The organism is Allosphingosinicella sp., from assembly GCF_036403745.1.
GTDB lineage: Bacteria > Pseudomonadota > Alphaproteobacteria > Sphingomonadales > Sphingomonadaceae > Allosphingosinicella.
In genome coordinates, this window is sequence record NZ_DASWQI010000086.1 from 1 (window position 1) to 57,325 (window position 57,325).

Here is a 57,325-nt window from a genome sequence, read left to right on the forward strand (position 1 = left end):
CGATGCCTGGGGCGTGCCGAACGCGACCAACCAGGGCCGGTTCGGCTACACCGGCCAGACGTGGATCGCCGAGCTCGGCATGTGGTATTACAAGGCGAGGATCTACTCGCCGATGCTGGGGCGGTTCCTGCAGACGGACCCCATTGGGTACAAGGATCAGGTCAATCTGTATGGGTACGTGGGGAATGATCCGATCGACGGGCGGGATCCAAGCGGCCAATATGACCCGAGAGGGTTCTTCGCGGTGGCCGAAGCGGTTATAGAGCCCATTGCACCCGTCGCCGCGAGGAGCCTCATTGCAGTGGGGGGCTCAGTAGTTGGAGGTGTAGTCCTGTTGGTGACCCCCACTGCAGCCGGGGAGAGCGAAGAAACTCTGGCAAAGTTAAGAGCCGCTAATGCTATCTACGCCGCAGAGCATAGAAAGAATGCGAGACCTTCAACTAAGGATGGACATCAGAAAGGTACGACAAGAAAGCTACGAGATGCGGAAAGAAGTACTCCGCCGCGTCGTTCCCTAAGAATCCTTCTACTTATCCATCCAAAGACAGCCCGGAGTATCTTCGGCCCGGTCCTAAGCCAAAGCCGCCACAGCCGAAACCGTAAGGGCCGAGCCCGCCCGGGGGCAGCTAGTATGATCTTCAAGAGGAGGGATCATGGATTACAGTCCAGATGAAATAAACCGTATTCTGGCGGGCCACGACGTCAGCGCACAAAAACTCGTAATCGATTCGATCATTAAAGATGCACAGGCGGGAGATGCCAGAGCGAATTACATGATAGCGAAATGGCACTCTGCAGGGATCTATGGGTTTAAAAAGAGCAAAAAGGAATTTGATAGACATATCCAAGTGGCAATAAAAAGGCTACTTCCAGACGCCATATATGACTATGGCGTGATGCTTGACACCGGCCAAGGGAAACCAGATAGGGCCTTTGGCTATTATATTCTTGCGGCGGTCCTCGGCGATGCAGATGCACTCGACGCTGTGATGAAATATTTCCTCTATGGTCATTTAGTGGAGCGCGATGATTTCATTGTTTCGTCGCTGCAGCTGCGAAAGGACTACCTTGCTTCTCAAGAAGCTGCCTCGTCATGATTGCTTTTTAGGAGAACCGATAGCCCTCTCTTAGAAGGCTCCTCGGAGTGACGGCCGGCAACAAGATCAGCGAGACCAAGCCGCGGGCCGGCCTGGTGAGCTGCTCGTGAGCGGGGCGCGGACGGTGCGGGGGCTGGCGGCCCTTATGGTTCTCGCGGCGGTGCCGGGTGCGGCGCTGGCGCACGAACGACGCTTATGCGGCGAACCGGACGCAGAACGTCAGCCGTGGCTACACGGTCAACGGGCTCAACCAATATAGTGGGGTAGGTCCCAACACCTATAGCTACGACCTCAACGGCAACCTCAGCGCCGACGGGACGACGCTGTATCAGTACGACGCCGAGAACCGGCCTGTGCGCACCAGCGACCCGGCGAGCGGCGCGGTGCTGGCGACGCTCACCTACGATCCCAACGGCCGCTTGTGGCAGGTGACGGGGCCTTCGGGCACCACCCGGCTCGAATATGACGGCGACAAGCTGACCGAGGAGTTTAGCGGCGCCGGCACCCAGCTGCGGGTCTACGCCCACGGCCCCGGCACCGACGAGCCGCTGGTGTGGTGGGAAGTATCGCCGAGCTGGCAGCGCCACTTCCTCCACGCCGACCACCAGGGATCGATCACCGCCATCGCCGACGACACCGGCGCTACGCTCGGCATCAACGCCTACGACGCCTGGGGGGTGCCCAATACGACGAACCAGGGCCGGTTCGGCTACACCGGCCAGACGTGGCTCGCCGAACTCGGCATGTGGTATTACAAGGCCCGCATCTACTCGCCGATGCTGGGGCGGTTCCTGCAGACGGACCCCATTGGGTACAAGGATCAGGTGAACCTCTACGCGTATGTGGGGAACGATCCCGTCGACAACGACGACCCTACGGGAGAATACTCCGATTGTCATGACCGCGGCACCTGCGGTGCCGCAGTGGGGGCCAGCGCTCGAGTCGCCCACGCCGGGGTTCAATCCGAGCGGGTGAGAAACAGCTATAATCACCGTGTTGGGGGTTTGAGCCCGAACGACTCTGCTGGCCGATCCGCGGCGAAAGCGGCAGCTCGCAGCCAGACTCCTAGAGAGGTACGTGCCGTCATCGAAGCGAGGAGACCGGGGCTTGGCCCACGGCCCGGGTCGATTGGCCATGCGAACGTAACAAACGGGAGAATCAACGGAACTGCGCGGTCCTTGGGCAACCTGGGTAAGGGGGCTGGCATAGTCGGGCTTGTCATCGCGGTCGTCGATGTCGCCACCTCCGATAACCGGGGGCGCGCAATCGTAGCAAACGTTGGTGCAGCGATAGGAGGTACCGGAGGAGGCCTACTTGGCGGGGCCGCCGGAACACTTGGAGGTCCAGCAGCGCCAGTGACCGTGCCAGCGGGGGCCGTTGCCGGTTCTGTCGCGGGGGGTCATATCGGATACAGTCTCGGGGAGCGCGTGTACGACTTTTTCGCTGGGAGTCATCCATGACAGAAATTCAGGTGGGCCAATCCGGCGACTCATTCTCTATCAATGAGAGAGGCCGCACCCATAATTTTTTGTTTTCTGACATTGAGCGAATTTACGGAGAAAAGAAAGATCGAATTACCTACGACGAGATTGAGTTAGGTCTTGAGTTTCTTGACGGAAACACATTTTGGATAAAGGAACTCGAAACCGGGTTTCAGGCTTTGGTCTTGGCTATTCAAGAAAGTGTGGGTTCCTTTCCTCCGGATTGGTACGCTATGGTCGAAGTGACAGATCCCGGATCTACCACCACGTTGTGGCAGAGGGGCGATCGATAGCGCCTTTTGCGGCGCACCTTAGGGAAATTCTCGTTGAAATTTATATATGACCGCCAGCGGGGGTAACACAGTTTGAAGATTTCTGCGAGGCGTCGATCTGCACGTATAAGCTTATGGATAAGTGGGGACTTCTGTCCAGCGGGATGATCAAATTCATGGGGCTTCCCGCTTTTTAGCTCGGAGGCTGAGACTGCGAACCGCAATTGCGGACGGGCGACTAAGAAAGTTCCGTTATAATCGACGGGTTCGACCGGTAGGCGCGGTGGATCTTCCCCTGGCCGACGACGCCGAATCTCGCGAACCAGGGGGATTACGACCAATATGGCTATGACGCCGTCGGCAACCGCACCAGCTTCAGGAAGCGCGACGGCGTTACCCTCACCTACGCCTATGACGGCACGAACAAGCTGACGCAGAAGAATGTGCCCGCTTCGACCACCGGCGCCCCGGGGTACAGCGTGTTCTACGGCTATGACGTGAACGGCCTGCAGCTCTACGCCCGGTTCGGCTCGGCATCCGGGCCCGGGATCACGACCGCCTTTGACGGGTTCGGCCGCGTCACCTCGTTGACGAGCAACATGGACGGCTCGGGGCGAACGATGTCGCGTCAATATGATGCGGGCGGCAATACGCTCGTCCCGTCCGGAGACGCCGGCTATCTTGCGTCGTTCAGCTACAGCGCCGCGAACGAGATGACGGCCTATCAGGGCGTGTTCCACATCGGCTACGATCCTCCGGGGCGCCGGGCGGGCGTCTATATGGGCCCGGGGTCCCCGACGACGTCCTGGACCTCTTACGGTTACGATGCGGTGGGGCGGCTCCAGACGCAGACGCAGGGCCTCACCGACACGACCGGCAACCACAACGTGACGCTGGGCTACAATCCGGCCTCGCAGATCATAAGCGAGGCGCGGACCAACGACGCTTACGCCTATACCGGCGCCACGAACCGCGGGCTGGCTTTACGGGGTAAACGGCGACGCTGGGCAGGTCGGCCCGCTATTGCGAATGATTATCAAGAGCGATAGATACCCTCCACCGGCGCAATCCTGCTCCGGCTCGGAAAGGTCTCATGCTCGTCTCGCTCCTCGCCCTCGCTGCTGCGGCCGCCGTCCCGGCGCCGGCGCTCCTCGCGGCAGCCGATGCGGGGGCGGCAGCCGATTCGGGGGTGGAGGCCGAGGTCGATCCGATCGTCGTCACCGGCACGCGCGAGCGGTACCAGCCCCGGTCGACCCGCACCGCCACCCGCACCGACACCGATCTGCAGGACGTGCCGCAGGCGGTGTCGATCGTCACCGAGGCGCAGATCGAGGACCAGGGGTTGCGCTCGGTCGGCGACGTGCTGCGGATGGTGCCGGGGGCGGTGGTGTCGCTCGGCGAGGGCAATCGCGACCAGATCGCGCTGCGCGGCAACGGCAGCACCGCCGACTTCTTCGTCGATGGCCTGCGCGACGACGTCCAATATTATCGCGGCCTCTACAATCTCGAGCGCATTGAGGTTTTGAAGGGGCCGAACGCGATGATCTTCGGCCGCGGCGGCGGCGGCGGCATCGTCAACCGCGTCACCAAGCGCGCCGAGGGCAAGAGCTTCGTCCGCGCGGGCATCGGCGCGGGGACGGACGGGGCGGGAGCCGCGTCGATCGACGTGGACGCGCCGCTCTCCGGGCAGGTGCTGGCGCGGTTCAACGGCGTCTACGAGCGGCTCGACAGCTTCCGCGACGCCTATGGCGGCCGCCGCATCGGGCTGAACCCGACCCTCGCCTTCGTGCCCGGCGACGGGACGCGGATCGACCTCTCCTACGAATATGACAATGACCGCCGCGTCGCCGACCGCGGCATCCCCGCCGCCACCACCGGGACGGCCGCCGCGCCCGCCCGGCCGCTCGCCGGCTATCGCGACACGTTCTTCGGCGTCGGCGGCGTCAACACGGCGCGGTTCGAGGCGCACGTCCTCCACGGCGAGATCAGCCACCGCTTCAGCGACACGCTGAGCTTCACGAGCCGCTGGCTGTGGGGCGATTACGACAAATTCTACCGCAACGCCTTCGCGGCAACGCCGGTGACGGCGACCGGTGGGACGCCGCAGGTGGGGATCGAGGCCTATCAGGACGCGGTGCAGCGGCGGAATTTGCTGAACCAGAACGACGTCGTCTGGCGCATCGCCACCGGGCCCGTCCGCCACACCCTCCTCGCCGGCTTCGAATGGGGCGTGCAGCGGAGCCGCCAGCAGCATCTGAACGGCTTCTTCGACAGCGGCGTCGCGACCGCCAACGGCGGCCGGCGCTTCTTCACGCCGCTCGCCGACAACATCGTGGTGGCGCCGATTACTTTCCGCGCCGGCACCGGCGCGCGCTCGGTGCGGGTCAAGGCCGACGTCGCCGCCGCCTATGTCCAGGACCAGATCGCGTTCGGGGAGCATGTCGAGCTGATCGCCGGCCTCCGCCGCGACCGCTTCCATATCGCCCTCGACGACCTGCTCGCCGGCGCTTCGTTCGGGCGCACCGACACCTTGTGGTCGCCGCGGCTCGGGCTGGTGCTGAAGCCGGTGAAGGGCCTGTCCTTCTATGCCAGCTACAGCCGCTCCTATCTGCCGCAATCGGGCGACCAGTTCGCCTCGCTCGACGCGACGCTGCAGGCGCTCGAGCCCGAGCGGTTCGACAATTACGAAGTGGGCGCCAAGTGGGCGGTCATGCCCGGGCTGCTGTTCACCGCCGCCGCCTACCGCCTCGACCGCACCAACACCCGCACCGCCGATCCCGCCGATCCGGCCCGCGTCATCCTCACCGGCGCGCAGCGCAGCCGCGGCGTCGAGCTTCAGCTCGCCGGCCAGCTCAGCAGCCGCTGGCGGATCAGCGCCGGCTATGCGCTGCAGGACGCCAAGATCGTCAGCACCACCGCCGCCGCGCCCGCCGGCCGCCGCGTCGCCCTCGTCCCGCGCCACCAGGGATCGCTCTGGACCCGCTACGATTTCAGCCGGAGCTTGGGCCTCGGCGCCGGCCTCTACGCCCAGTCGCGCAGCTACGCGACGATCTCGAACGCGGTTTTGCTCCCCGCCTACGTCCGCGCCGATGCGGCGGCGTTCGTCCGGGTCGGGCACGGCATCGAGGCGCAGATCAACCTCGAGAATGTACTCGGCGCCCGCTATTTCGCGAGCGCTTCCTCCGACAACAACATCCTCCCAGGCGCGCCGCGGACGCTGCGCGGCACCCTGCGCTTCCAGTTCTGAGGTCGCGCCGCTAGAGCGCGGGCATGCAGTTCGCCATCCTCCGCACCGGCATCCCGCCGGCCGACCTCTCGCCGCGCTACGGCTTGTATGACGACATGTTCGACCGGCTGCTCGGCCCCGGCTTCGACCGGGTGAGCTACGACGTGGTGGCCGGGGAATATCCGGCCTCGCCCTCGGACCACGCCGCCTATCTCGTTACCGGCTCCCCCGCCGGGGTGTACGAGCCGCTGCCCTGGATCCCGCCGCTGCTCGACTTCCTGCGCGTCGCAAAGGGCCAGGCGAAGCTGGTCGGAATCTGCTTCGGCCATCAGCTGATGGCGGAGGCTTTCGGCGGGCATGTCGAGAAATCGTCGCGCGGCTGGGGCGTCGGCATCCATGTCTACGACGTCAAGGCGCGGCCGTCCTTCATGGCCGACGCGCCGGACCGGATCTCCGTCCCGGTGTCGCACCAGGACCAGATCGTCGTCCAGCCGCCGGCGACCCGCATTCTCGCGGCGACCGACTTCAGCCCGTATGGCATGCTCGGCTACGAGGACCAGCCGGCCATCTCGATGCAGTTCCACCCGGAGTTCGAGGAGGGCTATGGCGAGTGCCTGATCGAGACCCGCCGCGACCGCATCGCCGATCCCGACGCCGCCATCGCGACCTACGAGCAGCCCAACGACCGGCTGATCGTCGGCGAATGGATCCGCCGCTTCCTTACGGCTTAGCGGCGAGGAAGGCCTTGAGCTCCGCCCGGAACACGGCCGGGTTGTCCCACATGATGAAGTGTGCACTGTCCGCCACGTGGGTCAGCACCGCCTGCGGCACGTTCGCGTAGGACATCTTGTAGAAGGTGGTGAGCTGGGCTTCGGTGATGGGGGCGCCGGTGGGGAGAACCCACAGCACCGTCATCGGCACCTTGATCTTCCCCAGCTCGGGCCGGAGGTCGGTCGTGATCAGCTCGGACATCGCCTCTCCCGACACGGCCGGATCGCTGGCGAGGCCGTGCTGGACCGCGAGCGGACGCATGCTCTCGGTCCGGACCATCCCGGCGATGGTCTGCTCGGTCTGCTTGCGCCGCGCCTCGCCGGTGCTGGACGAGATGCCCTTGCGGATCTGCTCGGCGATGGCGGCGAGCTGCTCCTGCTTCGCATTGGGGCCGGCGAACATGGCGCCCATGAACGGCATCATGTCGACCACCATCACCCGCGACGGAAGCTCGGGGTGCCGCGCCGCCACCATCATCGCCAGCGTGCCGCCGAGCGAGTGGCCGACGATGGCGGGCTTCCTGAGGTGCGCGGCGGCGATGTAGCGGGCGATCTCCTCGGCCACCGGGGCGACCACCGCACCATTCGCATTGGCGCCGGAGGCCAGGCCGTCGAAGCCCGCGACGTGGATCAGGTGGTAGCGATAGCCGGGCAGGGCGGCGACGGTGGTGTCCCACACGCGCGGCGAGGAGCTGAGGCCGGGGATGAGCACCACGTCGGGGCCGGAGCCCTTCACATCGACGGCGATGCGGTCGCTCTTGAACGGCGCGGCGGCGGCGGGCGCCGCGGCGGCGAGCGCGAACGGCAGCATCAAAAAGGCGAGCAGGCGCAGCATGACGAGAATCTCCCCCGGCGCCCCATCGCGCCGCGGCCAGACTGTGTCACAGGGCTAAGACAGTCAAGGACTCAGATGGCGCCGCTGAACGTGTCGCACTGCTGCGGGTCGCCCGTTTCCAGCCCGCGGCGGAGCCATTTCACCCGCTGGGCGGAGGTGCCGTGGGTGAAGCTGTCTGGAACGACCCGGCCCTGCGCCTGCTGCTGGAGCGTGTCGTCGCCGATGGCGGCGGCGGCGCGCAGGCCTTCTTCCGCGTCGCCCGCCTCGAGCACCGGCTGGCCCTGCTTGTTGCGCGCGTTGGCGGCCCAGACGCCGGCGAAGCAATCGGCCTGCAGCTCGACCCGGACCTGGACGGCATTGCCCTCGGCGGTCGAGCCGCTCGCCTGCATCCGGTTCGCCTTGGCGAGGGTGCCGAGCAGGTCCTGGATATGGTGGCCGACCTCGTGGGCGATGACGTAGGCGTCGGCAAAATCGCCGGAGGCGTGGAAGCGGTTCGTCAGTTCGCGGAAGAAGCTGGTGTCGAGATAGATCTTGCCGTCGGTCGGGCAGTAAAACGGCCCCATCGCCGACTGCGCGGCGCCGCAGCCGGACTGGTCGGAGCCGGCGTAGAAGACGAGGGTGGTCGGCTGGTAGGCCTGGCCTTCGCCCGAGAGCAATTTCTGCCACGTCCGCTCCGTCGAGCCGAGCACGGCGAGGACGAGGTGCTTGTCGGCCTGGCTGAGGGTCGTAGTGCCGGACGCCGCGGGGGCCGTCTGCATCGCTGACGGGCCGGTCGGGTAGCCGGCGGTGCCGCCGCCGCCGAGCGACGACAGTGCGCAATAGCCGAGGCCGAGGATCAGGACGCCGACGATGCCGAAGCGGCTGAGCACCAGGCCGAAGAGCAGGCCGATCAGTCCGCCGCCGCCACCGAACCCTCCGCCGCCGCGGCCGGTGTCGTCCTGGAAATTGACGCTGTCCTGGTCGTCGTCGAGCCGCATCGGGTCCTCCTCGCTCGCCGGCTCAATGCACCGCGCTCGTGCCGGTTGCAAAATGATGCGTGCGGCGGGAAAGGAGCGGCGCAGGCAAGGAGGCCCGATGCGCATGTTCCTCAAAGGCAAGACCGCTCTCGTCACCGGCTCGACCTCGGGCATCGGCCTCGCCATCGCGCGGGCGCTGGCGGGGAAGGGGGCTAACGTCGTCTTGAACGGCTTCGGCGACCCGGACGAGATCGAGCGGACCCGCGCCGCGCTCGAACAGGCTGGCGGGCAGGCGCTCTACAGCGCTGCCGATCTCACGAAGTCCGAGGCGATCGAGGCGATGATGGCGGAGGCGGCGGAGGAATTCGGCGGCGTCGACATTCTCGTCAACAATGCCGGGACGCAGCATGTCGCGCCGGTCGACGAATTCCCGCCGGAGAAGTGGGACCTGATCATCGCCCTCAATCTCTCCGCGGTGTTCCACACGACGCGGCTCGCCTTGCCGCACATGAAGGCGAAGGGGTGGGGGCGGGTGATCAACACCGCCTCGGCGCACAGCCTCGTCGCCAGCCCCAACAAGGCGCCCTATGTCGCCTCGAAGCACGGCGTCGCGGGCTTCACCAAGGCGGCGGCGCTGGAGACGGCGCAGGCCGGTGTGACGGTCAATTGCATCAGCCCGGGCTATGTCTGGACCTCGCTGGTCGAGAACCAGATACCGGATACGATGAAGGCGCGCGGGCTGACCCGCGAGCAGGTGATGAACGACGTCCTCCTCGCCGCCCAGCCGACCAAGAAGTTCGTGACGGTGGACCAGGTGGCGGCGCTCGCCTTGTTCCTCTGCCGCGACGAGGCCTCGGCGATCACCGGCGCGAACCTCTCGATGGACGGCGGCTGGACGGCGGCGTGACGGGCGTTGTTGCGGGCGCTTCCGCGGCTTAAGAGGCGGCGATGCGCGCGTTCCTCCTCGTCGCCTTGCTGCCGCTCGCCGGCTGCGCCCTGGTCAAGCCGCCGGGGCCGAAATCGGTGCTGCCGCACGGCGAGGACCAGTGGCGGCTCATCGCCACCGACGACGACCGCGAGCGGCTGCGCGACTGGCGGGACAGCTTCGTCGCGGCGCTCGACGAGGCGCGCAAGGGCGGCAATTCCGGCGACGTGGCGCGCGAGGGGTTGCTCCTCGATCCCGACGCCGCCGCGCCCAATGCGCCGCCCCCGGCGGGCGACTATCGCTGCCGCTGGGTGAAGCTCGGCGGCGAGGATGCGCGCCAGCCGCGCTACGTCGCTTATTCGGCGGAGCCGTGCCGCGTCGGCGCGCCCGATTCGGCCAAGGCGATAACCTTTCAGTTCCTGGCAGGGCCGCAGCGGCCGGTGGGGCGGTTCCTGCCCGAAACCTACAACCGGATGGTGTTCCTCGGCACCCTTCAGATCGGCGACGAGCGCGGCACGATCCGCTATGGCGACGACCAGCAGCGCGACATGGCCGGCTTCGTCGAGCGGATCGGCCCGCGCCGCTGGCGGATCATCCTTCCCGAGCCGCATTTCGAATCGCAGCTGGACGCGATCGAACTGGTGCCGGCCGGGTGAGGGAGAGAGCGATGCGCCTCGGGTTGGTAATTGGCCTTGCCTTCGCGCTCGTCGCGGCAGCACCGCCACCGGTGTCGCCCACCGCCCCCGTCACCCCGAACATCGTCCCCGAGTGCAGGCCGGACCAGGGGGACATCGTCGTCTGCGCCCGGCGCGGGGAGCGCTCGCCCTACCGGCTGCCGCCGCAGCATGAGGGCTTCGACCCTGACGGCGCGATGCCGAGCGTCTCGCGCGAGCGGCACCGCCTCTATGAGGTCGGCCAGACGGGGATCGGCTCCTGCTCCAACGTCGGCCCCGGCGGCTGGACCGGCTGCGACTTCCTCCACTGGCGGGACGAACACCACCAGCGCGACGGCAACGGCCCGGTCGTCAGCTTCGGCGTCAAGAACGACCCGCCGCCGCGGCGGTGAGGGCGGCGGTAATGCGTCAGCCGTAGGGCGGGCGGTCGTAGCCGCCGGGGCTCTTCGTGAAGATCTCGCAGCCGTCCTCGGTGATGCCGACCATATGCTCGAACTGGGCGGAGAGGGTGCGGTCGCGGGTGACGGCGGTCCAGCCGTCCTCCAGCACCTTCACGCCGGGCTTGCCGATGTTGATCATCGGCTCGATCGTGAAGAACATGCCGGGCTTGAGCTCGGGGCCGGTGCCGGGGCGGCCGGCGTGGACGACTTCCGGCGCGTCGTGGAAGATACGGCCGACGCCGTGGCCGCAGAAATCGCGCACGACGCCGTAGCGGTGGCGCTCGGCATGGGTCTGGATGGCGTGGCCGATGTCGCCGAGGCGGTTGCCGGGCTTCGCCTGGGCGATGCCGAGCATCATGCATTCGTAGGTGACGTCGACCAGCCGCCGCGCCTTCACGCCGACGTCGCCGACGAGGAACATGCGGCTGGTGTCGCCGTGCCAGCCGTCCATAATGATGGTGACGTCGATGTTGACGATATCGCCGTCCTTCAGCGCCTTTTCGCCGGGTATGCCGTGGCAGACGACATGGTTGATCGAGGTGCAGCACGAGCCGGTGAAGCCGCGATAGCCGAGCGTCGCGGGGATGCCGCCCTTCGCCTTCATCTCGGCATGGACGATATCGTCTATCTCCTGCGTCGTGACGCCGGGGCGGACGTGGGGGACGAGCGCGTCGAGCACGGCAGCGGCGGCCTGGCCGGCGCGGCGCATGCCTTCGAAGCCTTCAGGGCCGTGCAGCTTGATGGCGCCGGAGCGGCCGATGACGTCGGTGGCGGAGACGGCGATATAGTCGGTCATGGCGGCGATATAGGCCGGGGCGGGTGAAAAATCACCTCTTCCCATGCCCTCGGCCGCGCTGGAATGACGCGGAACGCCCCGCTAAGGCGGCGGCATGAGCGATGAGCGCATCTGGACCGCCGCCCTGCTCGTCATCGGCGACGAGATCCTGTCGGGCCGCACCCAGGACAGGAATGTCGCGCAGGTCGCCAAATGGCTGAACCTGCAGGGCATCGGCCTGGTCGAGGTGCGGATCGTGCCGGACGTGACGGAGAAGATCGCCGACGCCGTCAACGCGCTCCGCGCGACCCACGACTATCTCTTCACAACCGGCGGCATCGGCCCCACCCACGACGACATCACCGTCGACGCCATCGCCCATGCGCTCCGGGTCCCCGTCGTCGTCCACCCGAAGGCGAAGGCGAGCCTGGAAAGCTATTACGCCACGCGCGGCGGCATCACCGCGGCGCGGCTGCGGATGGCGCGGGTGCCTGAGGGTGCCGAGCTGATCGAGAACCCGATGTCGGGCGCGCCAGGCATCCGCGTCGGCAACATCCTGATCCTCGCCGGCGTGCCGCACATCGCGACGATCATGCTCGAAGCCCTCTCCGGCACGCTCGAGGGCGGCAAGCCAATCCTCTCCCGCACGATCGGCAGCTACACGCCGGAGAGCGAGGTGGCCGACATATTGCGCGAGGTCGAGGCGGCGCATCCCGGCACCCAGATCGGCTCCTACCCCTTCTTTAAGGGAGGCCGGATCGGCGCCAATTTCGTCGTGCGGGCGACGGACGAGGCGCTGCTGGAGGCATGCGTCGGAGAATTGGTGCGGCGGCTGCGCGAGGCTGGGCGCGAGGTTCTCGCGGAGGTCGTCTAGGCACTTCCCGCGCCGCACGGCTCTGCCTCACCGGCGGGCCATGAGCGGCCGGCGCCGAACTCTCAGACACCCAAGCCAGTGCGCCGAAATACGGCTCTACCGGCTAAAGGCTATAGAAATAATTAACTATTATTTTACGCGGTGATCGTAGCGCGGTCTCGCTCCTGGGGGGGAGTGAGATGACCAGATTCACAGATCGTCGTAATTGCTCGTTTTCGCACACCCATTTCGGTCCTGTTTGCACATTTCCATTCCTGCTCCATCGAGTTGCCGAGGAGACCTCCTTCGCCGGCACTTTGCCGCCCGGCTGCCGCGGCGCCTTCGCCGGGGCATTCGCGCCGCACCTCGGCTCTCGTTGAAACGACCTTGTGACGGATTGAAGGATGGCCCTGGCGCGTATCTTCGGATTGAACAGGCAGGGAGCCTCTTCCGAGCCGGGTTCGCGCGCAGGCGCCGCTCTCGCCGCAGGCGGTGGCGGAGGGGCTGCGGCTGAGGGCGCCGACGCCATGGAGGCGGTCGAGCTCGTCAAGAATTTCGAGGAAGCCGGGCACGGCTGGTTCTGGTCGACCGACGCCGAGGGGCAGATCACCTATATCAGCGAACAGCTTGCGCGCGCCATCGGCCGCACGCGAGGGTCTCTGCTCGGCTCCCGGTTCGCGGAGCTGTTCGAGCAAGCGGACGACGATCTGACCGGACGACGCGCGCTTCCGTTCATCCTCGCGCGGCAATCGTCCTTCGACAAGGTGACCGTGAAGGCTTCGCAGGCCATGGACGAGCGGTTCTGGGCCGTGGCGGGCACGCCCCAGCATGGCAACGACGGCGCGTTCAGCGGCTATCGGGGCGTCGCGGTGGACGTGACGGAGCAGCGCCGCTCGTCGGAACATGCCTCACAGCTGGCGCGCTACGATTCGCTGACCGGTCTTCCCAACCGCCGGGGCATGGCCGAAGTGCTGGACCGCAACCTCGTCGGCATCGCCCATCATCGCAGGGCCTGCGCCGTCATGCTGATCGACCTCGACCGGTTCAAGCAGGTCAACGATACGCTCGGCCACCCGGCAGGCGACGCGCTGCTCAAGCAGGTGGCGGAGCGCCTTTGCCGCATTGCGGGAGACAGCGAGCGCGTGTTCCGGCTCGGCGGCGACGAGTTCCAGGTGATCGTCGCCGGATCCGACGACCGCGGCGACATCGGCGAGCTCGCCTCGCAGATCATCGCAAGCCTCTCCCAGCCTTATTCCATCGAGGGCAGCCGATGCATTATCGGCGCGTCTGTCGGAATCGCGATCGCGCCCGCGGACGGCGAGGCACGCTCCGAGCTGATCCGCAATGCCGACCTCGCGCTCTACGCGTCGAAGGACGGGGGACGCGGCCGGTTCCATTTCTTCTCCAGCGAGCTGCTCGAGGCGGCCGAGGAACGCCGCGCGCTCGAGGAGGATCTGCGCGACGCCATCGCCCGCGGCGAGATGAGCCTTTGGTATCAGCCCATCGTCGATGCACGCTCCAACCACATCACCGGCGTCGAGGCGCTGCTTCGCTGGCAGCACAAGGTCAGGGGGGCGATCTCGCCGGCCATTTTCATCCCGATCGCCGAAGAAGCCGGCCTCATTCCCCAGATTGGCGAATGGGTGCTTCGCCAGGCCTGCCACGACGCCGTCACTTGGCCGGGCAAGCTGCGGGTCGCAGTCAATATCTCGCCGCTCCAGTTCGCGAACGACGCCCTGCCGGCCACGGTCGTCTCGGCGCTCGCGACGTCCGGCCTGACGCCGGACCGGCTCGAACTGGAGATCACCGAGGGCGTGTTCCTCGCCGCCTCGGCGTCGACCGACACCGCCTTCGAGGCGCTGAAGGAGATCGGCGTCCGCCTCGCGCTCGACGATTTTGGGACCGGCTATTCCTCGCTCGGCTATCTGCGGACCGCGCCCTTCGACAAGATCAAGATCGACCAGACGTTCGTCAGGGAAGCAACCCTTCCCGGATCGAAGAACGGCGCGATCATCGCCGCCATTGTCGCGCTCGCCGAGGCGCTGGGCATGGAGACGACCGCCGAGGGCATCGAATATATGGACCAGCTCGCGCTGATCCGGAGGCTCCGGGTCAGCCATGTTCAGGGCTGGGTCTACAGCAAGGCGCTTCCTTCCGCCGAGCTGTGCGGCCGGCTGGAGCGTGGCGAGCTGACGCTCACCCCGGCGGGTCCGGCGAAGCAGCGCAGCGACCGCCAGGCCGTCTACCGCGCGGTCGGGGTGATCCAGGACGGCCGGTACAGCTCGGCGATCCTGCGCAACCTGTCGGACACGGGCGCGCTGATCGAAGGCGGTCCCAGCCTCGCGCCCGGATCCCTGGTCATTCTCGACTTCGGCGACGGCCAGCTCACCTATGCCCACGTCAGCCGCGTCCGCGCGCGGCAGATCGGCGTTTCCTTCGCCCAGCCCCTCGTCCCCGACGGCGGCGGCGGCCTGTGCACGAGCCGGCGCGTCTCGCCTTATCTTCTGGCGAGCCTCGCTTTGCCGTCTCCAGGATCGGGCGATGCCGATCTCGGCGGCGACGAGCCGCTGGGCATGGAGGCCCTCGCCCAAAAGCTCGGCCTGACCCTGACGCCGCGGCCGGCGACGCAGGGGACCTTGATGAACCTTCGCTGGTCCCATGCCGGCCAGGCGGAGGGCGGGGCGACGACCGTGGCGGACGTCGCGGCGCGATACCTCGAGAGCATGTCCGGCGACGTCGAAACCCGCGAGGCGGCGTCGCGCGACCTGCGCGACCACATCCTTCCGCACTTCGGGCAGCTTCGGCTCGACCAGGTCAGTCGCTCGGATGTCATCGCCTGGCTGACCGCCAAAAGCGAGGCCGAGGCCGGGGAGCCGGGGACCGACATGCGCCTTAACGCCCTCATGAATCAGATGTGGAATCTGGCGGCAAAGCTGGAGCTCCCCGGCTCGGAGGCCAATCCGCTCGAGGGAAGCCTCCGCTTCGACCGGCGCGGAGTCGAGGAGGCGGTACTGACGCAGCAAGAGGCGGAGCGCCTCCTGCGGGCCGCCGGCGCCAGTGGCAACCGGCAGCTTAAGTTCATCCTCGCTCTCCTGATGCTGACGGGCGCGCGGCCCCGCGAGCTTCTGACGGCCCGGTGGGAGTCGCTGGACCTGGAGGCGGGGATGTGGCGGATCGCGACCGGCGGCGGCACCGCCCACGATCTGCGGCTGAGCCCGGCGGCCATCACGCTGCTCGGGGCGCTCCCGCGCTGGGAGGATTGTCCCTATCTGATCCCCAATCCCGTCACGCGGCGCCCTTATGGTAGCGTTGCGGGCAGCTGGGAGGCGGTGAAGGCGCAGCTACAAGGGCATGCGCTGGAGCTTGACGACCTGCGGTTCTGCGACCTCGGCGCCGAAGCCTGGGAGACCTCGCTGCTTGCGCGCGTCCTCGACGAGGGTGCCTGCGGAGCACTGGGTCGAGACTCGGGCGCCGAGGCAACGATCGAGGCGCGACGCGCCGAAGCGGTCTGCAGCTGAGGCGCCGGAGGCAAGGCCTCGGTGCCGAGCTGCGATTAAATAGGCCTGATAGCCCGAAACCCGCCCGCTCGCGATCCGGTCGCCCCGCTCGGCTTTGCCTCGCGTGCGCTCCACAGCAGGGCCATCCCCCGGATGGTCCTGGTGTGGAGCGGGTGAAGGGAATCGAACCCTCGTCGTAAGCTTGGGAAGCTTCTGCTCTGCCATTGAGCTACACCCGCGCGCCGCCTCCCAATTAGGAAAAGGCGGCGGCCTTGTCGAGACGGATCAGTGGGGCGCGGGCGCCGAAGCCGGGATGATCGGAGAGGCCGACGGCGCGGCAATCGCCGTCATCGCCATGTCCGACTGGACGTAGCCCATCATCGTCGAGCCGGACGGCAGGACGGCACTCTTGCCGGTCACGAACGCCGAGAAAACGCCCGCGACGACGGCGACTGCAACGGTGCCGGCGGTACCGCTCTTGCCCTTGTCGGCGGCGTGGCCGTCGAGCTTCACCTGGGTGTCGCCGACGGTGACGTAGAGGACGCGCGTATCGAGCTTGCCGGAGCGGCCGAAGGCGCCCTTGTGAACGAGGTGGGTGATCTCGCCGACGCCGCGGCTGCCGCGCGGAATGACCAGGGCGCCGTTGACGCGGACGTCCTCGGCGACGACGAGGTCGAAGCGATCGCCCTGGCGGTTCACCTTGGAGCTCAGCGGCGCGATGGTCTTCATGGGCACTTCGGTGCCGCTCTTGAGGACGAGCCGCTCACCGGTCGAAGCCATGGCCGCCGGTGCCGGCTGGGCGACCGCGGCGCCGGAAACGAGCGCAAGCGCGGCACAGGCGCCGAGCGCCTTCGCAATGATATTCATAGAAAATTCCCCCTGGTTGTGCGCGGACCCCAGTCCGCCGCGACAACCTGCGGGAAAATACCGGTTTGGATATCTCAGATGCCTCCGGATCGGAGGCCGAAACGGACCCGGCGAGAACGGGCGCCGCGGCCGCGCTGGCTGCGGCGCCTCGTCCCGGTCAGGCCGCCGGTGCGGCAGGCGCGGCGGCGGCGGGTGCCGGGGCGCCGGCCGCGGCCATGTCGTCGACGGCTTTCCAGCTGCCGTCCGCCTGCTTCTTATAGGTGGTGATGTAATTGCCGGTCTCGACCGCCGGCTGCTTGGTCTTCGGATCGGTCGACTGCATCCGGTAGGTGCCGCGGCTGTAGGCGAGGTCGCCCGAGGCGGCGACTTCGACCTTCTCGGCGGCGAAGGTCAGCTGGAAATTCGGATCGTTGACCATCGCCTGCAGGCCGGCGCGGATCGCCTTGTCGCCCATCATCCGGGCCATGCCGCCGGGCATCAAGGCGGCGTCGGCGGCGTAATGCCCCGCGGCGCGGTTGACGTCGTGATTGGCATAATCCTTCACCCACGCCGCCTCGTTCGCCTTGATCTTGGCGGCGACGGCAGCGGATTCGGTGGCGTCGGCCGCCTGGGCCTGCTGCTTGCAGCCGGAAAGCCCGGCGATAGCGGCGGTGCCGAGCAGGAGCGCGGGCAGAATTTTCCTGGTCATGGTCTTCATCCCCTTTCGTTGTTTCGCGTCTACTGCTTGACGGCCTTGTAGGTCTGCATCCCCCCGTGGACCGTCTCGTTGGTGACGACCGTCATCGTGCGGCCGTTCGGCGCGACCGTCATGGTGACCACCGAGACGATCCTGCCGGCGCGGGTGTCCGTCTCCTGCAGCGTCGTCTCCGACAGCCGCTTCAGCGCCGCCTTCGTGCCTGGAAGGTCGCCCGTAATGTCTACCTGCGGTCCGCCGATGACGGCGTCGTAGCTCTGCCCTGTCGGGGTCGACATGTGCATCTTCTCGCCTTCGCTCGTGAAGGAGAAGATGAGGCCCATGTCGCTCGCATGCTTTATCCAGTCGAGTTTCCAGGTGCCGGAGACGCGGTGGGCCTCGATCGGGTGGGGCGGCCGGCCGATGCGATGCTCGCTGCCGGTCCCGACCACCGGGCCACTCCTGGATCTCATGTCCCGGAAGGTGAAGGAGAGCGTCTTCTCGTCCCGCGAGACGGTCATCTCCTCGCTGAACACAATTTTGTCGCCGAGGTACTGCGTGATGCGAAGCGTCCCAGCGTTGACGGCCTGGACGGCGATATGATCGTAATAGCGATGGCCCGAGACGGGGTGGGCGGCGCCGTCGGCCCAGACGGAGATGCTCGGCTCGCAGCTGTCGCAGCTGTACCGGCCCCTGCGGAGCGCGAACACGTCCGGCTTCTTGGGCATGGTGAGGGTGGAGAGGTCCGTCTTCCAGGTGCCGTCGAACGGGCTTTTGGCGACGGCTGGCGTCGCGGCGAAGGCGCCGAGAAGCAGGAGTGCGGCGAGGCGATTCATTCAGGTCTCCCGTCGTGCGGTGCAGGCGCGGGGAAGAGACAGGCGGGCCCGGCGACGATCCCCCGAACGGCCGGGCGGGCACGGCGGAGTTGAGGCCCGCGCCGGGCGGGAGTCAAGCCCGTGATGGAGGCGGCCCGTGACGGAGGCGGAAAGTTGGGAACGTGCCGCGCAGATGTGCTTTCTGCAGACGCCACTTTTAGACCTTGATGATAATGAGCGTGCTTACTATGTGCTGAACGGAACAGGGATGGACAGCAACTTCGCCTTCGACGTCAGCGAGACCGCGCAGGCGCTGCGGCGCGCCTTCGACCGGCGCGCTTCGGCCTTGGGTGTGACGCGCGCGCAGTGGCGGGCGCTGGCGCGGCTGTCGCGCCAGGACGGCATGCGCCAGGTCGAGCTTGCCGAAGCCCTAGACATCGAGCCGATCACCCTGTGCCGCATGGTCGACAGGCTGGAGGAAGCGGGGCTGGTCGAGCGGCGCGCCGACGAGAAGGACCGCCGCGCCTGGCGGCTCCACCTCACCACGGCGGCCGGGCCGATCATTGAGCGGCTGAAGGCGCTGGCCGACGCCTTCCTTGCCGACGCGCTGGAAGGCGTCAGCGAGGCGGAGCAAGCGGCCGTCAGGAACATTTTGGCGCGGGTGCGGACGAACGTCGCCGCCGGCGCCGCCGGAAAACGGAGAGCATGATGAAGGAAGGGGCCATCAAGGCGGCCGACGCGCAGCCGGCGGACCACCAGCCGCTGACCGAGACGGAAACCGTCGAGGCGCCGCCGAAGAAGAGCCGGCTGCGGCTGATCCTGCTGCTCGCGGTGCCGCTGATCATCCTCGGCATCGGAGCCTATTTCTACCTGACCGGCGGCCGCTACGTCTCGACCGACAACGCCTATGTCCAGCAGGACAAGATCTCGGTCTCCGCCGAGGTAACCGGGCGCATCGTCGAGGTGAACGTCAAGGAGAACCAGCCGGTCAAGGCCGGCGACCTCCTCTACCGGATCGACCCGGCGCCGTTCCGCATCGCGCTCGAACAGGCGGAGGCGCAGCTCGCCGCGGCCAAGGTCGGGGTGAACAAGCTGCAGGCGCAGGTCGCCGGCGGCGGCGCCGACATCCAGGCGGCGCAGGACAATCTCGTCGTCGCGCAGCGCAATTTCGGCCGCTATGCCGAGCTACTGAAGCGCGGCTTCACCACCCGCGTGCTCTACGACCAGGCGCTGCACGGCGTGCAGGAAGCCAAGCAGCGGCTCGCCGACGCGCGCAACACCGCGCAGGTCAACCAGGCCCAGCTGAGCGGCGGCACCGTCGTGGACCAGCCGGCCGTACAGGCGGCGCTTGCGGCGCGCGACAAGGCCCTTCTCGACTTGAAGCGCACCGAGGTGCGGGCCCCCGCCGACGGCTTCGCCAGCCAGACCGAGCGGCTCCAGATCGGCAACCAGGCCGTGCAGGGCCTCGGCATGGTGACGATCGTCAGGAGCGGCGCGACCTGGGTCGAGGCGAATTACAAGGAGACCGACCTCAAGAACATGGCCCCCGGCCAGCCGGCCGACGTCAAGATCGACGCTTATTCGGGCAAGCTGTGCGGCCACGTCGCCTCGATCGGTCGCGGCACCGGCTCCGAATTCTCGCTGCTGCCGGCCCAGAATGCCAACGGCAATTGGGTGAAGGTGACGCAGCGCGTGCCGGTGCGGATCGCCATCGACTGCCAGCCGACGCGGCCGCTGCTCGCCGGCCTCTCGGTCGACGTGACGGTGGATACGAAGGAGCGGCCGCTCGACGTGCGTCCGGCACCGCGCCCGGCGCCGGCCGCCGCTGCCCCGGCCCAGCCGCAGAAGACCGCCGCGCGCTGATCCGATGGCCACCGCCGCCGCCCAGCCCCATCACGTCCCGACGCTGAAGCTCGACAAGCTCGAGCACGGCATCCTCACCGTCGCGATCATGATGGCGGTGCTGCTGCAGGTGCTCGACACGACCATTGCCAACGTCGCGCTGCCGCACATGCGCGCGTCGATGTCTGCGACGCAGGAGACGATCAACTGGGTGCTGACGAGCTACATCGTCGCCTCGGCCATCGCCATTCCGATCACCGGCTGGCTCGCCGACCGGGTCGGGCGGCGGCAGCTGTTCATCTGGTCGGTGATCGCCTTCACCGTCGCGTCGGTGATGTGCGCGATGGCACAGAATCTGCCGGAGATGGTGATCTTCCGCGCGCTCCAGGGCATTTCCGGCGCCTTCCTCGTGCCGATCGCGCAGGCGGTGATGTTCGACATCAACCCGCCCTCCAAGCACGCGCGGGCGATGGCGATGTTCGGCATGGGCGTGATGATCGGCCCGATCCTCGGGCCGGTGCTCGGCGGCTGGCTGACCGAGAATTACAGCTGGCGCTGGGTGTTCCTGGTCAACTTGCCGGTCGGCGTCCTGTGCACCTTGCTGCTGCTGCGGTTCATGCCCGGCAGCGAGGTCAAGAAGCGCCAGTTCGATCTGTTCGGCTTTGCGCTCCTCGCCGTCGCTCTGGGCGCCTTCCAGATCATGCTCGACCGCGGCGCCGACCAGGACTGGTTCCAGAGCTGGGAAATCTGCATCGAAGCCGGCCTCGCCGCGGCGGGCGCGTGGATGTTCGTCGTCCAGCTCGCCACGGGCCGCAACCCGCTGTTCGACCCGAAAATGTTCGCCGACCGCAATTTCGGCTTCGCGCTCTTCTTCATGGTGGTGACGGGCGTGCTGCTCCTCGCTGGCCTCGCCTTGCTGCCGCCGCTTCTCCAGCAGCTCTACGGCTATTCAGTGCTCGATTCGGGTTTCCTGACGGCGCCGCGCGGCATCGGCACCTTGATCTCGATGATGCTGGCCGGCCGCCTCACCGGCAAGGTCGACGCGCGCTTGCTGATCTTCACCGGCATCGGCTGTCTTGCGCTTTCGCTCTACCAGATGTCCGGCTTCACCCTCGTCATGAGTTCGCGGCCGATCATCATCAGCGGCGTCGTCCAGGGGCTCGGCCTCGGCTTCATCTTCGTGCCGCTACAGGCGCTCGCCTTCGCCTCGCTGCCGGCGAGCTACCGCACCACCGGCGCCTCCCTCCTCAACCTGGCGAGGAACATCGGCGGCTCGGTCGGCATCTCGGTCGTGACCTTCCTCCTCGCCCGCAACGTCCAGGTCAGCCACGCCGACATGGCGCAGCACATCACCCCGGCGGTGATCCCCGGCCTGATGCCGCCCGGCGGCGGCGGCGACACGATCGCGATGGTGGGCGCAGCGGGCCAGGCGGCGCTGGCGATGGCCGACGCCGAGATCAACCGCCAGGCGCTGATGATCGCCTATCTCGACGATTTCCGGCTGATGATGTGGGTGTGCCTCGGCGCGATGCCGCTGGTGTGGCTGCTACGGCCTGCCAAGCCCCAGGCGGGCGGGCCCCCGGTGATTGCGGACTAGGCACCCAGTCCTCCCTGTGCGCGAAGCGGATGGGGAGGGGGACCGCACGAAGTGCGGTGGAGGGGCCCTCCCGGACTCAGCAAGGCCCCTCCACCATGCTTCGCATGGTCCCCCTCCCCATGAGGCTCCGCCTCACGGGGAGGACTAGAAGCAGCCTAGGCCGGCTTGTCCCGGAGCAGGGTGCTTTCAACGGCATTGGCCAACTGCTCGGAGCCGTAGGGCTTTGGCAGGAAGGTGCCGTCCTTGGGCAATTGCTCGGGCGGGATGGCGCGGCGGCCGGAGGTGACGATAACGGACATGTCGGGCCGCATCTCGCGGGCGCGGCGGGCCAGCGCGATGCCGTCCATGCCGGGCATGTTGACGTCGGTGAACAGCAGCCGGATTTCGGGGTGCGCGCCGAGCAGGTCGAGCGCCTCGCCGGCGTCGGCGGCTTCGTACGGGGTGACGCCGATATCGGAGACGATGTCGGCCGCGGCCATCCGGATGAAGGGCTCGTCCTCGACTATCAGCATGGCCGGCAGCATGGCGGGGTTCGTGTCGCGAAACATAGAACATTAACTTCGATCAAGCGAAGTGGTTCCTGATTTTCCGCAGGTGAAACAAGTGCTTAGCATTTCAGGCGCCGGTGAGCGCGGCTTTGTGACGCCTCCGCGGCGAGGAACCGCGCGCCCCTGCGGGTCGTTTCGCGGGCAATCTCAACCCTTGCTGGAGACACATGATGTCGCATATCCCCAATTCCGCCATGCCCCACGCCGCCCCTACCCAGAATGAGGAAGAGCAGGGCTCCGGACAGGGCCTCTCCGGCATGGCGTCCGACATGATGGACAAGGTCCGCAACGCCCCGCGCGGCGCCGTCATCGCCGGTGCCGCAGTCGCGGCGGGTGCGCTCGCCGTGGCGGCGATCCCGTTGGTGAAGGGCGCGCTCGCCGACAGGAAGAGCGGGGGCGGGTCGAAGGCCAAGTCCTCCGGCGCGAACAAGGCCTCCGGCGCGAAGAAGAGCGCCTGATCCGGCCGCGGCGCCGCCTTGGCTGAGAAGGGCCTCGACGCGATGCTCCGCGAGATGGCGGAGCATCGCGGCTGCCGTCTCGTCCGGTCGCGGCGCCGCACCCCCGGCGTCGGCGATTACGGCCGCTACGGCCTCAAGGACGCCGCCACCGACAAGGAGGTGATGGGCTTCGGCCCCGACGGCCTCACCGCCAGTGCGGAGGAAATCGAGGCCTTCCTGCGCAAGGGCGCGGTCGCCGACTGGAAGAGCTCGCTAGTCGCCGCCGCGGCGGCGCCTGACCCGCCGAAGAGGAAGGCTAAGCATGCCGCCGAGGCGGAGCCGAAGCCAGCGTCCTCGCCGCCTCCACCGCCCTCGCCGCCTCCACCGCCCTCGCCGCCTCCACGGCCCTCGCCACCCCCACCGCCTCCTCCGCCACCGAAGCCCGCGCTGACGATCCGCGAAGCGGCGCCGCGCGATGCGGAAAGCCTATCAGCCCTTCTAGAAGAGCTTGGCTTCCCGAACGCCCCGAAGGACATCCGCACCCGCCTCGCCGCTTTGCGCAAGCTCGGCGAGCCGCCGCTCGTCGCCGACGAGGACGGGCCGATCGGCTGTCTCGCCTGGCATGCTACGCCCGTCCTGCACCGCCCGACCTCCGTCGGGCGCGTGACGATGCTGGTGATTGCCAAAGCGGCACGCGGCCGCGGCGTCGGCTCGGCGCTACTCAAGGAGGCCGAGGCGCGGCTGAAGCAGGCCGGCTGCGCCCTCGTCGAAGTGACGAGCAACATCGAGCTCGGCGGCGCCCACGAATTCTACAAGAGCCGCGGCTACAGGCGCACCTCCTACCGCTTCGTCAAGGGTTTGTGAGCGAGCCGATCTGCCTCCCTGCGCGCGGAGCGCGTGGGGAGGGGGACCACCGAAGGTGGTGGAGGGGGTGACTGGCTCCGGGTTTCGCGGTTCGTGTGCTCGAGGGCGAGGCCGGCGCGGGTCACCCCTCCACCAAGCAGAGCCCGTCGGCTGCTACGCAGCCGGTTCCGGCTCTCGGCAGTCCCCTAGACTGCCGACCCGCCTACACCCCCCTCCCCATCTGGCGATGGGGAGGCACGTAATGTCAGGGCAGCGCCCGTGCCGCCGCCAGGACCTCTTCGGCGTGGCCGGGGACCTTCACCTTGCGCCAGACCTTCTTCACCACGCCGTCGCGGTCGACGAGGAAGGTGGCGCGCTCGATGCCCATATATTTGCGGCCGTACATGCTCTTCTCGACCCAGGTGCCGAACGCCTCGCAGGCGGAGCCGTCCGTGTCGGAGGCGAGGGCGATCTTGAGGTCGTACTTGTCTGTGAACTTGGCGTGGCTCTTCGGGCTGTCCTTCGAGACGCCGAGCACCCAGGTGCCGGCATTCTGGAAATCCTCGGCGAGCGCCGTGAAGTGCTGCGCCTCCGCGGTGCAGCCGGACGTGTCGTCCTTCGGATAGAAATAGAGGACGAGCTTCTGCGCGGCGAAGTCGGCGGGGCTGACCGGCTTGCCGTCGGCGCCTTCCATCTTCACGTCGGGGACGGGATCGCCTTCCTTCACCATCATGCGCTTCCTTCCGCCATGGCCGCAACGCGCGCCCAGAGATTGGAGATGCTCTGCCGCGCCTCGACCTGCGCCGCAAGCAGCGAGTCCCAGTCGGCGAGCCCGCAGGCGCGGGCCACGAGCGGCCGGGTGGCCTCCGGCGGCTCCTCGGCGTCCGGGGCAACGAGGCGGAACATGACCAGCATGCGGGTGAGGAGGCGGAGCGCCGGGTCGATTTCCGCCCCGACAAGCCCGGCCGCGGCGAGGTCGGCGATGGCGTGCTCGAGACGCGGATGGAGGCCGATGCCGGTGGTGAGCTGAAGGGAGTGGACGGCGAATTCGAGGTCGATGAGGCCGCCCGGACCCTTCTTGATGTCGAACGGGCCGGAGGGCGGCTTGTGCTGGGCGATCTCGCGTCGCATCCGCACGGCGTCGGCGATGGTCCTGGCGCGGTCGCGCGGCTGGCGCAGCGTCGTGTCGATGGCCGCCTGCAGCGCCGCCCGTCCTTCCGCCGAGCCGAACACCGGCCGGGCCCGCAGCAGCGCCATATGCTCCCACGTCCACGCCCTGTTGCGCTGATAGGCCTCGAGGCCTTCCAGCGAGACGGCGAGCATGCCGTCGCTGCCCGAGGGGCGGAGGCGGGTGTCGATGTCGTAGAGCGGGCCGGCTGGGGTCGACACGCTCAAAGCCGCCGTGACGCGGGGGGCGAGGCGGTTGAAATAATCGGTCGCGCGTAAGGGGCGCGGGCCGTCGGATTCGGCCTCGTGGGTGCCGCTGAACAGGGTGACAAGGTCGAGGTCCGACGCGTGGGTCAGCGCCTCCCCGCCGAGCCGGCCGAGCCCGAGGATGAGGAGCTCGGAGCCGGGGACGCGGCCGTGCGCCTTTTCGAACTCGGCGACGGTGGCTTCGGCGAGGACCTGGATGGCGGCTTCGGCGATGCGGGCATAGCCTTCGGCGGCGGCGATCGGATCGGCGGCGCAGGCGATGAGCTGGACGCCCTGGGCGAAGCGGCGCTCGTTGACGCGGCGGCGCACCCGGTCGAGGACCATCTGATAGTCCTCGCCCGCCCGCTCCGGCTCCCGGAAGCCCTCGGCGAGCGCCTCAACCGCGGGCATCGGCGCCAGCGCCGTCGCGTCGATGAGGCCGTCGAGCAATTCGGGGCGGCGGGCGAGCTGCTCGGCCAGCGTCGGCGCGTGGCTGAGGATGGCGGCGAGGTGGGCGGTGAGGCCGGGGCGCGCCTCGATCAGCCGGTAGAAATTGACCCCGCTGGGGAGGCGGGCGACGATGTCGTCGAAGCGATTCAAGGCGCGCATCGGGTCGGGCGCCCGGCCCAGCGCCTCAATGAGCCCCGGCAGCATCGCCTCGAACGCGTCCTGTGCCGCCGGGCTGCGCAGCGAGCGGGCGCGGCCGGCCCGCCAGCCTTCGACGCGCGCCCGTGCCGAGGGGGCGTCGGGGAAGCCGCTGGACGCGAGCTGCGCTTCGAGCAGGTCCGGCGCCAGTGGCAGCCGCCTTTCCTCCTCGCCGGCCATCGCGTCGTAGAGGCTGCCGACCCGTTCGACGTGCGGCGCGAGGCGGGCGAGGAGCGCGGCGCCGTCCGTCATGCCGTCGAGGCGGGCGACGTTGTCGAGCGCTTCGGCTTCGGCGGGCAGGCTGTGGGTCTGGCGGTCGTCGACCATCTGCAGGCGGTGCTCGACGGTGCGGAACAGGCGGTAGGCGTCGGCCAGCGCGACGGCGTCCGCTTGGGCGATGTGCCCCGCTCTAGCCAGTGCGCCGAGCGCGTCCAGCGTCGCCGGCGCGCGCAGCGACGGGTCGCGGCCGCCGTGGATCAGCTGGTGGATCTGGGCGAAGAATTCGATCTCGCGAATGCCGCCGCGGCCGCGCTTCAGATCGTAGCCGGGGCCGAACGCCTGGCCGCGGCCGTGATGGTCGCGGATCCGCCGCGTGATCGACTGGACCTCGCCGATCGCGCCGAAATCGAGGCTGCGGCGCCACACGAAGGGGTGGATCGCGTCGAGGAAATAACGGCCGAGCGCCGGGTCGCCGGCCGCGAACCGCGCGCGGATGAAGGCGGCGCGTTCCCAAGGCAAAGCGGAGGATTCGTAATAGGAGATGGCGGCGTCGACGGGGAGCGCGATCGGCGTCACCTCGCTCGACGGGCGCAGGCGCAGGTCGACGCGGAAGGCGAAACCCTCGGGCTCGCGCTTCTGGAGAAGCTCGATGATGCGCTGGCCGATCCGCACCGCCGCCTGGCCCGGCTCCTCCCGGGCGCGGCGGGGGAGCGTCAGGGGGTCGAACAGGAAAATGGGGTCGATGTCGGACGAGTAATTGAGCTCGCGGCTGCCATGCTTGCCGAGTGCGATGACGGCGAAGCCGCGCGGTGCTTCGTCCGGGGTGCGCTCGGCGATGGCGGCGGCGATGGCTTCGTCGAGGGTCCGGTCGGCGAGGTCGGAAAGGTCTTCCATCAGCCGTTCGAGCGGGGTCGCGCCGGCCAGATCCCCCACCGCGAGGGCCAGCGAGAGGGCGTTGCGGCGGTTTCGCAACCGCGCCGCCAGACTTGGCGCCTCGGCCCCCGCTTGCCACCCCGACGCGATCGCTCGCTCCATCTCGCCGGCGGCAAGTTGTTGCGAAAGTTCGGGAAACCGCTCGAGCTGGAGCTTCAGGAACGGCGCATGGGCGCGGGCCCGGGCGAGGGCGGCGTTAACACTGCTTTTACTAAGTGTTCCCGTCATACAACAGCAATGACCCGTTCCGTTGGGCCGGCGCAACAGTTGCAACTTGCGGCGCAACCGGGCGTTCTGCCCCCGTGACCGAGATAAATCCGAGACTTGAAGCGATGGTGCATGCGTCCTCCAGGCGGTTCGTGAAGGTGGCCCCGCCCACCGTCCACGCCGGCGTCGGCAACGCCCTGCGCCAAGCTTTCGCCATGGACGGCGAAGTGCGCTCGCTCAAGATGTTCGAGGATCTCCTCGCCCGCCTCGACGAGCAGGATTGAGGCCGCGCGTCACCGCCGCAGCGCCGCGCCCACCGTGTAGAAATCCTCGACGAACAAATAGCCGCGAAAGCCCGCTGGCACCTTGTCATACTGGGCGACGTCGGTGATGCCGACGAGGGCGCCGTCTTTCTCCTCGCCGTACATCAGCACCTTGGCGTCGGCGGCGGCCATGCGGTCGAGGAAGCGGTAGGGCCAGCCCCACAATTTCCAGCGCTCGCCGACGGTCAGCGCGAGGGTGGCGCCGTGGCAGGAGGCGGGGACGAAGGAGGTCCAGCCCGTGCGGACATAGTCCGCGACGCAAGGCCCCGCCGGGTGCTCCGGGAAGGTCCAGGCGCCGGGAAGAAGCTGCGCCGCCCGCGCCGTCACCGCCCCGTCCCCTTCGAAGGCGAACCGCTGCGCGCTCGCCGCGCCGGCGCGCTTCAAGGCTGCGGCCACGGCGTCGGCCGCCCCCGGATCCTGGCCGACGAAGCGGAAGACGATCTGCGACTTGGGCACTTCGCGGAGCACCTCCTCGACCGTCGGCATGCCGCCGATCCCGTGGCCGCGCAGCGGAAAGCTGTGGCCGCCGTCGCCGGTATAGCCGTAGCCGACGTCGAGCCGCTTGAGCTCGGCGAGGCTGCGGTCGGCGAGCGGCCCGGTGCCGTTGGTGCGGCAGCCGAGGTCGGCGTCGCGGAACGCCACCGCCTGGCCGTCGGCCGTCGCCTGGACGTCGATCTCGATCGCGTCGGCGCCGAGCTTCGCCGCCTTGTAGATGGCGGGCAGGGTGTTCTCGATATAATCGTTCTGCGGGTCGGCCTGGATCCGCTTTGCGTCGCAGCCGCTCCCCGGCGCGACCTGCTGGACGATGCCGTGCCGCGCGACGACGACCAGCCGCCCCGGCGGCTGCGCCGCGATCCACGACGCGTTGACCATCGACAGCAGCACCGACACGACGGCCGCCGAGATCAGCCCGATCCGCCAGCCCTTGCCGATCCGCCGCCGCGGCGCCTCTTCCTCTGCCCCCTCATCCATGCGCGCAGGCTAGGCGATGGGAATCCCGCGTGTCCACAAGAGTTTACGCGTTAGCCGAGGCGCCGCCGGGCTTCCGCGCAATCGAGGTCCATCTGGGCCGCCAGTTGCTCGACGCTGTCGAACTTCGCTTCCGGGCGGATAAAGGAGATCAGCTCGACGGCGATCGCCCGGCCGTAGAGATCGCCGGAGAAATCGAAGAAATAGGGCTCGAGCAGCTCCTTCGGCGGCTGGAAGGTCGGGCGGATGCCGAGATTGGCGGCGCCTTCCAGGATCCGGCCGTCCTCCAGCAATCCCCGCGCCGCGTAAATGCCGAAGCGGGGCCGCAAATAGCGGTCGAGCGCCAGATTGGCGGTCGGATAGCCGATGGTGCGGCCGCGCTTGTCACCATGCTCGACGACGCCCTCGATGGTGAACGGCCGCGTCAGGAGGCGCGCGGCCGTCTCGCAATCGCCGGCCCGCAGCGCCTCGCGGATCCGGCTGGAGGAGACGGGGAGGCCGTCCTCGGTCACCGGCGGCACGGCCTCGGCGGTGAAGCCGGTGGCCTGGCCGAGCTCGGCCAGCAGCCGCACGTCGCCGCCGCGGTCGCGGCCGAAGGTGAAGTCCTCGCCCGTCACGACTCCCGCCGCGCCGAGCCGTCCCGCGAGCCAGTGGGTCACGAAGGCCTCCGGCGCGGCGGCGGCGAACTCCGCGTCGAAGCGGAAGACGTACATGGCATCGACCCCGGCGGCGGCGAACAGCCGCGCGCGCTGGTCCATCGTCGTCAGCCGGAACCAGGGCGAGTCCGGCCGGAAGAAGCGCATCGGGTGCGGGTCGAAGGTGGCGACCAAGGCCGGCCGCCCCTCGGCGCGGGCGCGCGCGACGGCGCGGCCGACCACCGCCTGATGCCCTTTGTGAAATCCGTCGAAATTGCCGAGCGCGACGATGCCGCCCCTGAAAGGCGCCGGAACCGCCGAGCCGCCGTCCAGCCGCTCCATGCGCGCGCTATAAGGGCGGGTGAGCGACGACTCCAGTCCTCCCTGTGAGGCGGTCCCCCTCAACATCCGCTGCGCGGACAGGGAGGATGGGTGGTCAGGGCCGCGCCAGCGTGACGAAGCTGTAGGCGGGGCGGCCGTCCTCGGATCCGTGCGTCTCGCGCGCCGTCTCCTTCCAGCTATTCCTGTCGAGGGGCGGGAGGATCGTGTCGCCTTCGAAGGCGGCATGGATTTCGGTAAGCTCGATACGATCCGCCACCGGCATGAAGAGGTGGAAAATCTCGGCGCCGCCGATCACGGAGACGCGTCCACCGGCGAGCGCGATCGCCTCGGCGACGCTCCCCGCCCGCTCCGCGCCCGGGGCGCTCCAGTCCTCGTCTCGGGTCAGCACGATGTGGCGCCGGCCGGGCAGCAGCCTGGGAAGGCTGTCGAAGGTGCGGCGGCCCATCACCATGGCCGTGCCCATGGTCAGCGCCTTGAAGTGCTTGAGGTCGGCCGGGAGGCGCCACGGCAGGCCGCCGTCGCGGCCGATGACGCCGTTCTCCGCCCGCGCGACGATCAGGGTGATGATGCTCATGCGCCGCTCCTCCGCGCCGCGTAGAGCCGCCGCGCTTCGGCGATCGCGCCGGGCAGCACCGGCGCGAGCAGGCTTGCGCGGTAGGCGATGCCGTCGCTGTGCCGCCAGCCGACGAGCACGTCCGGCACGATGCCGCGCACCTCGTTCGATCCGTCGGCCCGGAAGCGGACGCAGTCGGGGACTTCGAGAATGGCCCCGCTGTTCCTGAGCCGGGTGGGCGTGCCGCCATTGGTATGGCCGCAGCCGGCGCCGCCGCTGCGGGCGCCGACCACGATGGCGGCGCGATTGTCCTGCAGGATCGCCGCGAATTCCTCGGCGGCGGACCAGGTCTCCTGGTCGACGAGGACCATGACCGGCCCGTCCCACCCGCCGTCGCGATAGGGATATTGGGCGGGACTGAAGACATAGGGCGCCCAGGCCTTGCCCGCAAAGGCACCGGCGGGGGCGCGGCCGACGAGGCCGGCGGTGAAGCCTGCAGGCACGATCCTTGGACAGGGCGCTGCGGCGGTGCAGGTGCGCGCCGCCTCGGCCCGCGCGGCATCGGCTTGCGCCGCCCAGCCGAGGAGCTTCGCCCGATCCTCCGTAGGGGAGCCCGCGGCGAAGTCCCGCAGGCGCTCCCCGAGCGTTGCCCATTGCCGCGTCCAATGCTCGCCGCGGATGAAGCCGGTACGCTCGGAGGCGAGCGGGCGGCGGCTGAACATGCGCGCCGCGGCCTCGGCCCATTCGGAGCCGCCGCCATTGCCGGTGAGATCGACGAGCACGCTTGCCGCACCGAGCGCGCGGAGGCGCACAAGCCGGTCGTCCAGCGCGGCGGTGAGGCGGCGATAGGCGAAGGTCAGGACCTTGTCCTCGCACACATCGTCGCACGGGGCGCCGACGGGGATACTCAGCGCCGCGACCGCTTCGGTGCAGAGCGAGGGGCTCCCGTGAGGGTCGAAGACCCCGATCCGTACGACGCCGACCGTCTCGCCGCCGATCCGGACGGTGCCGCTCGGCAGCACCTCTTGGGGACCGGCGGGTGCGTACCCCGGCAGCGCCTTGGCGGCACCGGGCGCGCTCTTGCCGGCATCATAGCCGAGCCGGCTGCAGAAGCTCGCAGGGCTGGCCGGGGCCGCGGCCGGCGCTGCGGCGGCAGGTCGCGCCGCCGCGGGCCAGTCTAGGGTGACGTGGCCGTCGGCGATCCGGTCGATCAGGCGGTTGAAGACGGCGATCGCTTCCGCATCGCTTCCCGCGGCGGCGAGTCGGCTGCGGGCGCGGGACAGGAGGGCGTCGAGCTTTACCTCCCGCTCGCCCTCGAGCCATTCGAGGTTCGCATATTTCGAACGCAGCGCCTCCCCGACCTGATCGAGGTCTTCGAGCCAAGGGCGGGGCGACCACGACGGCGGCTCGGCGCTGGACGGGACTGCAGGGCAAAGCAGGGCGGCGAGGCACGCGGCGACGGCGCGCACTGGCCGGGCCCGCATCGTCACACCGCCACCGGCGCTTTGATGTGCGGGTGGGGCTCGTAGCCGCCGATCTCGAAATCCTCATATTCATACTGGTCGATCGCGTCCGGGGTGCGGCGGATCGTCAGCGTCGGCAGCGGCCGCGGGTCGCGGGTGAGCTGGAGGCGGGCCTGGCCGAGATGGTTCGAATAAAGGTGGCAGTCGCCGCCGGTCCACACGAACACGCCCGGCTCCAGCCCCGCCTGCTGCGCCAGCATGTGGGCGAGGAGGGCATAGCTGGCGATATTGAACGGGACACCGAGGAAGACGTCGGCGCTACGCTGGTAGAGCTGGAGGTTCAGGCGGCCGTTCGCGACCTGGGTCTGGAACAGGCAATGGCAGGGCGCCAGCGCCATCTTAGGAAGGTCCGCCGGATTCCAGGCGGAGACGATCTGGCGGCGCGAGGCGGGGTCACGGCGGATGAGGTCGAGCAGCTCCTTGATCTGGTCGATATGCCGGCCGTCGGGCGCCTCCCAGTCGCGCCACTGCTTGCCGTAGACGGGGCCTAGGTCGCCGGCCTCGTCGGCCCATTCGTCCCAGATGCTGACCTTGTTCTCCTGGAGCCAGCGCGTGTTGGTGTCGCCCCTCAGGAACCACAGCAATTCGATGACGATCGAGCGTAGGTGCAGCTTCTTGGTGGTAACCAGCGGGAAGCCCTCGGCGAGGTCAAAGCGCATCTGGTGGCCGAACACGGAGAGGGTGCCGGTGCCGGTGCGGTCCGGCTGGGCCACCCCCTCGTCGAGGATGCGGCGGAGGAGCTGCTGGTAGGCCTGCATCGCGCTTGTATGCCGGGTGGCGCGCAGCCCCGCAACGCCGGCGTACGCGCGTGCACCGGGTGCTACCGCCGCGCCAGCGCCTGGCGCAGCATCGCGGCGAGGCGGGCCTGTTGCTCGGGCCCCGGGGGCGCGAGGATGCCCTTGGCGTGGGCGGGGAGGTGGGCGGCGGGGTCTCCGTTCGCCTCGAACACATAATGGTCGAGCACCATCCGCCACACGGCGCGCTGCTCGGGAGGGAGCGCCTTGAAGGCGTAGAGGGCGTGGAGGAGGGCGTCGTAGCCGCTCGTCGCCGCACCCGGGTCGATGGTCTTCGCGGCGGCCGCGGCGTCGTTCCACCAGTAATTGACAAAGAGGTTCACCGGCGCGAGCGAATCGACGGCGTGCCACCAGTGGAAGGGGATGTAGAGCGCGTCGCCCGGTTCGAGCGTCGCCGTCTCGGCGTGGGCGGCGGCCTCGGCGTAGCGCGGGAAACGGGCGAGGTCCGGGGCGGCGAGGTCGACGAGGCTGACGGGCGTTCCAGCGGGAGTGAGCTCGAACGGGCCCGGATAAAGGTTGGGCAGCTGTTCGGGCGGGAACAGGGTGAAGCGGCGGCGGCCGGCGACGACGACGCCGACATTCTCCATCAGATCGTAATGGGCGGCGACGCGGATGGCGTTGCCGATCCAGGCGCGCGGCGGGATCGCCGGATCGAGCAGAGGGAGGGAATTGGCGCGCTCGAACCCGGGGAGCAGCTCGGGGATGGTTTCGGACTGGACCGCCATGGCGATCGGGGCGGGGTGGCCGCGGTCGCGGAGCAGGCGGTCGAGGAACGGGAAGAGCGGCGAGAGGCCGCGGGTGAAATTGAGGGCGGTGAGGTCTTCGGTGTAGAAGAAACGCCCCTCGATCTCCGGCTGGCCGACGATGGCGCCGACCGGGCGGTCGTCGGGTCGGAAGGCCTTGAGGTAGGCGACAAACGCCTCGTCCGAGCTGCGGGCGGCGGCGACGGCGGGCCAGTCGGCCGCCTGGCCGCGCAGGACGATCGGCCGACCGGCCGGGCGGATCTCGGCGTCGAAGACGGCGCGGTCGACGGGGCCGCGCTCGGGGATGGGACGGGGGGCGGGGAGCGGCATCAGGCGGGACGGCGGAGGCTCTGGCCCGAGAAGCCGCCGCTGTCGTGGAGGAACTGCTCCTGGGTCGGCATCAGCTCCGCCGTGCCGGCCACCACCTCGCGGATGTGGGCGAGGCGGGTCAAAGTCTCGGCGTCGGGAAGGATATCGGCGGCGGGGTGGTAGCCGCCCGCTTCGATGCCTTGGCCGACCATGACGGAGAGCCAGCTCGTCTCGGTGAACAGCTCATTATGCTCGCGGATGACGCGGCCGTTGCGGCGGAACATCTCGAGCTTTCCGGCCAGACCCTCGGGCGGCGGCAAGGTGCGGCAATAATTCCAGAAGGGCGTGTCGTCGCGCTCCGTCGCCTTGTAGTGGAGGACGAGGAAATCGCGGATGTCGACATATTCCTGCTCGGTCAGGGCGTTGTAGCGGTCGATCTCCGCCTGGTCGAACTTGCGGCTCGGGAACAGGGTGAGGAGGCGAGCGAGGCCGGACTGGACCAGGTGGATCGACGTCGATTCGAGCGGCTCGAGGAACCCGCCGGCGAGGCCCAAAGCGACGACGTTCTTGACCCAGGCCTTGCGGCGATGCCCGGCCCGGAAGCGCAGCGGCTTGGGGTCGGCGAGGGCGGGGGCGTCCAGGTTGGCGAGGAGGGTCGCGGCGGCTTCGTCGTCGCTGATATGCTCCGAGGAATAGACATAGCCGTTGCCGGTGCGGTGCTGGAGCGGGATGCGCCATTGCCAGCCGGCGGGCCGCGCGGTCGAGCGGGTGAGGGGCTGGCGGTCGCCCGAACTCTCGCACGGTACCGCGAAGGCGCGGTCGCAGGGCAGCCATTTGCCCCAATCCTCGAAGCCGGCGCCTAGGGTCTGCTCGATGAGCAGGCCGCGGAAGCCCGAGCAGTCGATGAACAGATCGCCCTCGACGCGGGCGCCGCTCTGCAGGGTGACCGCCTCGACATGGCCGGTCTCTCCATTCTGGATGACGTCGACGATCCGGCCTTCGGTGCGGACCACCCCTTGCGCTTCGGAGAGGCCGCGCAGGTAGCGGGCGTAGAGGCTGGCATCGAACTGGAAGGCGTAGCCGATGCGCGCGAGGGGGGAGTTGGGCTGGTCGGGCCGCGGGTGATCAAATTTGGAGGCGAGCGCGGCCACGGCGCCGAGCGAGTAAGCGTCGAGCGAGGCGGTGTCGCCCAGCGACAGGCCCTTCAGCCAATGGTGGTGGAATTCCACGCCCAGCATGTCGATTCCGTAGAAGCCGAACGGGTGGATGTAGCGGTGGCCGATGCGGGTCCAGTCGCGAAATTCGATGCCGAGCTTGTATGTCGCGTTGGTGGCGCGGACGAAATCGGCCTCGTCGATACCGAGCAATTTGTTGAACAGGACGATCTGCGGGATCGTCGCCTCACCGACGCCGACCGTGCCGATCTCGTCCGATTCGACGAGCTCGATGGTGAGGCCGGGCAGCGGCCCGATGACGGTGGCGAGCGCGGCGGCCGACATCCAGCCGGCGGTGCCGCCGCCGACCACGACGATCTTGCGGATATTGTCGGTCCTCAGAACACGAACTCCGGCAGCGGCGGCTTGGGCGCGGCGCCCTGGGCGGCGCAGGTCATCGAGATGAACTCGCCGTGGGTCGGGAGCCGCTCGGCGGTGGCGAGGATCGCCTGACGCATCTGCTCGAGCGCGTCGCCGACCCTGTCCTCGTCGAGGGCGTCGACGGCGGGCTCATATTCCTCCGGCACGATGCCCTGGCCGAGCATCACCGCGACCCAGCTGGTCGTCGAGAACAGTTCGAAGCCCTCGCGGAACAGGCGGCCCTTGGCCTTCCACAGGTCCGTCCGCCGCTTCAGGCTCTCGGGCACCTCCATCGTGCGGCAATAGTCCCAGAAGGGCGAATCCGTCCGGCGCGTCGCATTGTAGTGAAGGACGATGAAGTCCCTCACGTCCTCGAACATGTCCTGCATCTGGCGGTTATATTCGTCGCGCTCGACCGGGTTGAAGCGGCGGTCGGGGAACAGGGCGATAAGCCGGGCGATACCCGACTGGACAAAGTGGATGCTCGTCGATTCGAGCGGCTCGATGAAGCCGGAGGCGAGGCCCATCGAGACGACGTTGGCGTTCCAGGCGCGCTTGCGCCGTCCGGTGGTGAAGGCGAGGCGGCGGGGGTCGGCGAGCGGCTCGCCCTCCAGATTCGCCTGCAGCGTCGCCAGCGCCTCGTCGTCGTCCATGAACTTGCTCGAATAGACGATGCCGTTGCCCATCCGGCTCTGCAACGGGATCCGCCATTGCCAGCCCTTGGCGTGGGCGGTGGCGCGGGTGAAGGGATCGGGCTCGCCCTGATAGGTGGTGGGAAGGGCAATGGCGCGGTCGGCGGGAAGCCAGTGCGACCAATCCTCGTAGCCGGTCTTCAGCGCCTGCTCGATGAGGAGCCCGCGAAAGCCCGAGCAGTCGATGAACAATTCGCCCTCCACCTGCTGCCCGTCGGCCAGGGTGACGGAGGTGACGAAGCCGTCCTCGGGCCGCTGCGCCACGTCGACGACCTTGCCCTCGACCCGCCGGACGCCGCCGCGCTCGGCATAGCCGCGCAGATATTTGCCGTAGAGCGAGGCGTCGAAATGGAAGGCGTAGTTGAGCTGGTTGAGCGGGAATTGCGCCTCGGGTCCGGGACGGCCGTAGCGGCCGAGCTGCGCGGCGACGGCGCTCATCGACCAGGCGGAGATGTCCTGCATCACCCGCCGCTGTCGCTCGCGCAGATAGAGCTGGTGGAAGTGGACGCCTTCGAGATCGTGGCCATGGCTGCCGAACGGATGGAAATAGCGCTCGCCGACCTCGGTCCAATTGACGAATTCGATGCCGAGCTTGAACGAGCCCTGGGTCGCCGCGACGAACTCGTTCTCGTTGATGCCGAGCATGCGGTTGAAGGTGATGAGCGGCGGGATCGTCGCCTCGCCGACGCCGACGATGCCGATCTCGTCCGATTCTATGAGCGTGATCGTCGTCGCGCCGTTGTTCAGGAAGCGCGAGAAGGCCGCGGCGGCCATCCAGCCGGCGGTGCCGCCGCCGACGATGACGACGCTCCGGATCGTATGTTCGTTCATCGCGAGGGCTGCCTCATCAAATTGGCCAGGGTGGCGGCGTGGGTCGGCACGCCGGGCACCAGGGCCTCGATCGCGCTCCGCATCCGCGCCATCGCCGCCGCCGACTCGCCCGGCGGGACGGTGTCGATCAGCGGGTCGGTGGCGCGCGGCAATAGGCCCTGGCCGAGCAGGACGGCAAGCCAGCTGTCGCGCGCGAACGTCTCTTCCTCGTGGAACGGCAAGCGGCCGCGCTCGCGGAACAAGGTCAGGGTGTGGGCGAGGGAAGGCGGCGGCTCGGCCGCGGCGGCGTCGCGCCAGAAGGGCTCCGGCCGGTTCGAGGCGATATAATGGACGGCGAGGAAATCGCGCACCCGGTCGGCCTCGGCGGCGGACTGGCGGTTATAATCCCACAGTTCCACCGGGTTGAAGCTGCGGTCCGGCATCATCGCGACAACACGATCGATGGCGCTGTGGGCGAGGTGGAGGTTGGTCCATTCCAACGGCTCGACCCGCACGGCCGCGTCGCCGATCGCGACGCAATTCTTGAGCCACGGCTGCGAAATGCGGCCCTGCTCCAGCGCGAAGCCCGGTTCGTCCGAATGCGCGGCGCTGAAGACATGGCCTTCGCTTCCTGTCAGGGGCGAGGCCGAACGCCAGCGCCAACCGGAGGTGGCGGCGGTGACGGTATCGAGCACCGGCGGCTCCACGGGAGCGGGCGTTTCGACAAGGCTGACGCGGTCGCAGGGAAGCCAGCGCCGCCATTCCTCCAGCCTCACGCCGATCGCCGAGCGGAGCAGCGCGCGGGGGCCGGTGGCGTCGACGAACAGGTCGGCTTCGAGCGCCCGTCCGCCCTCCATCTCCAGCGCCTCGATGAACCCGCTGTCGCCGCCGACCCGGACGCGGGCGAGGGCGCCAGGCCGCTCCACGGCGCCGAGGTGCAGGGCGTAGGCGCGGATGAGGTGGTGGTAGCGCGCCGGCGTCAGGGTGAGGCCGTAGGCGAAGCCGGCGAGCGGCGCCCCCGGCTCTCCCGCCGGCGGCACGAAGCGGCCGGCGCGGGCGAGGACGGCGGCCGGGGCGTGGGCGTCGAACGGCGCCGCATCCCCGGCGAGGGCGGCGCGGGCCCAATGCTGGTGGAAGGAGGCGGTGCCGAACGGCCGGCCATATTCGCCATAAGCGTGGACGTAGGAGGGGAGGCTCGCGTTCCATCCTTCGAACAATGTTCCGAGCCGAAAGCCGCTGCCGGCGCGGACGACCGTGTCGGCCTCGGTGAGGCCGAGATCGTCGTGCCAGTTGACGATCGAGGGGAGACTGCTCTGCAGCCGGTCAGCGAGCGCGTCCTCTGGCGGCGGCAGCGGCACGATCGTCACCGCCAGCGACGGGATGCGCTTGCGCAGCATCGCCGCGGCCGACCAGCCGACAATGCCGCCGCCGGCGATCAGCACGCTGCGGACCGGTCCCGCGGCCATGTTCACGCTACCATCCTCACGCTGCCATCGGACAGTAGCGCGAAATGTGGCCGAGATGATCGGGCATGGTCTCGGCGACGCCGCGAACCTCGGCGCGGAACGTCTCCATCGCCCGCAGCAAAGTTTCGGCGGCCGGCCCGTCGGCGCGCATGTCATGGCCTTCGGGGATGATGCGCTGGCCGAGATAAACGGCGATCCAGCTCGCATCCAGGAACACGCCCTCGCGATATTTGACGACCCGGCCGCGGCGCCGGAACAGTTCGATCTTCTCCCGGAGCGTGTCGGGGACGTCCATCGTCCGGACGTAATTCCAGAACTCCGAATCGGTGCGCTCCGTGGCGTGGTAGTGGAGGATCAGGAAGTCGCGGATGCGGTCATATTCGAGGTCGATCAGCCGGTTGAATTCGTCGCGCAGCACCGGCGAGCCGCTGCCGTCCGGGAACAGCTCGATGAGCGCGGTGATCGCCGCCTGGATGAGGTAGATGCTGGTCGATTCGAGCGGCTCGAGAAAGCCCGAGGCGAGGCCGACGCCGACGACGTTGTTGACCCAGCTGCGCTCCCGCCGTCCCGCCGTGAAGCGCAGCACGCGGGGGTCGGCGATCGGCTCGCCCTCGACTGCGGCGATGAGCGCTTCGGCGGCCTTGTCGTCGGAGAGAAAGGCGCTCGGATAGACGTAGCCGTTGCCGGTGCGGTTCTGGAGCGGGATGCGCCAGCGCCAGCCGGAGTCCATCGCGATGACGCCCGTATAGGGGGTGAGCGCCGTCTCGGTGCGGCAGGGCATGGCGGTGGCGCGGTCGTTGGGGAGCCATTTCGACCAGTCCTGGAACGGCTCGCCCAGCGTCTTGCCGAGCAGCAGCGACACGAAGCCCGAGCAGTCGACGAACAGGTCGCCGCCAATCTCCTCGCCGCTCTCGAGCGTGAGGCCGGTGACATCGCCGCTCTCGCCGTCGCGGTCGACGCCGACGATGCGGCCTTCCGTGCGGCGAACGCCGAGGCCTTCGGCCAGGCGGCGCAAATAGGGCGCGAACAGGGTCGCGTCGAACTGGTAGGCGTAGCCGAAGGTCGAGGTCAGCTCGGACGGGTCGCGCGACGGCAGGTCGAAGCGGCCGAGCCGGGCCATCATGCAGGCCAGCGAATAATCTTCGAGGTCTGGAACGTCGTGCCCCGCCTGGCGCAGGCGCAGCCAATAATGGTGGAAATCGGGCTCGCCGGTGCCACGGCCGAAGGTGCCGAACGGGTGAATGTAGCTGTCGCCGATCCGCGCCCAGTTCACGAACTCGATGCCGAGCTTGAAGGTGGCGCGGGTGGTGGCCATGAACTCGGCTTCGTCGATTCCCAGCCGCTCGTTGAACGCGCGGATGTGGGGCAGGGTCGCCTCGCCAACGCCCACGATGCCGATCGCTTCCGACTCGATCAGGTGCACGTTGCAGCGGGTCGGCAGCAGCTTGGCGAGCGCGGCCGCACTCATCCAGCCGGCGGTGCCGCCGCCGATGATGGTAACGTTCACTTTTTGCGCAGCATCTCTCACGGCGCGTCCCCCGGGAACGGCTGTTTAGGACCCGGCGGCGCGGCCGGTCAACGCGGCCCCGGGCTGCGAGAACGCGGCCTCCGCGCGCGCGGTTATGTATGCATGGCCGCCGCCTTGCTGTTGCAAACCCGTCACATATCCGACCAATTTCGGTACGATAAGCGCAGCGGGCATGCGCCCGCCCCTTGCTCCCGGATGAACGTCGGGGTATCCAGCGCCGCAACGAGAACGGTCGCGCGGCTATTTGTTAGCGCTACCATAAGTGGTTTTAGGAGGGGATTTCCATGGCTCTGTCAGCCCGCATGCCTGTTTGCGAGAGCGAGTTTACCAAGCGCGCGTCGTTGCTGCGCTCGGGCGCGTCGCTGCTGGCCGTGTGCGCCTTCGCGGCTTCCGCGCCGGCGTTCGCGCAGACGCCGACCTCTCCCGCGACTGCGGGCAACCCGCAGAGTACCAGCGGCACAGCCGGCCAGGTCCAGCAGTCGAACCAGAATTCGGCGCCGGACAACCGCACCAGCCAGACCACCGACCAGCCGGCGACGCCCGAGGATGACAGTGCCATCGTCGTCACCGGCATCCGGCAGAGCCTCGCCAATTCGCAGAATTTGAAGCGCAACGCCGACACCGTCGTCGACGCGATCACCGCCCAGGACATCGGCGCCCTCCCCGACCGGTCCGTCACCGAGGCGCTGCAGCGCGTGCCGGGCGTGTCGATCAACCGCTTCGCCGGTTCGAACGACCCCGACCACTTCTCGGTGGAGGGTTCGGGCGTCGTCATCCGCGGCCTCAATTTCGTCCGTTCCGAGTTCAACGGGCGCGACACCTTCTCCGCCGGCGTCGGCGGCCAGTCGATCAACTTCGCCGACGTCCCGTCCGAGCTGCTCGGCTCGGTCGAGGTCTACAAGAACACGACCGCCGACATGATCGAGGGCGGCCTTGCCGGCACGGTCAACCTCAACACGCGCCTGCCGTTCGACCATAAGGGCCTGCACTTCGGCTTCGACGCAGAGGCCAATTATACGGACATGCGCAAGAAGTGGACGCCGACCGGCTCCTTCCTCATCAGCGACACGTTCGACACCAGCTTCGGCCGCGTCGGCCTGCTCGCCGACGTCTCCTATTCGCGCCTGATGAACCGCTCGGACGGCATCCAGGTCACCAACTTCCAGACCCGCAACGGGACGACCGTCGCCGGCGCCAATAACGGCCCGTCGGTCTGCCGCAACCTGCTGCCGTCGAACACCGACGTGCAACAATTCCCGGCAGGCTGCAGCGCCACCGGCGCCGCTGGCGGCAACGGGTTCGCCGATTTGCTGCCGACCGCCTACGCGCCGCTCGGCGGCCAGTTCCGCACCCAGGATTACGACCATAAGCGCAAGGGCATTGCGCTCGCCGGCCAGTGGGAGAGCCTCGACCGCCGCGCCTCGCTGACCGCCCAATTCCTGCGCACCGATTCGACCAATGCGTGGGGCGAGCACACCTTCGAGAGCGCGCCGGACCTTTCCGAATACAATACCTACCCCAAGGGCTGCGCCCAGAACGGCAACGGCCCCGGCGGCACCACCCGGGCGGAATGCCGCACCGGCAGCTTCACCAACTATATCTACGACGCCAACAACATCTTCGAATCGGGCTACATCACCCTGCCGGGCACCGGCTGGCGCAACGCCTCGAGCGGCAGCGCGACCTCGAACGTCCCGACCGGCGGCATCCAGCAGCAGCTCTCGCGGCGGCAGGTCCTCGACCACAATCTGGTCAACGACTATGCCCTCAATTTCAAGTTCCGCCCGACCGAGCGCCTCTCGCTCAACTTGGATGCCGACTACACCCAGGCACGCCACGACAATATCGACATGAGCGTGTTCGGCGCGACCTTCGCGGACGAGGAGCTCGACCTGCGCGGCGCGCTGCCCGTGCTGATCCCGCACAAGCCGCTGACCCTCGCCGCCACCTGGGCGACGCCGAACCCGCGCATCGCGGGCGAGACCGACGCGCAATATTTCCAGGATCCGAACGTCCAGTTCTGGCGCGCCGCGATGGACCATGTCGAGCATTCGACCGGCCATGAATATGCATTCCGCGCCGACATCGCCTACGACATCAACCAGGACATTCCGTTCCTGAAGCGCGCCAAGTTCGGCGCCCGCTTCGCCGACCGCGACGAGACGGTCCGCTACACCACCTACAATTGGGGCGCGATCAGCGAGATCTGGTCCGGCACGCCGGTGACGGTGCAGCAGGGCGGCCTCAGCAACGTCAATTTCTTCACCTTCCCGAACTTCTTCCGCGGCGCGACTCCGGGGCCGGTCGGCGGTTATTATTATAACGGCGACCTCATCGCCAACCGCGCGGGTTCGGCGGACTATTTCAAGTCGCTGAACGACATCTGGCACAGCCTGAACGGCGCCACCGCCACCAACCGCTGGGTGCCGACCTATGAGCGGGCCGGTGTCGTCCCGGGCACGGATTTCTTGCCCAACGAGATCCAGCCGACCGACCAGCGCGACACCGAAGCCTATGCGATGCTGAACTTCGGCAAGGACGACCCGATCTTCGGCAGCGTCCGTCTCGATGGCAATATCGGCCTGCGCTACGTCAGCAGCGACGTCACCTCGGTCGGCTCGTTCACGATCCCGGACCAGACGCAGCTCGGCATCCAGGATCCGTTCCACCGCCTCGCCACCGATCCTGTCACCGGCGCGCCGATCATCGATCCGGTCACCGGCCAGCAGGCGACCAACGGCCGCTGCGACCCCACCACCCCGCCGCCGCCTGCCCCGCAGGTCCCGGTCGCGCGCGGCGGCATCTGCACCATCGGCGCCACCGCCTATGCGCAGCTGCAGCAATTCGCGACCGGCGGCTCCGTCACCAACATCGCGAAGAACAGCTATCATTACTTCCTGCCGAGCCTGAACATGAAGTTCGGCGTGACGCGCGACATCCTCGTCCGCATCGCGGCGTCGCGGGTGCTGGCGCGGCCGGACCTGCAGAACATCCGCAACTTCATCAATATCGGCACCGACGTCAGCAACGGCTTCCAGGTCGTCGCGACCGCGGGCAACCCGTATCTGAAGCCGGCTCTGGCCAGCACGTTCGACGCCGGCGTCGAATGGTATTTCGCCCGGGTCGGCTCGCTGACGGTCAACGCCTTCTACAAGGACGTGAAGAACTTCTTCTATTCGAGCATCGTCAGCCGCGACATCACCAACAACGGCGTCACCGAGACGACCTTCATCCGCGGTCCGGCCAACTTCCCCGGCCACGGCAAGGTGAAGGGCGTCGAAGTCTCCTACCAGCAGACGTTCGACTTCCTGCCGAGCTTCCTGTCGGGCTTCGGCGTCAACGCCAACTACACCTATATCAAGAGCAAGGGTCTGCCGAACTCCTACCTGTCGGGCGGCCTTCCGGCCAACACCTCGCCGAACGGCGTGCCCGGCAACCTGCCGCTCGAGCAATTGTCGAAGCACAATTTCAACATCACCGCCTTCTACGAGAAGGGGCCGATCTCGCTACGTGCCGCCTACAATTGGCGCTCGCGCTTCCTGTTGACTTCGGCCGACGTGATCTTCCCGTACGCGCCGATCTTCAACGAGGCGACCGGCACGCTCGACGCCTCGGCGTTCGTGACGCTGCGCAAGGGCGTCAAGATCGGCGTCCAGGGCGTGAACCTGCTGAACGAGGTCACCAAGACCTCGCAGCAATTCACCCTCTCCGGCCTGGTCGGTCCGCGCTCCTACTTCGTCAACGACCGGCGCTTCTCCTTCATCCTTCGCGGCGACTTCTAAGGGCCGCCGCGCCACCAGCCGTCCTCGGCCCCCTCCGCGCAAGCGGCGGGGGCCTTTTTTTGTCCCGGGCGCGCGGCTAGCCTGCGCCGCACCGGCCTTCGAAGGAGCGACGTGACCGAAGCCATCGCCCCCTTGGAAGAAGTCGCCGGCATCGACGCCGCGCGGTTTCAGGCCGAGATCGTCACGGCGGCCCGGCCGGTCGTGCTGCGCGGGTGGGTGGAGGCATGGCCGGCGGTCGCGGCGGGGCGTGAGGGGACGGCGGCAGCGGCGGCCTATCTCGACCGCTTCGATTGCGGCGCCCCGGCGGAGGCGTTCGTCGGGCCGCCGGCGATCCGCGGCCGCTTCTTCTGGGACGACGACATTTCGGGCTTCAACTTCGAGCGCCGGCCGGGCGCGTTCGGGAGCATCGTCGCGGCGATCGCCGGCATCGGCGACCGCCAGGACGCGCCCGCCGTCTATGTCGGCTCGGCCCCGGTGGCGCAGGTGCTGCCCGGCTTCGACCGTGAGAACCGCCTCGGCCTCTTGCCGCCGCCGCTCGAGGACGGACGCATCTGGATCGGCAACGAAAGCGCCGTCTCCGCCCATTTCGACGAATCCGACAATGTCGCCTGCGTCGTCGCCGGCCGCCGCCGCTTCACTCTGTTTCCGCCCGAGCAGGTCGCGAACCTCTATGTCGGCCCGCTCGACTTCACCATGGCCGGGCAGCCGGCGAGCATGGTCGATCTGCGCGAGCCGGACCTCTCCGCCCATCCCCGCTTCCGCGACGCCCTCGCCGCCGCCGCCACGGCGGAGCTCGGCCCCGGCGACGCCATCTACATCCCGGCCTTGTGGTGGCACGGCGTCGAGGCGCTCGACCGCTTCAACATCCTCGTCAATTACTGGTGGCGCGACGCGGCCCCCGATGCGGGCGCCGGGATGGAGGTGCTCGCCCACGGCATCCTCGGTCTCGCCGCTCTGCCGCCGGCCCACCGCCGCGCCTGGCGGGCGATGTTCGACCACTACGTCTTCCGGGAAGGCGGCGATCCGGCCGCGCACCTGCCCCCCGAGCGACGCGGGATATTGGGCGCGCCGAGCCCGGACCTCCGGCGCAAGATCCGCCGCTTCCTCCAACAGATGCTGGGAACCCGCTTGTGACTGTTAATCGCCGCGACCTGCTGGTCTCCGTCGCCGCGCTCGCCGCCACCGCCGCGGCGCCGGCGCCGGCCTCGCCTTTCGTGCGCCGCGTGGGGACCGGCTTCCGGCGCAGCGGGCGGCGCTACCCGATCGTCGGCGCGAACATGTGGTACGCCGCCTGGCTCGGCGCCCCCGCGCCGCTCGGCGACCGGGCGCGGCTGGCACGGGAGCTTGACCGGCTGGCCGCGCTCGGCGTCAACAATGTCCGCATCCTCGCCAGCGCCGAACTGTCGCCGCTCAAGAACTCGGTAACCCCCGCCTTCCGCTCCGCTGCGCCGCCCTACAATGCAGCCTTGCTCCACGGCCTCGACGTCGCCCTCGCCGAGATCGGCCGGCGCGGCATGACGGCGGTCCTCTACCTCACCAATTTCTGGGAATGGTCGGGGGGGATGGTGACCTACCTCTCCTACGTCAACGGCGGCCGCTACGTGAACATGAACGATCCGGCCCACCCCTGGCCGGAATTCCCCGATTTCGCGAGCGCCTTCTATTCGAACCCCAAGGCCGTCGGGCTCTACTGGGACTATGTCCGCGCCGTCGTCGGCCGCACCAACCGCATCACCGGCCGCGCTTATGCCAGCGAGCCCGCGATCATGGCGTGGCAGCTCGCCAACGAGCCGCGGCCCGGCGGCAGCGAGGCCGTGGGGCGGCGCGCGATGCCCGCCTTCCAGGCGTGGGTGAAAGGCACGGCGCGTCTCATCAAGTCGCTCGACCGCAACCATTTGGTTTCGACGGGCGCGGAGGGGCTGAACTCCTGCCTGCAGGACGCAGCGTGTGTGATCGAGGAGCATGCCAATCCGGAGATCGACTATCTCACCGCCCATGTCTGGCCGCTCAACTGGAACTGGGTGGACGCGAAGGATCTCCCTGGCACATGGGCCGCCGGCGCCGAGAAATCGCGCACCTATGTTGCGCAGCATGAAGCCTTCGCCCGCCGCCTCGGCAAGCCTCTGGTGATCGAGGAATTCGGCTTCCCCCGCGACGGCGGCTCCTACGATCCTTCCGCAACGACAATGTGGAAGGATCGTTTCTACGGCCTCATCTACCAAGCGGTGGAGAAGAGCGCCGCGACCGGCGGGCCGATCGCCGGTGCCAATTTCTGGGCGTGGGGCGGCGAGGGGAGGGCGCTCCACCCCGACCATGGCTTCCGCCGCGGCGAGCGCGCCTGGCTCGGCGATCCGCCGCACGAGCCGCAAGGCTGGTACAGCGTCTTCGATACGGACGAGAGCACCAAGGCGATCATCCGCGACTTCGCGGAGACGATGCAGGTCGTGCGGTGATCGAAAGTTGGCGGCCGACCGGGCTGCCGCGTTTCGGGCGAGCCTTCAGTCCCCGTCGCTGCGCCCCGTGACCTGCGGTCCGAGGGGCGGTTTCGCGAAGGCGAGGGGCGCGATGGCGGCGCCCTTCGACCCCGCCGTGACCGGGCCGTAGAGGGCGTTGCCGACGGGGCTGTAGGTGACTGCCTCGGTGAGGACGAGCACCGCGAGCATCGTGCCGATCCCCCACCGCCAGGCGGGGTGGACATGGCCGCTGCGCCGCAGGTCGGCGATCACCCCTGCCGCCGGGAAAAGCAGGGTCGCCGCGAACGTCACCTCCCAAGCCCACGGCTGGAGCAGGGGCAGGGGCAGCAGCCGCCCGAAGGCGGGGCCGAGCAGGAGCGACATGCCGCAGAAGTGGAGGCGCCGGTGCCAGGCGGTCTCACGCCGCAGCGTCACGGCCGCTACGGTGAGGCCGATGAAGGCGAACAGCGTCGTCGGATCGAAGACGAGGAACTGGAGCGGCCGGAAGAAGAAGGGCACCTGCCCGCGCCGCACCATCGCGACCGTCACCCAGCAGCCGAGCACCAGCATCGGCACCAGCCACACCGCGCCGATCCAGCCCAGCCGGCGGTGCAGCGCCATCCGGTCGGTGGCGACGAAGACGTTCTGGAGCAGGTAGAGCGTCACCCAGCCCATGAAAGTGATGGCGTGGGCGTGGACGAGCAGCGGCGAATGGAAGCTCGAGCGCCCGGCGGCCAGCTGCAGCGAGAAGCCCGCCGCGACGGTCAGCGCCATCGCAATCGCGGCGCGCAGGAAGAAGCGGTCGTCCCCCGTGGCTTGAACGGGCGCGTCGGCAGCGAGCGTGGCCATGTGTCATCCCCCCCGGGTTGCGGGCGGATGGTATCGGAGGCGCGGGCGGGGATCAATGGCTCCCCGGGGACAGTCTATCTGACTGTCCCCGTTTCGACGCGGGAAGGGGACAGCCAGATAGGCTGTCCCCAGCGCCCCCTCACATCTTGTACGTCACCCGGGCGTACCAATAGGTGCCCGGCACGTCGTAGGTTGTCGGGTCCATGTTGTTGAGGCCGCAGGCGAAGCAGGCCGGCGGGGAGACGTTGAAGAGGTTGTTCGCGCCGATCGCGAAGCCGAAGCCGCCGAGCCCCTTGCCGTCCCACCGCAGCTGGACGTCGGTGTAGAGGCGGTGGCGCAGCCGGTTGCCATTCCCCTCTGTGACGCCGCCGATATAGCGGCCGGTGAGCGACGCGGCGAACTCGCGCAGCGACCAGTCGAGCACCGCCGTCGACTTGTATTTCGGGAACGCCTGGTCGGGGCTGCCCTGCTCGGTTCCCGCCCGCTCGATGCGGGTGGTGCCGACCGTCGCCGGCACGGTGACGGAATAGTGGAACAGGAAGGTGTTGGTCCAGAACAGGCCGAACTTGCCGGCGCTCGTCTCGCCCGTCCGGAAGTTGAGCGTGGCGTCCACCCCGTCCGTCTCGATGGACGCGATGTTCTGCAGGAGGCCGCGGATCTGCGCGATGGCGCCGGAGGCCGTCCGGGTGATCGCCGCGCAGCTGAAGGCGTCGGCGCTGGCGGTGCAGCGGCCGAGCAGGGTGCCGGCGTCGATCGCCTGGATCGCGCCCTTCACCTTGTAGTGGAAATAATTGCCCTCCAGCGACAGGCGCGGGATCCAGCTCGGGCTGTAGACGCCGCCGAAGCCGTAGCTCTCCGACGTCTCGGCCTTCAGATTGCGGTTGCCGCCGGTGATGACCGGGAGCTGCGGGTTGGCCTGCACGTAGCTGCCGTTGGCCGGCACGCCCGCGGCGATGCAATTGGCGCGGACGGCGGAGGGGATCGCTCCGCCGATCGCCGAGCAGGGATCGACGATCTCCTGGTCGAAGCGTGAGGGCGTGCCGAACAATTCGCCGATCGACGGCGCCCGGAAACCCTGCGCCCAGCTGCCGCGGAAGAGGAGGTCGCGGACCGGTTTCCAGTCGGCCCCGGCCTTGAACGTCGTCTTCGAGCCCGAGGTCGAATAATCGGAATAGCGGGCCGCGAACGACAGTTCGAGCTTCTCGAACCCGGGCGTCTTGGCGAGCAAGGGCGCGCGCAGCTCGCCATAGACTTCGTTGACGTTGAAGCTGCCCCGCGTCGGCAGCGCCGGAATGTCGGAGCCGAGCCCCGCCGCGACCGTCGGATCGGGGTCGAACCGCCCGCTCTGGTCGCGATGCTCGGCGCCGATCGCCATTCCCAATGCCCCGCCGGGCAGGTCGAACAGGCTGCCGGTGATGTTGGCGCTGACGTCCCACACGCGCTGCTTACTGCTGTCGCGCTGGGTGAAGGCGATATAGTCGATCATCGGCTGGGTGATCGATCCCGCCCCGCCGAAGATGTTGAACGGGACACACGGCGCCGTGCAGGCAGCGACCGGGCCGAGCGCGCGGGCGACGTTGGCGGCGTTGACGTTGCCGAGCACAGTCTGCTTGGCCGTGTTGCGCCCCCACAGGCCATTTATGTCCCAGTTCCAGCTGCGCCCGCCGACGTCGAACTGGCCGTCGAGCGTCGCCGTCCCGTAATAGGTATCGACCTGCTGGCTGTAGCGGCGCGGCCCGTTCTCGACGAAGCGGCGGCCGATGAAGGAATAGTTCGACGCGTCGAGCGTGACGCCGAACGGGTTGAACGGGTTGGTCGCCGAAATGGAGATGGTGTCGAGGAGATTGCCGTTGCCGGCGTCCGGACCGACGAACAAAGGCAGCGGCGCCGCCTGGTTCTTCGAGTTGCGCCGGTTGTAGAGCGCCTTCACCGACAGCCTGACGCCGCTGCCGATCTCCTGCGTGAGGTTCGCGAAGGCGCCGTAGCGTTCGAGGGGCGTCTGGATGAAATTGTACGGCGCGAAGTTGAAGCGGTCGGCGGTGGTGAACGCCTTGAAATCGCTGTTCGGGCCGGTCGGATCGGCCGGGGTGTAGCGCGGGCGGCCGGTCAGCACCGGGCCCTTCAAGGTCAGGCTCTGGCCGAGCACGATGAAGCGGCCGAGCGGCGTTCCCGAGCTGCACGAGGAGTCGCAGGCGGTGGTGCCCGGCGTCGGGAAGAGCGAGATCGACCGGTCGCCTGAGCTGATCGCATCCTGGCGCACGTAATTGCCGCCGACGACGATGTCGGTGCCGCCGAAATGCGTGCCCCAGCTGCCCTGGAAATTGTAGCCGGCGCCGTCGCCCTGGCCGAAGACGCCGGCCTGGGCGGAGAGCCTGAGGCCCTGCTGCTTCTTCCGGGTGATGATGTTGACGACGCCGGCGATGGCGTCGGAGCCGTAGACCGCGGAGGCGCCGTCCTGCAGCACTTCGATCCGGTCGATCATGCTCTCGGGAATCGAGTTCAGGTCGGTCGAGCCCGGCACGCCGCTGGCCGAGGCGCCGTTCACGTAGCGCAGCCCGTCGACGAGGACGAGGACCCGCTTCGAGCCGAGGTAGCGCAGGTCCACCTCGGCCGCGCCGGCGCCGACGCCGCCGCCGTCGGGCGGGTTGCCGAAATTGCCGCTGTTGTTGAACCGGCTGTTCAGCGCGCCGCCCGAACTCGGCAGGCGCTGGAGGAGGTCGGCGACGGAGCTGAGGCCGGTGCGGGCGATGTCCTCGGAATCGACGAAGGTGACCGGCTGGTCCTGACTCAGCGGATCGCGGCGGATGCGCGAGCCGGTGACGACGATGCTGTTCTCGGGCGTCGCCTCGGCCTGCGCGGCGGCGGCGGTGCCTCCTGGCGCGGGCTGGGCCAGAGCGGGCGTCGCGGCGACGAGCGCCAGCGTCGCGGCCCCGAAGCGGATCGCGTGCGAGATCATGGTCATGGTCGGTCCCCTGTGCGAAGCGGCCCCGCCCCCGGGGCCGTTCCAGGCCATCATGGACCAAAACGGGCGCGAAATGAACCCGCAGCGGTTTGCGACGCGAAACCCGGTTCAAACCGGGCGCGGCGGCGGCTAGAGATTGGGCTCCCTGCGGAGGCGCGCGTGCTGGAAAACATCGAGACGGGTTATGAGGGCAAATACGACTTCCCGCCGTACGCGCGCGCGCCGGAGGTCGCCTACCTCCTCGCCTCCGTCCCCCGCGCCGGCAGCACCTATTTCAGCCACGTTTTGTGGCGGACCGGCTGCCTCGGCGCGCCGCTCGAATATCTGAACTTCGATCCCGCCGGCCCCTATTTCTTCGCCGCGAAATCGCCCGACGCCCAGCTGAACCTCTGGCGCTCGGTGCTGAAGCGCCGCACCTCGCCCAACGGCGCCTTCGGTTTGAAGGCCTTCCCGCCGCAGCTCCAGGCGCTCCATTCGACCAACCCGCAATTGCTCGCCGAAGTGCTGGCGGCGGTGCTGCCGCAGGGCGCGCCGCGCCACGTCGTCTACCTGCGCCGCCGCGACCGCGTCGCGCAGACCGTCTCCTACGCCCGTGCCGCCATGTCCGGCATCTGGCGCAAGGAGCAGGAGCAGGGCGGCGCGGCGGCGCTCGATTATTCGCAGGAGGCGCTGGAGGCGGCGGAGCGCGGCATCGCCTTTCAGGAGCAACTCTGGGAGCAAATGCTCCGCGACCTCGGAGTCGAACCCTTGCGCATGTGGCACGAAGACGTCCTCGCCGCGCCGGCCGCCGCCGTCCGCCAGGCCGCCGACTATCTCGGCGTTGCCCTCGATCCGGCGGCCGAGGTCGATATCCCTTCGATCCTCGAACAGTCCCGCGGCGACGCGGCGACGTGGAGCGAGCGGTATCGGCAGGTCAGGGAGCCGTCCGCAGAGGGCTGACGGGCCCGCCGAGCAGCCCTGGCTGGTCGCGTCCACGCCGCACGCCTATCCACGGCGGAATGATCGTGATCGCGCTGTTGCTCCTGGCGGGCGCCGCCTCGCCTCCGACGGCTGCCGACGTGGAGGCGGTGGAGGAGGCGCGGGTGATCGCGCCCTTCGTGAACGAGACCCGGACCGGCCGCCGATATGCCGAGTTCGCGCCTGAGGTGGAAACGCGGAATGCGCGCTGCACCGAGGCGCCGCGCGGCGTCTACGCATGCACCTGGGACATGCGCGTCAAAGGCTATTTCGATGCCGCGTTCGGCGATTGGACGCACCGCGCCGAGCGGCTCGAATTTCGCGGCCGATGCTGGCGCACGGTCCCACTTCGACGCTGAAGCCGCGCGTGGTTCTTCAATGACCGGGCACGTGCGTGAAGGTCTGCGCCTCGTACCAGGCCAGGTCGTGGGCCGGCGGGGCGGTGCCGGGCGGCAGCGGGCGCTTCGAGACGCTCTGGAAATAGGCGATCGAGGCGTCGCGCCACCATCTCGCCTCGCGGTGCTGGATACGCAGGAACGCCGTCACTTCGGCGTGGCGCTCCGGCTCGACCCTGCCCTGCAGCGCCGCCCAGTCCTGCTCGTAGAGCGCGACCCTTGCGACGCCCCGGTCGTAGTGGCTGAGGAGCGTCTCCCAGACCGTCGCCACACCGTGCAGGCGGTAGTCCCAGGGCACATGGTGGAACCACAGCAGATAGTCGTCCGGAACCGTGTCGAGGCTTGCGAAGCGCGCCGCCACCTCCGGCGCATATTGCGCGACCGCATTGCTCCCCGTGGCGGTGCGGTCGAAGCCGATGCCGTTCGCGTCGGCGCGGTGATAGTAAGTCGGGTTCCAGTCGGGCCGCTCGAGGTTTCCGACCCAGGGGGCGGGGCCGTAATGGTGGCCGGTGCCCATCAGATGGTGGAGGCCGAGCGGGGTCATGTAGTCGACCACCGCCTGGCGCGAGCTCGCCATCATCGCGCCGATCCGCTGCACGAGCCGGGGGTCGTTGCCCCACGTCATCCGCGTCCATTCCTCGGCGATGGCGTCGGCCGAGCCGAGCGGGCCCCAGGCGAGGCGGCCGAAGGCGTACCAGTTCGCCTGGTCGAACTGCGATCCGGTCCAGTTGCGGTCGCTGCCGACATTGGCGACGCCGGCCATCGCCGTCACCGTTTTCGCCACCGGCGTGCCGGCGCGCGGGCGATAGGTGTCGCTCTTCAGCACCTCCTCCCACATCGTGCCGAGGTAAGCGAGGTGGGTCGCGAAGCCGAGATATTCCTTGGTGACCTGCACTTCGATCGCGAGCGGCGTCTTCGGCATCGCCCCGAACAAGGGATGGAAGGGCTCGCGCGGCTGGAAGTCGATCGGGCCGTTCTTGACCTGCAGCACGACGTTGGGCGCGAACTTGCCGTCGAGCGGGGTGAATTCCTCATAGGCCTGCTTGGCGCGGTCCTTGTCCGCCGCCGCGGCATAGACGAAGGCCCGCCAGAACACCGTCCCGCCATGCGGCGCCAGCGCCTCGGCGAGCATGTTGGCGCCGTCGGCATGGCTGCGGTGATAATCCTGCGGCCCCGGCTGGCCCTCGCTGTTCGCCTTGACGAGGAAGCCGCCGAAATCGGGCACCAGCCGGTAGATCTCGTCCGCCTTCGCCTTCCACCAGGCGCGCACCTGCGGGTCGAGCGGGTCGGCGGTCTTGAGGCCGCCAAGCTCCATCGGCGCCGTGAAACGCGCGGAGAGGTAGACGCGGATGCCCCACGGCCGGAACGTGTCGGCGAGCGCCTTGACCTTGGCGAGCCACGGCGCGGTGAGGATGTCGGCCTGCGCGTTCACATTGTTGAGGACGGCGCCGTTGATGCCGATGGAGGCGTTGGCGCGGGCATAATCTGTGTAGCGCGGCTCGACCCAGCCCGGGAGCTTCTGCCAGTCCCACAGCGATTGTCCCGCATAGCCGCGCTCGACGCTGCGGTCGGGATTGTCCCAATGGTCGAGCAGCCGGAGCCCGAGCTTCGGCGCGTCGGCGATGGCGAGATGCGCCACCGGCCGCCGCGTCTGCAGGAGTCTCAGATAGGCGAAGGCGCCGTAGAGCAGGCCGCGGTCGCCGTTTGCGGCGATGAGGGTGGCGGCATGGCCGTTCACACGCGTCGAGCGGATGACATAGCCTTCCTCGCCGGTGGGCACGGCGCGCCTGGCGAGGAGGATGGCGCCGTCGCGATCGACGCGCTGCGCGACGGGCTGGGGCCGCCCGAGCAGGCCTGAGAGCCCCCGCACCAGCTCGCTCCGCGCCGCGGCAATGGTGGTGCTGTCGCCCTCCACCACCAGCTCCGATGCTGCGCGGGAATAGAGTGCGCGCTGCGGCGACTCGATAGGATCGTAGCGCAGCCACAAACGGTAGCCGTCGTCCGCCCGCGCCGCCGCCGGCAGCAGCGCCAAAAGCAACAACAGGAGCGAGGGCAGCATCTTGGCCATTGTCCGCCGCATAGTAGACTGTTAGCGCTACCAGAAGAAGGGAAATGACGATGGATGTGACGCGCCGTGACAGCCTCTTGCTCGGAGCCGGAGCGCTCGCCGCCGCCGCGGCCGCCCCGCTTCATGCTGCACCCGCCGCGACGCCGAAGCCCTCGCTCAACGCCGTCGCGAAGCGCCGCGGCCGCCGCTTCGGCTCGGCCGTCGGCATGGGCCGCCCGCACCATGTCGAGGGCGCCTTCGCGGACCCGCGCTACCGTGCCGTGGTTGCGGGAGAATGCGGCCTCATCGTGCCGGAGAACGAGCTGAAATGGAGCTGGGTGCAGCCCGCGCCGGGCGTGTTCGATTTCAGCGGCGGCGACCGCCTGCTCGCCTGGGCCACCGCCCACGGCCTGGCGCTGCGCGGCCACAACCTCGTCTGGCATCACCCGAAATGGTGGCCGGCCTGGGTCACCAACCACGATTTCGGCGCCCGCCCATCCTCAGAGGCCGAGCGCCTGCTCACCACCCATATCGACACCGTCTGCCGCCGCTACGGCAGCCGCATCGGCAGCTGGGACGTCATCAACGAAGCGGTCGACGCGCAGACCGGCGAGATGCGCGAGACGGTCTTCTCTCGCGCCATGGGCGGCCGCCCGGACGACGTGCTCGACCTCTGCTTCCGCACCGCTCGCGCCGCCGTCCCGCACTGCCAGCTCGTCTACAACGATTACATGTCCTGGGAACCGGGCAACGAGAAGCACCGCAACGGCGTGCTGCGCCTGCTCGAGCGGCTGAAGAAGCGCGGCACCCCAGTCGATGCATTGGGCGTCCAGTCGCACATCGGCAGCGGCAACAATGAAGGCGATCCCTCGATCTTCGGACCGCACGACGAGCGCACCTGGCGCCGCTTCCTCGATGACGTCACCGGCATGGGCTATCAGCTCCTCATCACCGAGTTCGACGTCAACGACCGCGGCATCAAGGGCGACATCGCCCAACGCGACCGCGCCGTCGCCGATTACGCCAGGGCCTATCTCGACCTCATGCTCTCCTATCCGCAATTGGGCGACGTGCTCGCCTGGGGCATGACCGACGACCGCTCCTGGCTGCAGGAGCGCCCGCCGCGCGCCGACGCCCTCCCCAAGCGGCCCTGCCCCTATGGCGCCGATTACCGTCCCAAGCCGCTCCGCACGGCCATCGCCGCCGCCTTCGCCGGCGCGCGCAGTCACCACCGCTGAGGGGGGCATCATGAAGCCGGCGGCATTCCTTCTCGCGGCGGCCGCTTCGGCGAGCGTCGCGGCGGCGCAGGATCTGAAGGTCAACGACAAGGGCTATTTCGCCCGGCCCGGCCTCAACGTCATGGTCTTTTCCGATTATTATCCGGAAGGTCACCAGACCGGCGTCACCATCGTCCAGCACGGCACCCGCGTCGCCGCCAACGGCGACCTGCGGCTCGATCCCTCGCCGGGCCAATGGTCGCCGATGCCGGTGACGGTCACGCACACCGTCGACGCCAAGACCCGGACGATCAGCCAGACCCTCGCTTACCCCAATCCCAAAACCAACGGCCACGGCTTCAACCCCGTTTTCTACCCGAAGCTGGACTTGAACTACCGCGTCAGCGTCACCGCGCTGGAGGGCAACAGCTTCCGCATCATCGTCGATCTCGACAAGCCGCTGCCGCCGCAATTCGTCGGCCGCGTCGGCTTCAACCTCGAGCTGTTCCCCGGCCTCCTGTTCGGCAAATCCTGGCTGATGGACGGCAAGAGCGGCATCTTTCCGCGCCAGCCGGTGGGTCCCATGGTCCGCGCCGCCGGTGCGCCCATCGAGACGCCGCGCAACGCCCAGCCGAACGGCCCCGTCCCGTCCCCGAATGGCGAACCGCTGACCGCCCCGCTCGGCACCGGTCGCAGCCTCGTCGTCGCGCCGGAGGACGAAAGGCTGCGCATGCGGATCGAAAGCCGCAGCGGCGGGCTCGAACTGCTCGACGGCCGCTCCAACCACAATAATGGCTGGTTCATCGTCCGCGGCGTGGTCCCCGCGGGGGCGAGCGCGCACGCCATCGAATGGATCGTCACGCCCAACGTCGTCGAAGGCTGGAAGGCCGCGCCGGTGATCCAGGTGTCCCAGCTCGGCTACGCGCCAGGCCAGCCCAAGAAAGCGGTGATCGAGCTCGATCCCGCCGACCGCGACGTCAAGCGCGTACGACTCCTCCGCATGACCGCTGAGGGCCCGCGCGAAGTGCTGGCCGGCGCGCCGGAGCGCTGGGGCAATTTCCTCCGCTCCAACTATTACACGTTCGATTTCTCGCGCGTCGCCGAGCCCGGAATGTACGAACTCACCTACGGCGACCGCGTGTCGGAGCCGTTCCGCATCGGCGCCGACGTCTATGCCCGCGGCGCCTGGCAGCAGACGCTCGAATATTTCCTGCCGATCCAGATGTGCCACATGCGGGTCAACGAGAAATACCGCGTCTGGCACGGCCTCGATCATGTCGACGACGCCCGCATGGCGCCGACCGGCCTCAACCATTTCGACGGCTACGAGCAGGGCCCCTCGACCCTCACCCGGTTCAAGGGCGGCGACCATGTCCCGGGTCTCGACGCGGGCGGCTGGCACGATGCCGGCGATTACGACCTGCGCGTCGAATCGCAGATCGGCACCGTCTGGCTGCTCTCGAAGATGGTCGAGGAATTCGGCCTCGACTACGACGCCACGACGATCGACCAGGTCCACAAGGTCGTCGAGATCCACCAGCCCGACGGCAAGAACGACGCCCTGCAGCAGATCGAGCACGGCCTGCTCTCGATCCTCGGCGGCTACCGCGCCATGGGGCGGGTCTATCGCGGCATCCAGGACGTGTCGCTCCGCCAATATGTCATGCTCGGCGAAGCGGCGAACGCCACCGACAACGTGCCGATGAAGCGTGTCGAAGGCTTGGGCGTCGACGCCAACGGCCACCCGATCACCGCCGACGACCGCTGGGTGTTCACCGAGGAGAACCCGAAGCGCGAGCTCTACGTCGCCGGCGGCCTCGCCGCGGCGGCGCGCGCCTTGAAGGCAAGCAACCCGGCCATGGCCGCCGAGGCGCTGGCGGCGGCGCGGCACCTCTATGCCGGCGCCATCGACAAGACCGACGATGTCGGCATGCGCGTCTTCGCGACGGCCGAGCTCATTCATTCCACCAACGATCCGGCGCTGGTCCGGCGGCTGGTGGCGATGCGGCCCGCCATCCTCTCCCACATCGCCGAAACCGGCTGGGCGATCGCGCCGATCCTCGACCGCATTCCGGACGAGCTCTTCAAGGCGACGCTGGATGTGGGCGTCGCCACCTACCAGGCGAAGATCCGCGCCGACGCCCGCGCCGATTCCCCCTACGGCGTCCCCTATAAGCCGGACATCTGGGGCGCCGGCTGGGACATTCAGGAGCGCGGCGTCCGCCAATATTTCTTCCACAAGGGCTGGCCGGAACTCACGCCGACCGACAGCTACATCAACGCGCTGAACTTCGTCCTCGGCGTCCACCCCGGCGAGAATAACGAGAGCTTCGCTTCGGGCGTCGGCTCCCATTCCGCGACCATCGGCTACGGCTTCAACCGCGCCGACTGGTCCTACGTCCCCGGCGGCGTCATCTCCGGCACCGCCCTCATCCGCCCGGACCTGCCCGAATTGAAGGAATGGCCCTTCTTCTGGCAGCAGCGCGAATATGTGATGGGCGGCGGCGAGACCAACTACATGTTCCTCGCCCTCGCCGCCGACCGGCTCTACCGGGGCGGCAAGTGAAGGCGCTGGCGCTGCTCGCCTTGCTCGCGGCGGCGCCGGCGGCGGCTTCGACCGTCACCGTCAGCCGCTACGGCACCATGCCGGATGGCCGCGCCGTCGAGCAGGCGACGCTTGCCAACGACCGCGGCATGGTCGTGAAGGTGATCGGCTACGGTGCCACCGTCACCGAAATTCGCGTGCCGGACCGGCGGGGGCGCAAGGCGAACGTGGTGCTCGGCTATTCCAGCCTCGCAGACTATGTCGCCAAGAACGAGAAGAACCGGTTCGGCGCCGTTGTCGGCCGCTATGCGGGGCGGATCGCCGGCGCGCGGTTCAGCCTCGACGGGCGCGAATACAAACTGGTGCCGAACGATGGGCCGAATGCCCTCCACGGCGGCGGCACGCCGGGGCTGGACTTCAAGCTGTGGCGGATCCGTCCGCTGCGCGAGGGTAAGACGGTCGGCGCAATGCTCAGCTACACCAGCCCGGACGGCGACCAGGGTTTCCCTGGCGCCCTCTCCCTCACCGTCACTTACCGCCTCACGCCCGACAACGTTCTGCGCGTCGACTTTGAGGCGCGCACCGACGCGCCGACGGTGCTCAACCTCACCAACCACAGCTATTTCAACCTCGCCGGCGCGGGCAGCGGCAGCGTCGCCGCCCAGCGCCTGACGCTGCTGGCCGAGCGCTATGTCGACACCGACGCCGGCGGCATCCCCACCGGCCGCTTCCTCCCCGTCGCCGGAACACCGCTCGATTTCCGCCGGCCCACGGCGATCGGCGCCCGCTGGGATGCGAAGGGGCCGCCGATGAGCGCCAAGGGCGGCTACAATCACGCCTGGATCCTCGACGAGGCCCCCGGCGCCCGCGCCGCCATGCTGGAGGATCCGGTCTCCGGGCGGCGGCTCGAAATCGTCACCACCGAGCCCGTTCTGCAGGTCTACACGGGCGACTATATCGACGGGAAGGATGTCGGCGCCTCCGGCCGCGTCATCCGCCCGCGCGACGGCATTGCGC

The 57,325-nt window shown here is 68.6% G+C and carries 48 protein-coding genes and 1 tRNA gene (1 of these 49 cut by a window edge); 26 read left to right on the forward strand and 23 right to left on the reverse strand.

The features are described from left to right. From VGC56_RS16535 to VGC56_RS16565, 7 genes are all read left to right on the forward strand, one after another. On the forward strand, positions 1-673 hold a 673-nt coding region (locus VGC56_RS16535; protein ID WP_464126636.1), incomplete at its 5' end, for an RHS repeat-associated core domain-containing protein. Then, the gene (locus VGC56_RS16540; protein ID WP_464126638.1) at positions 654-1,097 is read left to right on the forward strand and encodes an SEL1-like repeat protein; all 444 of its coding nucleotides are present in this window, start codon (positions 654-656) and stop codon (positions 1,095-1,097) included. The genes VGC56_RS16535 and VGC56_RS16540, both read left to right, overlap by 20 nt. 167 nt (positions 1,098-1,264) lie before the next feature. Then, complete coding sequence (locus VGC56_RS16545; RefSeq protein WP_464126639.1) at positions 1,265-2,557, forward strand: RHS repeat-associated core domain-containing protein; 1,293 nt, start codon at positions 1,265-1,267, stop codon at positions 2,555-2,557. Beyond that, positions 2,554-2,871 (forward strand): hypothetical protein, encoded by a 318-nt coding sequence (locus VGC56_RS16550; RefSeq protein WP_464126641.1) that lies wholly within the window; start codon positions 2,554-2,556, stop codon positions 2,869-2,871. The genes VGC56_RS16545 and VGC56_RS16550 overlap by 4 nt, the downstream gene beginning before the upstream one ends. A 422-nt stretch (positions 2,872-3,293) precedes the next feature. Then, entirely contained in the window at positions 3,294-3,899 is a 606-nt protein-coding gene (locus tag VGC56_RS16555; protein ID WP_464126643.1) for a hypothetical protein, read from the forward strand. A gap of 44 nt (positions 3,900-3,943) precedes the next feature. Continuing rightward, positions 3,944-6,097, forward strand: coding sequence for a TonB-dependent receptor (locus VGC56_RS16560; protein ID WP_464126644.1), 2,154 nt, complete (start codon positions 3,944-3,946; stop codon positions 6,095-6,097). 23 nt (positions 6,098-6,120) lie between these two features. Continuing rightward, positions 6,121-6,807, forward strand: coding sequence for a glutamine amidotransferase-related protein (locus VGC56_RS16565; protein ID WP_464126645.1), 687 nt, complete (start codon positions 6,121-6,123; stop codon positions 6,805-6,807). Here the strand turns inward: VGC56_RS16565 and VGC56_RS16570 are convergent. Continuing rightward, on the reverse strand, positions 6,797-7,681 hold the full coding sequence (locus VGC56_RS16570; RefSeq protein WP_464126647.1) for an alpha/beta fold hydrolase: 885 nt from the start codon (positions 7,679-7,681) through the stop codon (positions 6,797-6,799). The genes VGC56_RS16565 and VGC56_RS16570 overlap by 11 nt on opposite strands. Positions 7,682-7,752: 71 nt before the next feature. Next, the gene (gene ypfJ / locus VGC56_RS16575) at positions 7,753-8,658 is read right to left on the reverse strand and encodes a KPN_02809 family neutral zinc metallopeptidase (protein WP_464126649.1); all 906 of its coding nucleotides are present in this window, start codon (positions 8,656-8,658) and stop codon (positions 7,753-7,755) included. A 97-nt stretch (positions 8,659-8,755) separates the two neighbouring features. Here ypfJ and VGC56_RS16580 point away from each other — a divergent pair, with 97 nt between their 5' ends. The 3 genes from VGC56_RS16580 to VGC56_RS16590 are packed head-to-tail and all read left to right on the forward strand — an operon-like array spanning position 8,756 to position 10,628. Beyond that, positions 8,756-9,544, forward strand: coding sequence for a 3-hydroxybutyrate dehydrogenase (locus tag VGC56_RS16580; protein WP_464126650.1), 789 nt, complete (start codon positions 8,756-8,758; stop codon positions 9,542-9,544). 41 nt (positions 9,545-9,585) lie between these two features. Then, complete coding sequence (locus VGC56_RS16585; protein ID WP_464126652.1) at positions 9,586-10,218, forward strand: DUF4893 domain-containing protein; 633 nt, start codon at positions 9,586-9,588, stop codon at positions 10,216-10,218. An 11-nt stretch (positions 10,219-10,229) separates the two neighbouring features. Then, positions 10,230-10,628, forward strand: coding sequence for a hypothetical protein (locus VGC56_RS16590; protein WP_464126654.1), 399 nt, complete (start codon positions 10,230-10,232; stop codon positions 10,626-10,628). Positions 10,629-10,644: 16 nt separating this feature from the next. On the opposite strand, the gene map is transcribed toward VGC56_RS16590, so the two are convergent. Next, positions 10,645-11,472 (reverse strand): type I methionyl aminopeptidase, encoded by an 828-nt coding sequence (map, locus tag VGC56_RS16595; protein ID WP_464126656.1) that lies wholly within the window; start codon positions 11,470-11,472, stop codon positions 10,645-10,647. A 94-nt stretch (positions 11,473-11,566) separates the two neighbouring features. Here map and VGC56_RS16600 point away from each other — a divergent pair, with 94 nt between their 5' ends. Together VGC56_RS16600 and VGC56_RS16605 are read left to right on the forward strand one after the other, a co-directional pair. Further along, positions 11,567-12,325 carry a competence/damage-inducible protein A gene (locus VGC56_RS16600; protein WP_464126658.1) on the forward strand — a complete coding sequence of 253 codons (759 nt, stop codon included), beginning with the start codon at positions 11,567-11,569 and terminating at the stop codon, positions 12,323-12,325. Between the two features lie 506 nt (positions 12,326-12,831). Continuing rightward, positions 12,832-15,822, forward strand: a complete 2,991-nt coding sequence (locus VGC56_RS16605; RefSeq protein WP_464126660.1) for an EAL domain-containing protein — start codon at positions 12,832-12,834, stop codon at positions 15,820-15,822. A 144-nt stretch (positions 15,823-15,966) separates the two neighbouring features. On the opposite strand, the gene VGC56_RS16610 is transcribed toward VGC56_RS16605, so the two are convergent. The 4 genes from VGC56_RS16610 to VGC56_RS16625 all read right to left on the reverse strand — a co-directional run bounded on the left by VGC56_RS16610 (position 15,967) and on the right by VGC56_RS16625 (position 18,177). Further along, positions 15,967-16,040: transfer RNA gene (locus tag VGC56_RS16610), tRNA-Gly, on the reverse strand. A gap of 46 nt (positions 16,041-16,086) precedes the next feature. Further along, positions 16,087-16,668: a hypothetical protein gene (locus VGC56_RS16615; RefSeq protein ID WP_464126662.1), complete on the reverse strand. Its 582-nt coding sequence runs from the start codon at positions 16,666-16,668 to the stop codon at positions 16,087-16,089. A 157-nt stretch (positions 16,669-16,825) separates the two neighbouring features. Further along, on the reverse strand, positions 16,826-17,356 hold the full coding sequence (locus VGC56_RS16620) for a YybH family protein (RefSeq protein ID WP_464126664.1): 531 nt from the start codon (positions 17,354-17,356) through the stop codon (positions 16,826-16,828). A 29-nt stretch (positions 17,357-17,385) separates the two neighbouring features. Then, positions 17,386-18,177, reverse strand: a complete 792-nt coding sequence (locus VGC56_RS16625; RefSeq protein ID WP_464126666.1) for a hypothetical protein — start codon at positions 18,175-18,177, stop codon at positions 17,386-17,388. A gap of 247 nt (positions 18,178-18,424) precedes the next feature. On the opposite strand from VGC56_RS16625, the gene VGC56_RS16630 reads away from it, so the two are divergent. From VGC56_RS16630 to VGC56_RS16640, 3 genes are read left to right on the forward strand one after another with little or no spacing between them, the layout of a single operon-like run. Further along, entirely contained in the window at positions 18,425-18,865 is a 441-nt protein-coding gene (locus VGC56_RS16630) for a MarR family winged helix-turn-helix transcriptional regulator (protein ID WP_464126667.1), read from the forward strand. After that, positions 18,862-20,019 (forward strand): HlyD family secretion protein, encoded by a 1,158-nt coding sequence (locus VGC56_RS16635; protein WP_464126669.1) that lies wholly within the window; start codon positions 18,862-18,864, stop codon positions 20,017-20,019. The genes VGC56_RS16630 and VGC56_RS16635 overlap by 4 nt, the downstream gene beginning before the upstream one ends. A gap of 4 nt (positions 20,020-20,023) precedes the next feature. Continuing rightward, positions 20,024-21,595 (forward strand): DHA2 family efflux MFS transporter permease subunit, encoded by a 1,572-nt coding sequence (locus VGC56_RS16640; protein ID WP_464126670.1) that lies wholly within the window; start codon positions 20,024-20,026, stop codon positions 21,593-21,595. A 155-nt stretch (positions 21,596-21,750) separates the two neighbouring features. Here VGC56_RS16640 and VGC56_RS16645 read toward each other — a convergent pair whose 3' ends face one another. Continuing rightward, positions 21,751-22,107, reverse strand: a complete 357-nt coding sequence (locus tag VGC56_RS16645) for a response regulator (RefSeq protein ID WP_464126672.1) — start codon at positions 22,105-22,107, stop codon at positions 21,751-21,753. A gap of 203 nt (positions 22,108-22,310) precedes the next feature. Between VGC56_RS16645 and VGC56_RS16650 the strand changes: the two genes are divergently transcribed. Both VGC56_RS16650 and VGC56_RS16655 read left to right on the forward strand, forming a co-directional pair. Next, positions 22,311-22,601 (forward strand): hypothetical protein, encoded by a 291-nt coding sequence (locus tag VGC56_RS16650; RefSeq protein WP_464126673.1) that lies wholly within the window; start codon positions 22,311-22,313, stop codon positions 22,599-22,601. An 18-nt stretch (positions 22,602-22,619) separates the two neighbouring features. Next, entirely contained in the window at positions 22,620-23,444 is an 825-nt protein-coding gene (locus tag VGC56_RS16655) for a GNAT family N-acetyltransferase (RefSeq protein WP_464126674.1), read from the forward strand. Positions 23,445-23,688: 244 nt separating this feature from the next. On the opposite strand, the gene VGC56_RS16660 is transcribed toward VGC56_RS16655, so the two are convergent. Next, positions 23,689-24,153, reverse strand: a complete 465-nt coding sequence (locus VGC56_RS16660) for a peroxiredoxin (RefSeq protein WP_464126744.1) — start codon at positions 24,151-24,153, stop codon at positions 23,689-23,691. Then, positions 24,153-26,861, reverse strand: coding sequence for a bifunctional [glutamate--ammonia ligase]-adenylyl-L-tyrosine phosphorylase/[glutamate--ammonia-ligase] adenylyltransferase (gene glnE, locus VGC56_RS16665; RefSeq protein WP_464126675.1), 2,709 nt, complete (start codon positions 26,859-26,861; stop codon positions 24,153-24,155). The genes VGC56_RS16660 and glnE overlap by 1 nt, the downstream gene beginning before the upstream one ends. A 137-nt stretch (positions 26,862-26,998) precedes the next feature. On the opposite strand from glnE, the gene VGC56_RS16670 reads away from it, so the two are divergent. Further along, complete coding sequence (locus VGC56_RS16670) at positions 26,999-27,124, forward strand: hypothetical protein (RefSeq protein ID WP_464126676.1); 126 nt, start codon at positions 26,999-27,001, stop codon at positions 27,122-27,124. Between the two features lie 9 nt (positions 27,125-27,133). On the opposite strand, the gene VGC56_RS16675 is transcribed toward VGC56_RS16670, so the two are convergent. The 10 genes from VGC56_RS16675 to VGC56_RS16720 all read right to left on the reverse strand — a co-directional run bounded on the left by VGC56_RS16675 (position 27,134) and on the right by VGC56_RS16720 (position 39,041). After that, positions 27,134-28,135: a glycerophosphodiester phosphodiesterase family protein gene (locus VGC56_RS16675; RefSeq protein ID WP_464126678.1), complete on the reverse strand. Its 1,002-nt coding sequence runs from the start codon at positions 28,133-28,135 to the stop codon at positions 27,134-27,136. A gap of 50 nt (positions 28,136-28,185) precedes the next feature. After that, positions 28,186-29,109 (reverse strand): bifunctional riboflavin kinase/FAD synthetase, encoded by a 924-nt coding sequence (locus tag VGC56_RS16680; protein ID WP_464126680.1) that lies wholly within the window; start codon positions 29,107-29,109, stop codon positions 28,186-28,188. Positions 29,110-29,203: 94 nt separating this feature from the next. After that, positions 29,204-29,683: a dihydrofolate reductase gene (locus VGC56_RS16685; protein ID WP_464126682.1), complete on the reverse strand. Its 480-nt coding sequence runs from the start codon at positions 29,681-29,683 to the stop codon at positions 29,204-29,206. Then, the gene (locus tag VGC56_RS16690) at positions 29,680-31,146 is read right to left on the reverse strand and encodes a S41 family peptidase (protein ID WP_464126684.1); all 1,467 of its coding nucleotides are present in this window, start codon (positions 31,144-31,146) and stop codon (positions 29,680-29,682) included. The genes VGC56_RS16685 and VGC56_RS16690 overlap by 4 nt, the downstream gene beginning before the upstream one ends. 2 nt (positions 31,147-31,148) lie before the next feature. Beyond that, positions 31,149-31,943, reverse strand: a complete 795-nt coding sequence (locus VGC56_RS16695; protein WP_464126686.1) for a thymidylate synthase — start codon at positions 31,941-31,943, stop codon at positions 31,149-31,151. 62 nt (positions 31,944-32,005) lie between these two features. After that, complete coding sequence (locus VGC56_RS16700) at positions 32,006-33,052, reverse strand: cupin-like domain-containing protein (RefSeq protein ID WP_464126688.1); 1,047 nt, start codon at positions 33,050-33,052, stop codon at positions 32,006-32,008. After that, complete coding sequence (locus tag VGC56_RS16705) at positions 33,052-34,530, reverse strand: tryptophan halogenase family protein (RefSeq protein WP_464126746.1); 1,479 nt, start codon at positions 34,528-34,530, stop codon at positions 33,052-33,054. The genes VGC56_RS16700 and VGC56_RS16705 overlap by 1 nt, the downstream gene beginning before the upstream one ends. A 53-nt stretch (positions 34,531-34,583) precedes the next feature. Further along, complete coding sequence (locus VGC56_RS16710) at positions 34,584-36,128, reverse strand: tryptophan halogenase family protein (protein ID WP_464126690.1); 1,545 nt, start codon at positions 36,126-36,128, stop codon at positions 34,584-34,586. Next, positions 36,125-37,573: a tryptophan halogenase family protein gene (locus tag VGC56_RS16715; protein WP_464126692.1), complete on the reverse strand. Its 1,449-nt coding sequence runs from the start codon at positions 37,571-37,573 to the stop codon at positions 36,125-36,127. The genes VGC56_RS16710 and VGC56_RS16715 overlap by 4 nt, the downstream gene beginning before the upstream one ends. Before the next feature lie 16 nt (positions 37,574-37,589). Then, a complete protein-coding gene (locus VGC56_RS16720; RefSeq protein WP_464126747.1) occupies positions 37,590-39,041 on the reverse strand; it encodes a tryptophan halogenase family protein in 1,452 nt (483 codons plus the stop codon). Between the two features lie 344 nt (positions 39,042-39,385). On the opposite strand from VGC56_RS16720, the gene VGC56_RS16725 reads away from it, so the two are divergent. The 3 genes from VGC56_RS16725 to VGC56_RS16735 all read left to right on the forward strand — a co-directional run bounded on the left by VGC56_RS16725 (position 39,386) and on the right by VGC56_RS16735 (position 45,336). Further along, entirely contained in the window at positions 39,386-42,883 is a 3,498-nt protein-coding gene (locus VGC56_RS16725; protein ID WP_464126694.1) for a TonB-dependent receptor, read from the forward strand. A gap of 111 nt (positions 42,884-42,994) precedes the next feature. Next, positions 42,995-44,017: a cupin-like domain-containing protein gene (locus VGC56_RS16730; RefSeq protein ID WP_464126696.1), complete on the forward strand. Its 1,023-nt coding sequence runs from the start codon at positions 42,995-42,997 to the stop codon at positions 44,015-44,017. Continuing rightward, a complete protein-coding gene (locus VGC56_RS16735; protein ID WP_464126698.1) occupies positions 44,014-45,336 on the forward strand; it encodes a glycoside hydrolase 5 family protein in 1,323 nt (440 codons plus the stop codon). The genes VGC56_RS16730 and VGC56_RS16735 overlap by 4 nt, the downstream gene beginning before the upstream one ends. Positions 45,337-45,381: 45 nt before the next feature. Here VGC56_RS16735 and VGC56_RS16740 read toward each other — a convergent pair whose 3' ends face one another. Beyond that, positions 45,382-46,185, reverse strand: coding sequence for a hypothetical protein (locus VGC56_RS16740; protein ID WP_464126700.1), 804 nt, complete (start codon positions 46,183-46,185; stop codon positions 45,382-45,384). A 139-nt stretch (positions 46,186-46,324) separates the two neighbouring features. Beyond that, a complete protein-coding gene (locus VGC56_RS16745) occupies positions 46,325-49,147 on the reverse strand; it encodes a TonB-dependent receptor domain-containing protein (RefSeq protein ID WP_464126702.1) in 2,823 nt (940 codons plus the stop codon). Positions 49,148-49,306: 159 nt separating this feature from the next. Here VGC56_RS16745 and VGC56_RS16750 point away from each other — a divergent pair, with 159 nt between their 5' ends. Beyond that, positions 49,307-50,086 carry a Stf0 family sulfotransferase gene (locus VGC56_RS16750; RefSeq protein WP_464126704.1) on the forward strand — a complete coding sequence of 260 codons (780 nt, stop codon included), beginning with the start codon at positions 49,307-49,309 and terminating at the stop codon, positions 50,084-50,086. Between the two features lie 59 nt (positions 50,087-50,145). Further along, on the forward strand, positions 50,146-50,463 hold the full coding sequence (locus VGC56_RS16755) for a hypothetical protein (RefSeq protein ID WP_464126705.1): 318 nt from the start codon (positions 50,146-50,148) through the stop codon (positions 50,461-50,463). A gap of 16 nt (positions 50,464-50,479) precedes the next feature. On the opposite strand, the gene VGC56_RS16760 is transcribed toward VGC56_RS16755, so the two are convergent. Continuing rightward, positions 50,480-52,567 (reverse strand): alpha-glucuronidase family glycosyl hydrolase, encoded by a 2,088-nt coding sequence (locus VGC56_RS16760; protein ID WP_464126706.1) that lies wholly within the window; start codon positions 52,565-52,567, stop codon positions 50,480-50,482. 50 nt (positions 52,568-52,617) lie between these two features. On the opposite strand from VGC56_RS16760, the gene VGC56_RS16765 reads away from it, so the two are divergent. The 3 genes in view from VGC56_RS16765 to VGC56_RS16775 are tightly spaced (at most 10 nt apart) and all read left to right on the forward strand, a layout consistent with a single transcriptional unit that may run on beyond the window. Continuing rightward, entirely contained in the window at positions 52,618-53,784 is a 1,167-nt protein-coding gene (locus VGC56_RS16765) for an endo-1,4-beta-xylanase (RefSeq protein ID WP_464126708.1), read from the forward strand. A 10-nt stretch (positions 53,785-53,794) separates the two neighbouring features. Further along, positions 53,795-56,329 (forward strand): glycoside hydrolase family 9 protein, encoded by a 2,535-nt coding sequence (locus tag VGC56_RS16770; RefSeq protein WP_464126710.1) that lies wholly within the window; start codon positions 53,795-53,797, stop codon positions 56,327-56,329. Further along, positions 56,326-57,325, forward strand: partial view of an aldose epimerase family protein gene (locus VGC56_RS16775; RefSeq protein ID WP_464126711.1) — the 5' portion only. Its footprint extends 122 nt past the window's final position; the window shows 1,000 of its 1,122 coding nt (coding positions 1-1,000); the start codon lies at positions 56,326-56,328; its stop codon lies beyond the right edge, outside the window. The genes VGC56_RS16770 and VGC56_RS16775 overlap by 4 nt, the downstream gene beginning before the upstream one ends.

Bases quoted from the DNA above. Each gene is read 5' to 3' on its own strand.
- VGC56_RS16540 (WP_464126638.1), top strand. From the start codon at position 654: ATGGATTACAGTCCAGATGAAATAAACCGTATTCTGGCGGGCCACGAC.
- VGC56_RS16550 (WP_464126641.1), top strand. From the start codon at position 2,554: ATGACAGAAATTCAGGTGGGCCAATCCGGCGACTCATTCTCTATCAAT.
- VGC56_RS16560 (WP_464126644.1), top strand. From the start codon at position 3,944: ATGCTCGTCTCGCTCCTCGCCCTCGCTGCTGCGGCCGCCGTCCCGGCG.
- VGC56_RS16565 (WP_464126645.1), top strand. From the start codon at position 6,121: ATGCAGTTCGCCATCCTCCGCACCGGCATCCCGCCGGCCGACCTCTCG.
- VGC56_RS16570 (WP_464126647.1), bottom strand. From the start codon at position 7,681: ATGCTGCGCCTGCTCGCCTTTTTGATGCTGCCGTTCGCGCTCGCCGCC.
- ypfJ (WP_464126649.1), bottom strand. From the start codon at position 8,658: ATGCGGCTCGACGACGACCAGGACAGCGTCAATTTCCAGGACGACACC.
- VGC56_RS16580 (WP_464126650.1), top strand. From the start codon at position 8,756: ATGCGCATGTTCCTCAAAGGCAAGACCGCTCTCGTCACCGGCTCGACC.
- VGC56_RS16585 (WP_464126652.1), top strand. From the start codon at position 9,586: ATGCGCGCGTTCCTCCTCGTCGCCTTGCTGCCGCTCGCCGGCTGCGCC.
- VGC56_RS16590 (WP_464126654.1), top strand. From the start codon at position 10,230: ATGCGCCTCGGGTTGGTAATTGGCCTTGCCTTCGCGCTCGTCGCGGCA.
- map (WP_464126656.1), bottom strand. From the start codon at position 11,472: ATGACCGACTATATCGCCGTCTCCGCCACCGACGTCATCGGCCGCTCC.
- VGC56_RS16600 (WP_464126658.1), top strand. From the start codon at position 11,567: ATGAGCGATGAGCGCATCTGGACCGCCGCCCTGCTCGTCATCGGCGAC.
- VGC56_RS16605 (WP_464126660.1), top strand. From the start codon at position 12,832: ATGGAGGCGGTCGAGCTCGTCAAGAATTTCGAGGAAGCCGGGCACGGC.
- VGC56_RS16615 (WP_464126662.1), bottom strand. From the start codon at position 16,668: ATGAATATCATTGCGAAGGCGCTCGGCGCCTGTGCCGCGCTTGCGCTC.
- VGC56_RS16620 (WP_464126664.1), bottom strand. From the start codon at position 17,356: ATGACCAGGAAAATTCTGCCCGCGCTCCTGCTCGGCACCGCCGCTATC.
- VGC56_RS16625 (WP_464126666.1), bottom strand. From the start codon at position 18,177: ATGAATCGCCTCGCCGCACTCCTGCTTCTCGGCGCCTTCGCCGCGACG.
- VGC56_RS16630 (WP_464126667.1), top strand. From the start codon at position 18,425: ATGGACAGCAACTTCGCCTTCGACGTCAGCGAGACCGCGCAGGCGCTG.
- VGC56_RS16635 (WP_464126669.1), top strand. From the start codon at position 18,862: ATGATGAAGGAAGGGGCCATCAAGGCGGCCGACGCGCAGCCGGCGGAC.
- VGC56_RS16640 (WP_464126670.1), top strand. From the start codon at position 20,024: ATGGCCACCGCCGCCGCCCAGCCCCATCACGTCCCGACGCTGAAGCTC.
- VGC56_RS16645 (WP_464126672.1), bottom strand. From the start codon at position 22,107: ATGCTGATAGTCGAGGACGAGCCCTTCATCCGGATGGCCGCGGCCGAC.
- VGC56_RS16650 (WP_464126673.1), top strand. From the start codon at position 22,311: ATGATGTCGCATATCCCCAATTCCGCCATGCCCCACGCCGCCCCTACC.
- VGC56_RS16660 (WP_464126744.1), bottom strand. From the start codon at position 24,153: ATGGTGAAGGAAGGCGATCCCGTCCCCGACGTGAAGATGGAAGGCGCC.
- glnE (WP_464126675.1), bottom strand. From the start codon at position 26,861: ATGACGGGAACACTTAGTAAAAGCAGTGTTAACGCCGCCCTCGCCCGG.
- VGC56_RS16675 (WP_464126678.1), bottom strand. From the start codon at position 28,135: ATGGATGAGGGGGCAGAGGAAGAGGCGCCGCGGCGGCGGATCGGCAAG.
- VGC56_RS16680 (WP_464126680.1), bottom strand. From the start codon at position 29,109: ATGGAGCGGCTGGACGGCGGCTCGGCGGTTCCGGCGCCTTTCAGGGGC.
- VGC56_RS16685 (WP_464126682.1), bottom strand. From the start codon at position 29,683: ATGAGCATCATCACCCTGATCGTCGCGCGGGCGGAGAACGGCGTCATC.
- VGC56_RS16690 (WP_464126684.1), bottom strand. From the start codon at position 31,146: ATGCGGGCCCGGCCAGTGCGCGCCGTCGCCGCGTGCCTCGCCGCCCTG.
- VGC56_RS16695 (WP_464126686.1), bottom strand. From the start codon at position 31,943: ATGCAGGCCTACCAGCAGCTCCTCCGCCGCATCCTCGACGAGGGGGTG.
- VGC56_RS16700 (WP_464126688.1), bottom strand. From the start codon at position 33,052: ATGCCGCTCCCCGCCCCCCGTCCCATCCCCGAGCGCGGCCCCGTCGAC.
- VGC56_RS16705 (WP_464126746.1), bottom strand. From the start codon at position 34,530: ATGTCGGCCGCCGCGCTCGCCACCGTCATCGGGCCGCTGCCCGGCCTC.
- VGC56_RS16710 (WP_464126690.1), bottom strand. From the start codon at position 36,128: ATGAACGAACATACGATCCGGAGCGTCGTCATCGTCGGCGGCGGCACC.
- VGC56_RS16715 (WP_464126692.1), bottom strand. From the start codon at position 37,573: ATGGCCGCGGGACCGGTCCGCAGCGTGCTGATCGCCGGCGGCGGCATT.
- VGC56_RS16720 (WP_464126747.1), bottom strand. From the start codon at position 39,041: ATGAGTGCGGCCGCGCTCGCCAAGCTGCTGCCGACCCGCTGCAACGTG.
- VGC56_RS16725 (WP_464126694.1), top strand. From the start codon at position 39,386: ATGGCTCTGTCAGCCCGCATGCCTGTTTGCGAGAGCGAGTTTACCAAG.
- VGC56_RS16740 (WP_464126700.1), bottom strand. From the start codon at position 46,185: ATGGCCACGCTCGCTGCCGACGCGCCCGTTCAAGCCACGGGGGACGAC.
- VGC56_RS16745 (WP_464126702.1), bottom strand. From the start codon at position 49,147: ATGACCATGATCTCGCACGCGATCCGCTTCGGGGCCGCGACGCTGGCG.
- VGC56_RS16755 (WP_464126705.1), top strand. From the start codon at position 50,146: ATGATCGTGATCGCGCTGTTGCTCCTGGCGGGCGCCGCCTCGCCTCCG.
- VGC56_RS16760 (WP_464126706.1), bottom strand. From the start codon at position 52,567: ATGGCCAAGATGCTGCCCTCGCTCCTGTTGTTGCTTTTGGCGCTGCTG.
- VGC56_RS16765 (WP_464126708.1), top strand. From the start codon at position 52,618: ATGGATGTGACGCGCCGTGACAGCCTCTTGCTCGGAGCCGGAGCGCTC.
- VGC56_RS16770 (WP_464126710.1), top strand. From the start codon at position 53,795: ATGAAGCCGGCGGCATTCCTTCTCGCGGCGGCCGCTTCGGCGAGCGTC.